This window comes from Aeromonas enteropelogenes (assembly GCF_020097295.1).
Lineage (GTDB): Bacteria > Pseudomonadota > Gammaproteobacteria > Enterobacterales > Aeromonadaceae > Aeromonas > Aeromonas enteropelogenes.
The window spans coordinates 4,317,879-4,374,346 of sequence record NZ_CP083625.1; the positions used below are offsets into that span (position 1 = coordinate 4,317,879).

At 60.6% G+C, this 56,468-nt stretch carries 56 protein-coding genes and 1 riboswitch (1 of these 57 only partly in view); of the genes, 18 read left to right on the plus strand and 38 right to left on the minus strand.

What is annotated here, in order from left to right; all coding sequences use genetic code 11:
• On the minus strand, positions 1-1,223 hold the 5' portion of the coding sequence (locus LA321_RS19870) for an L-cysteine desulfidase family protein (RefSeq protein WP_042072808.1). Its footprint begins 67 nt before the window's first position; only the first 1,223 of its 1,290 coding nucleotides appear in the window; it begins with the start codon at positions 1,221-1,223; the stop codon falls past the left edge of the window.
• A gap of 22 nt (positions 1,224-1,245) precedes the next feature.
• Positions 1,246-1,632, minus strand: a complete 387-nt coding sequence (locus LA321_RS19875; protein WP_042027430.1) for a Rid family detoxifying hydrolase — start codon at positions 1,630-1,632, stop codon at positions 1,246-1,248.
• 242 nt (positions 1,633-1,874) lie between these two features.
• On the opposite strand from LA321_RS19875, the gene LA321_RS19880 reads away from it, so the two are divergent.
• Positions 1,875-3,200, plus strand: a complete 1,326-nt coding sequence (locus LA321_RS19880; RefSeq protein ID WP_223378379.1) for an amino acid permease — start codon at positions 1,875-1,877, stop codon at positions 3,198-3,200.
• Between the two features lie 286 nt (positions 3,201-3,486).
• Positions 3,487-3,777 (plus strand): hypothetical protein, encoded by a 291-nt coding sequence (locus LA321_RS19885; protein WP_042072809.1) that lies wholly within the window; start codon positions 3,487-3,489, stop codon positions 3,775-3,777.
• Between the two features lie 52 nt (positions 3,778-3,829).
• Here LA321_RS19885 and LA321_RS19890 read toward each other — a convergent pair whose 3' ends face one another.
• Positions 3,830-4,018 (minus strand): hypothetical protein, encoded by a 189-nt coding sequence (locus LA321_RS19890; protein ID WP_042072810.1) that lies wholly within the window; start codon positions 4,016-4,018, stop codon positions 3,830-3,832.
• A gap of 312 nt (positions 4,019-4,330) precedes the next feature.
• Here LA321_RS19890 and LA321_RS19895 point away from each other — a divergent pair, with 312 nt between their 5' ends.
• From LA321_RS19895 to LA321_RS19905, 3 genes are all read left to right on the plus strand, one after another.
• Complete coding sequence (locus tag LA321_RS19895; RefSeq protein ID WP_042072811.1) at positions 4,331-5,239, plus strand: LysR substrate-binding domain-containing protein; 909 nt, start codon at positions 4,331-4,333, stop codon at positions 5,237-5,239.
• 266 nt (positions 5,240-5,505) lie between these two features.
• Positions 5,506-7,488, plus strand: coding sequence for an alkyl/aryl-sulfatase (locus LA321_RS19900; protein WP_042072812.1), 1,983 nt, complete (start codon positions 5,506-5,508; stop codon positions 7,486-7,488).
• Complete coding sequence (locus tag LA321_RS19905) at positions 7,485-8,009, plus strand: hypothetical protein (RefSeq protein ID WP_042072814.1); 525 nt, start codon at positions 7,485-7,487, stop codon at positions 8,007-8,009. Before LA321_RS19900 ends, LA321_RS19905 begins: the two co-directional genes overlap by 4 nt.
• 79 nt (positions 8,010-8,088) lie before the next feature.
• Here LA321_RS19905 and speA read toward each other — a convergent pair whose 3' ends face one another.
• On the minus strand, positions 8,089-9,990 hold the full coding sequence (gene speA / locus LA321_RS19910) for a biosynthetic arginine decarboxylase (RefSeq protein WP_042027439.1): 1,902 nt from the start codon (positions 9,988-9,990) through the stop codon (positions 8,089-8,091).
• A 933-nt stretch (positions 9,991-10,923) separates the two neighbouring features.
• Between speA and pepT the strand changes: the two genes are divergently transcribed.
• A complete protein-coding gene (gene pepT / locus LA321_RS19915; protein ID WP_042072815.1) occupies positions 10,924-12,147 on the plus strand; it encodes a peptidase T in 1,224 nt (407 codons plus the stop codon).
• Positions 12,148-12,267: 120 nt separating this feature from the next.
• Positions 12,268-14,001, plus strand: coding sequence for a lysophospholipid acyltransferase family protein (locus LA321_RS19920; RefSeq protein ID WP_042072816.1), 1,734 nt, complete (start codon positions 12,268-12,270; stop codon positions 13,999-14,001).
• 99 nt (positions 14,002-14,100) lie between these two features.
• Here LA321_RS19920 and LA321_RS19925 read toward each other — a convergent pair whose 3' ends face one another.
• The 4 genes from LA321_RS19925 to LA321_RS19940 all read right to left on the minus strand — a co-directional run bounded on the left by LA321_RS19925 (position 14,101) and on the right by LA321_RS19940 (position 17,011).
• A complete protein-coding gene (locus LA321_RS19925) occupies positions 14,101-14,412 on the minus strand; it encodes a SelT/SelW/SelH family protein (protein ID WP_042027442.1) in 312 nt (103 codons plus the stop codon).
• Positions 14,409-15,530, minus strand: a complete 1,122-nt coding sequence (locus tag LA321_RS19930) for an adenosylhomocysteinase (protein WP_042027443.1) — start codon at positions 15,528-15,530, stop codon at positions 14,409-14,411. Before LA321_RS19930 ends, LA321_RS19925 begins: the two co-directional genes overlap by 4 nt.
• A 183-nt stretch (positions 15,531-15,713) precedes the next feature.
• Positions 15,714-16,451 (minus strand): hypothetical protein, encoded by a 738-nt coding sequence (locus LA321_RS19935; protein ID WP_042072818.1) that lies wholly within the window; start codon positions 16,449-16,451, stop codon positions 15,714-15,716.
• Positions 16,451-17,011 carry a YceI family protein gene (locus tag LA321_RS19940; RefSeq protein ID WP_042027448.1) on the minus strand — a complete coding sequence of 187 codons (561 nt, stop codon included), beginning with the start codon at positions 17,009-17,011 and terminating at the stop codon, positions 16,451-16,453. Before LA321_RS19940 ends, LA321_RS19935 begins: the two co-directional genes overlap by 1 nt.
• Before the next feature lie 106 nt (positions 17,012-17,117).
• On the opposite strand from LA321_RS19940, the gene LA321_RS19945 reads away from it, so the two are divergent.
• Positions 17,118-18,020, plus strand: coding sequence for a LysR family transcriptional regulator (locus LA321_RS19945; protein ID WP_042072819.1), 903 nt, complete (start codon positions 17,118-17,120; stop codon positions 18,018-18,020).
• Between the two features lie 2 nt (positions 18,021-18,022).
• Here the strand turns inward: LA321_RS19945 and LA321_RS19950 are convergent, their stop codons facing one another.
• The gene (locus LA321_RS19950; protein WP_026458566.1) at positions 18,023-18,442 is read right to left on the minus strand and encodes a hypothetical protein; all 420 of its coding nucleotides are present in this window, start codon (positions 18,440-18,442) and stop codon (positions 18,023-18,025) included.
• 67 nt (positions 18,443-18,509) lie between these two features.
• On the opposite strand from LA321_RS19950, the gene LA321_RS19955 reads away from it, so the two are divergent.
• Positions 18,510-20,240, plus strand: a complete 1,731-nt coding sequence (locus tag LA321_RS19955) for a formate--tetrahydrofolate ligase (protein WP_042072820.1) — start codon at positions 18,510-18,512, stop codon at positions 20,238-20,240.
• A 128-nt stretch (positions 20,241-20,368) separates the two neighbouring features.
• On the opposite strand, the gene LA321_RS19960 is transcribed toward LA321_RS19955, so the two are convergent.
• On the minus strand, positions 20,369-22,024 hold the full coding sequence (locus tag LA321_RS19960; RefSeq protein WP_042072822.1) for a methyl-accepting chemotaxis protein: 1,656 nt from the start codon (positions 22,022-22,024) through the stop codon (positions 20,369-20,371).
• Positions 22,025-22,336: 312 nt separating this feature from the next.
• Positions 22,337-22,993: a GTP cyclohydrolase I FolE gene (gene folE, locus LA321_RS19965; RefSeq protein WP_042027456.1), complete on the minus strand. Its 657-nt coding sequence runs from the start codon at positions 22,991-22,993 to the stop codon at positions 22,337-22,339.
• A 217-nt stretch (positions 22,994-23,210) separates the two neighbouring features.
• Here folE and moeA point away from each other — a divergent pair, with 217 nt between their 5' ends.
• Both moeA and moeB read left to right on the plus strand, forming a co-directional pair.
• Positions 23,211-24,437, plus strand: coding sequence for a molybdopterin molybdotransferase MoeA (gene moeA, locus LA321_RS19970; RefSeq protein ID WP_042072824.1), 1,227 nt, complete (start codon positions 23,211-23,213; stop codon positions 24,435-24,437).
• Complete coding sequence (gene moeB / locus LA321_RS19975; protein ID WP_042072826.1) at positions 24,434-25,189, plus strand: molybdopterin-synthase adenylyltransferase MoeB; 756 nt, start codon at positions 24,434-24,436, stop codon at positions 25,187-25,189. The genes moeA and moeB overlap by 4 nt, the downstream gene beginning before the upstream one ends.
• A gap of 77 nt (positions 25,190-25,266) precedes the next feature.
• Here moeB and LA321_RS19980 read toward each other — a convergent pair whose 3' ends face one another.
• The 20 genes from LA321_RS19980 to moaA all read right to left on the minus strand — a co-directional run bounded on the left by LA321_RS19980 (position 25,267) and on the right by moaA (position 40,757).
• A complete protein-coding gene (locus LA321_RS19980; protein WP_042072828.1) occupies positions 25,267-25,557 on the minus strand; it encodes a Bor family protein in 291 nt (96 codons plus the stop codon).
• Positions 25,558-25,731: 174 nt separating this feature from the next.
• A complete protein-coding gene (locus LA321_RS19985; protein WP_224210000.1) occupies positions 25,732-26,049 on the minus strand; it encodes a Bor family protein in 318 nt (105 codons plus the stop codon).
• A 10-nt stretch (positions 26,050-26,059) separates the two neighbouring features.
• On the minus strand, positions 26,060-26,869 hold the full coding sequence (locus LA321_RS19990; protein ID WP_224212233.1) for a hypothetical protein: 810 nt from the start codon (positions 26,867-26,869) through the stop codon (positions 26,060-26,062).
• Positions 26,862-27,905 carry a plasmid segregation protein ParM domain-containing protein gene (gene parM, locus LA321_RS19995; RefSeq protein ID WP_224212234.1) on the minus strand — a complete coding sequence of 348 codons (1,044 nt, stop codon included), beginning with the start codon at positions 27,903-27,905 and terminating at the stop codon, positions 26,862-26,864. The genes LA321_RS19990 and parM overlap by 8 nt, the downstream gene beginning before the upstream one ends.
• Before the next feature lie 104 nt (positions 27,906-28,009).
• Positions 28,010-28,786, minus strand: a complete 777-nt coding sequence (locus LA321_RS20000; protein ID WP_042072831.1) for an alpha/beta fold hydrolase — start codon at positions 28,784-28,786, stop codon at positions 28,010-28,012.
• A gap of 85 nt (positions 28,787-28,871) precedes the next feature.
• Positions 28,872-29,927, minus strand: coding sequence for a molybdenum ABC transporter ATP-binding protein (gene modC / locus LA321_RS20005; protein WP_042072833.1), 1,056 nt, complete (start codon positions 29,925-29,927; stop codon positions 28,872-28,874).
• The gene (gene modB, locus LA321_RS20010; protein ID WP_042028172.1) at positions 29,924-30,604 is read right to left on the minus strand and encodes a molybdate ABC transporter permease subunit; all 681 of its coding nucleotides are present in this window, start codon (positions 30,602-30,604) and stop codon (positions 29,924-29,926) included. Before modB ends, modC begins: the two co-directional genes overlap by 4 nt.
• A 21-nt stretch (positions 30,605-30,625) precedes the next feature.
• Positions 30,626-31,351 carry a molybdate ABC transporter substrate-binding protein gene (gene modA / locus LA321_RS20015; protein ID WP_042072834.1) on the minus strand — a complete coding sequence of 242 codons (726 nt, stop codon included), beginning with the start codon at positions 31,349-31,351 and terminating at the stop codon, positions 30,626-30,628.
• Positions 31,352-31,418: 67 nt separating this feature from the next.
• Positions 31,419-31,913, minus strand: a complete 495-nt coding sequence (moaE, locus tag LA321_RS20020; RefSeq protein ID WP_042072836.1) for a molybdopterin synthase catalytic subunit MoaE — start codon at positions 31,911-31,913, stop codon at positions 31,419-31,421.
• Positions 31,914-32,012: 99 nt separating this feature from the next.
• The gene (gene moaD, locus LA321_RS20025; protein WP_042072837.1) at positions 32,013-32,258 is read right to left on the minus strand and encodes a molybdopterin synthase sulfur carrier subunit; all 246 of its coding nucleotides are present in this window, start codon (positions 32,256-32,258) and stop codon (positions 32,013-32,015) included.
• Entirely contained in the window at positions 32,255-32,749 is a 495-nt protein-coding gene (moaC, locus tag LA321_RS20030) for a cyclic pyranopterin monophosphate synthase MoaC (RefSeq protein WP_042072838.1), read from the minus strand. Before moaC ends, moaD begins: the two co-directional genes overlap by 4 nt.
• A 23-nt stretch (positions 32,750-32,772) precedes the next feature.
• The gene (gene moaB, locus LA321_RS20035) at positions 32,773-33,279 is read right to left on the minus strand and encodes a molybdenum cofactor biosynthesis protein B (RefSeq protein ID WP_026458449.1); all 507 of its coding nucleotides are present in this window, start codon (positions 33,277-33,279) and stop codon (positions 32,773-32,775) included.
• A 257-nt stretch (positions 33,280-33,536) separates the two neighbouring features.
• Positions 33,537-34,127: a cytochrome c3 family protein gene (locus tag LA321_RS20040; protein ID WP_042027471.1), complete on the minus strand. Its 591-nt coding sequence runs from the start codon at positions 34,125-34,127 to the stop codon at positions 33,537-33,539.
• An 11-nt stretch (positions 34,128-34,138) separates the two neighbouring features.
• The gene (locus LA321_RS20045) at positions 34,139-34,594 is read right to left on the minus strand and encodes a nitrate reductase cytochrome c-type subunit (RefSeq protein ID WP_042027472.1); all 456 of its coding nucleotides are present in this window, start codon (positions 34,592-34,594) and stop codon (positions 34,139-34,141) included.
• The gene (gene napH / locus LA321_RS20050; RefSeq protein ID WP_042072839.1) at positions 34,594-35,469 is read right to left on the minus strand and encodes a quinol dehydrogenase ferredoxin subunit NapH; all 876 of its coding nucleotides are present in this window, start codon (positions 35,467-35,469) and stop codon (positions 34,594-34,596) included. The genes LA321_RS20045 and napH overlap by 1 nt, the downstream gene beginning before the upstream one ends.
• Positions 35,466-36,200, minus strand: coding sequence for a ferredoxin-type protein NapG (gene napG, locus LA321_RS20055; protein ID WP_026455826.1), 735 nt, complete (start codon positions 36,198-36,200; stop codon positions 35,466-35,468). Before napG ends, napH begins: the two co-directional genes overlap by 4 nt.
• Before the next feature lie 16 nt (positions 36,201-36,216).
• Positions 36,217-38,706 carry a nitrate reductase catalytic subunit NapA gene (gene napA / locus LA321_RS20060; protein WP_042027475.1) on the minus strand — a complete coding sequence of 830 codons (2,490 nt, stop codon included), beginning with the start codon at positions 38,704-38,706 and terminating at the stop codon, positions 36,217-36,219.
• Positions 38,703-38,972, minus strand: a complete 270-nt coding sequence (locus LA321_RS20065) for a chaperone NapD (protein WP_026455825.1) — start codon at positions 38,970-38,972, stop codon at positions 38,703-38,705. The genes napA and LA321_RS20065 overlap by 4 nt, the downstream gene beginning before the upstream one ends.
• A gap of 29 nt (positions 38,973-39,001) precedes the next feature.
• Positions 39,002-39,511: a ferredoxin-type protein NapF gene (gene napF, locus LA321_RS20070; RefSeq protein ID WP_042072840.1), complete on the minus strand. Its 510-nt coding sequence runs from the start codon at positions 39,509-39,511 to the stop codon at positions 39,002-39,004.
• 265 nt (positions 39,512-39,776) lie between these two features.
• The gene (moaA, locus tag LA321_RS20075; RefSeq protein ID WP_042073358.1) at positions 39,777-40,757 is read right to left on the minus strand and encodes a GTP 3',8-cyclase MoaA; all 981 of its coding nucleotides are present in this window, start codon (positions 40,755-40,757) and stop codon (positions 39,777-39,779) included.
• Positions 40,745-40,885, minus strand: a riboswitch (molybdenum cofactor riboswitch). (Overlaps the previous gene by 13 nt.)
• Positions 40,886-40,963: 78 nt before the next feature.
• Here moaA and narQ point away from each other — a divergent pair.
• From narQ to LA321_RS20090, 3 genes are all read left to right on the plus strand, one after another.
• Positions 40,964-42,676 (plus strand): nitrate/nitrite two-component system sensor histidine kinase NarQ, encoded by a 1,713-nt coding sequence (gene narQ, locus LA321_RS20080; RefSeq protein ID WP_042072842.1) that lies wholly within the window; start codon positions 40,964-40,966, stop codon positions 42,674-42,676.
• Complete coding sequence (gene narL / locus LA321_RS20085; protein WP_026455821.1) at positions 42,676-43,314, plus strand: two-component system response regulator NarL; 639 nt, start codon at positions 42,676-42,678, stop codon at positions 43,312-43,314. The genes narQ and narL overlap by 1 nt, the downstream gene beginning before the upstream one ends.
• Positions 43,315-43,418: 104 nt before the next feature.
• A complete protein-coding gene (locus LA321_RS20090; protein ID WP_026455820.1) occupies positions 43,419-43,994 on the plus strand; it encodes an LON peptidase substrate-binding domain-containing protein in 576 nt (191 codons plus the stop codon).
• Between the two features lie 237 nt (positions 43,995-44,231).
• Here the strand turns inward: LA321_RS20090 and LA321_RS20095 are convergent, their stop codons facing one another.
• Together LA321_RS20095 and LA321_RS20100 are read right to left on the minus strand one after the other, a co-directional pair.
• A complete protein-coding gene (locus LA321_RS20095) occupies positions 44,232-46,328 on the minus strand; it encodes an ATP-binding protein (protein WP_042072844.1) in 2,097 nt (698 codons plus the stop codon).
• Positions 46,325-47,530 (minus strand): FIST signal transduction protein, encoded by a 1,206-nt coding sequence (locus LA321_RS20100; RefSeq protein ID WP_042072845.1) that lies wholly within the window; start codon positions 47,528-47,530, stop codon positions 46,325-46,327. Before LA321_RS20100 ends, LA321_RS20095 begins: the two co-directional genes overlap by 4 nt.
• Positions 47,531-47,643: 113 nt before the next feature.
• On the opposite strand from LA321_RS20100, the gene LA321_RS20105 reads away from it, so the two are divergent.
• Positions 47,644-48,558 carry a gluconeogenesis factor YvcK family protein gene (locus LA321_RS20105; RefSeq protein WP_042072847.1) on the plus strand — a complete coding sequence of 305 codons (915 nt, stop codon included), beginning with the start codon at positions 47,644-47,646 and terminating at the stop codon, positions 48,556-48,558.
• Between the two features lie 34 nt (positions 48,559-48,592).
• On the opposite strand, the gene LA321_RS20110 is transcribed toward LA321_RS20105, so the two are convergent.
• The 3 genes from LA321_RS20110 to lpcA all read right to left on the minus strand — a co-directional run bounded on the left by LA321_RS20110 (position 48,593) and on the right by lpcA (position 50,736).
• Complete coding sequence (locus LA321_RS20110; protein ID WP_026455815.1) at positions 48,593-48,928, minus strand: Hpt domain-containing protein; 336 nt, start codon at positions 48,926-48,928, stop codon at positions 48,593-48,595.
• A 306-nt stretch (positions 48,929-49,234) separates the two neighbouring features.
• The gene (locus tag LA321_RS20115; protein WP_026455814.1) at positions 49,235-50,026 is read right to left on the minus strand and encodes a class II glutamine amidotransferase; all 792 of its coding nucleotides are present in this window, start codon (positions 50,024-50,026) and stop codon (positions 49,235-49,237) included.
• A 131-nt stretch (positions 50,027-50,157) separates the two neighbouring features.
• Positions 50,158-50,736 (minus strand): D-sedoheptulose 7-phosphate isomerase, encoded by a 579-nt coding sequence (gene lpcA, locus LA321_RS20120; RefSeq protein ID WP_026455813.1) that lies wholly within the window; start codon positions 50,734-50,736, stop codon positions 50,158-50,160.
• A 258-nt stretch (positions 50,737-50,994) separates the two neighbouring features.
• On the opposite strand from lpcA, the gene fadE reads away from it, so the two are divergent.
• Positions 50,995-53,451 (plus strand): acyl-CoA dehydrogenase FadE, encoded by a 2,457-nt coding sequence (gene fadE, locus LA321_RS20125; protein WP_042073359.1) that lies wholly within the window; start codon positions 50,995-50,997, stop codon positions 53,449-53,451.
• A gap of 144 nt (positions 53,452-53,595) precedes the next feature.
• Positions 53,596-54,870, plus strand: coding sequence for an amidohydrolase (locus tag LA321_RS20130; protein ID WP_042072849.1), 1,275 nt, complete (start codon positions 53,596-53,598; stop codon positions 54,868-54,870).
• 92 nt (positions 54,871-54,962) lie between these two features.
• On the opposite strand, the gene LA321_RS20135 is transcribed toward LA321_RS20130, so the two are convergent.
• Positions 54,963-55,322 carry an RnfH family protein gene (locus LA321_RS20135; RefSeq protein ID WP_042072851.1) on the minus strand — a complete coding sequence of 120 codons (360 nt, stop codon included), beginning with the start codon at positions 55,320-55,322 and terminating at the stop codon, positions 54,963-54,965.
• Positions 55,315-55,749 (minus strand): SRPBCC family protein, encoded by a 435-nt coding sequence (locus LA321_RS20140; protein WP_026455810.1) that lies wholly within the window; start codon positions 55,747-55,749, stop codon positions 55,315-55,317. Before LA321_RS20140 ends, LA321_RS20135 begins: the two co-directional genes overlap by 8 nt.
• A 169-nt stretch (positions 55,750-55,918) precedes the next feature.
• Between LA321_RS20140 and smpB the strand changes: the two genes are divergently transcribed.
• Positions 55,919-56,407: an SsrA-binding protein SmpB gene (gene smpB / locus LA321_RS20145; protein ID WP_026455809.1), complete on the plus strand. Its 489-nt coding sequence runs from the start codon at positions 55,919-55,921 to the stop codon at positions 56,405-56,407.
• Positions 56,408-56,468 lie beyond the last annotated feature (61 nt).

The following is a 56,468-nucleotide window of genomic DNA, read 5'->3' on the forward strand; positions in this document are numbered from 1 at the left end:
ACGTTGCGGATGGTTTGTTCCACGTTGCCTGCGACGATCCCCTGCCCCGAAACCGAGTGGCTGTTGAGGGCCATCAGGAAGCCGCGCACCGCCGCACTGGAGGAAGTACTCACCTTCATGGCGCAGGAGGCTTTCGCCCCGTCACACACCATGCCGGCGCTGTCGCTCAGCACGTTCTGGATGGCATGACAGGATTGCTCTAAGCTCCCCCCCGCCAGATAGACCATGGCCATGGCGGCGGCGGCACTGGTGACCGTGTTGCCGCAAAATGCCGACAGCGGCGGATAGTGGGATTTGATATAGATGGCGCCCAGGTGGCTCATGATGAGGGCGCGAGCCAGCTGCTCTTCGCTTGCGCCATAGCGCTCGGCGATCACCACCACGGGAATGGTGGCGGCAATACCCTGATTGCCGCTGCCGAAGTTGCTCATCGCGGGCAGGCTGGCGCCCCCCATGCGGGCGTCGGAGGCGGCGGCGGTGCGCATCACGATGCGGTTCATCACATCCTCGCCGATGAGGCCGGCCTGGATGTTCTGCTGCATGGTGCGCCCGATCTCGAGACCATAGGGATTGCTCATCCCCTCGTCGGAGAGCCTGCCGTTGAGTTCGGAGGCCTGGAGGATGAAGCGGATCTGCTCGAACTCCACCTGGGTGGCGAATTCGTGGATGGCGGCGATGCTGATGTCGACTCCGTCGCAAATGGCCCCGGTGGCACCACTCTGGGCCGGGTCCGCCGCGAAGGTGATCTCCCCATCCCGACGCTGCTCGACGATACGGGTATGCCCCCCGCACAGGGTCACCTCGGCGCTGTGCTCCTCACCCTGCTCATCATGACCGGACACTGTCACCCGGCAGTAGATGAACTCAGGGGCCTCGGTGCGACTGACCAGCACGGCCCCTTCGTCGATCAGGGCCTGGGCACGGGCCACCTGCTCCGGGGTGATGGCAGCCAGCACCTCGAGCCCGGCATCAGCCTTGCCGCCGATGGCGCCGGCGGCCGCGGCGATGGCCAGCCCTATCTTGCCGGTGCCGGGCACATAGACGCCCATCGAATTCTTGTAGAGATTGTCCGAGACCACCACCGCCAGACGCTCGGGCTCACACCCCAGCGCCCGGGCGGCGACGGCCGCGGCATAAGCGGCGGCGATGGGTTCGGTACAGCCCAGCGCCGGTTTGACAACCTGTTGAATAATCTTCAGATACTGCTGCCATGCTTGTTTCATTGCGAGAACCTTTCTGTGTGCATTAACGGGCGATATGGGCGATGGCTTCGACTTCCACCCTGACTCCCATGGGCAGATCTTTCACCGCGAAACAGCTGCGCGCCGGACAATCCTGCTGGAAATAGCGTTTATAAACCGCGTTGAATGCGGCAAAATCGCTGATCTCCGCCAGGTAACAGGTGGTCTTGAGCACGGTATCGAGCGAGCCGCCACCCGCCTCCAGCACGGATTTCAGGTTTTCCAGCGCCTGCTGGCTCTGGGCCGTGATGCCCCCTTCCACCACGCCCCCTTGCTGCTTGCAGACCGGCAACTGACCGGAGGTAAAGATGAGATCGCCATAGGCAGTGCCATGGCTGTAGGGGCCGATGGCATCGGGTGCGGCATTCGCCACTATGACCTGTTTCTTCATATCGCCACTCCTTAATATGCAATTATTTTTGCAAACATTGTTTTGCTTTCACTCAACATTATTTGCTTATTAATTGAGTTATTCAACTAAAAACTAAAGATGTAGTCATAAATTCCGTTTTATTGTAAACAAAAAGCGTGATCGACCTCCTTCTTTGGATAAAAGAGCATTGTCTGCCAACTTTTTATTCAACTATATTTGTACCAAATTCATTGCCATTACAAAAACAAGGGACTCTAGATATGTACACAACGGCAACCACCCAGCCCGCCACGGGCACGGGTAGCGCAATACACAAGGGCCCGCTGATGGGCACACTGGAATGGAAAGAGGCGGTTCGTTTTGACAGCACCGACTGGGGCTGGATCATCATGAGCATCGGCATGGCCATCGGGGCGGGGATCGTCTTCCTGCCGGTGCAGGTGGGGCTGATGGGGTTGTGGGTCTTCCTGCTGTCGGCGGTGATCGGTTACCCGGCCATGTACATGTTCCAGCGCCTCTTCATCAATACCCTGGCCACCTCCCCCGAGTGCAAGGATTACCCCAGCGTCATCACGGGTTACCTGGGCAAAAACTGGGGCATGCTGCTTGGCGCCCTCTACTTCGTGATGCTGGTGATCTGGGTGTTTGTCTACTCCACCGCCATCACCAATGACAGCGCCTCCTTCCTCCATAGCTTCGGCATCACCGACACCCTGCTCTCGAAAAACCCGCTCTACGGTCTGGTCCTGATCTGCGCCCTGGTGGCGCTGGCATCCCGCGGCGAGAACCTCTTGTTCAAGATCTCCAGCTTCATGGTACTGACCAAGATCAGCGTGGTAGCCCTGCTCGGTCTGATGATGGTGGACAAATGGGATGCGGCCAATATCACCGCCATGCCCACCGTCGGTCACTGGATGAAGGATGCCGTCATCATGCTCCCCTTCACCCTGACCTCCATCCTCTTTATCCAAAGCCTGAGCCCCATGGTGATCTCCTACCGTTCGCGGGAAAAATCCCTGGAGGTGGCCCGCTTCAAGGCCATGCGTGCCATGAACATCGCCTTCGGCATCCTGTTCGTGGTGGTCTTCTTCTACGCCATCTCCTTCACCCTGGCCATGGGCCACGAGCAGGCGGTCAAAGCCTCCGAGGAGAACATCTCGGCGCTGGCTATGGTGGCACAGGGCGTGCCGGGCCAGACCCTCAAACTCTTGAGCCTGACCCTCAACATCTTCGCGGTAATGACCGCCTACTTCGGCGTCTATCTCGGTTTTCGGGAAGCCTGCCAGGGGCTGACCATGAACCTGCTGCGCCGCGTCATGCCCGATGAGCGCATCAACCGGGATCTGGTAGGCAAAGGGATCATGGTGTTTACCGTCATGCTCTCCTGGGGCGCCATCGTGCTCAACGCCCCCGTGCTGAGTTTTACCTCCATCTGCAGCCCCATCTTCGGCATGGTGGGCTGCCTCATCCCGGCTTATCTGGTCTATCAGGTGCCGGCGCTGCACAAGTACAAGGGCACTTCCCTCTACATCATCATCATCACCGGTCTGCTGCTCTGCGTATCGCCCTTCCTGGCGTTCAATTAAGTCGCGGTGACGACACAACAAAAGGGCCACCCCGGGTGGCCCTTTTTCTGGATAGCGACTTCGCCTGGCAACTCGCCGCTATCAAGGCCCGGATGAGAGCCAGCTCAACCTCCCTGCACAAAAACAACTATCTCGTCTTGCTTGGCTGGGGGACAAAGACGTAGTCTCGAACGAAAACAAAACATGGCCAACCCGCTCTCCCGAATCAGGGAGTTCGAGGCAAGGGCCAGATACGACAGATCGAAAGAGCCAACATCTATCACCTCGTTCAGGCAAGGAATTTCAGATGGCGAGATACCAGTTTTTCACCATTCCGGCATCCAACCGGCAGCAATACACCTTTATCGACATGGCCTCCCCCACTTTTTTGATTGAGAAAGAGGCGTTATTGGCCCAGGGATTCGAGGTCCAGGAGGATTTTATCGATGCCCAAAGCCCGACAGAGGCGGTGGAGAAGTACCAGTCCGGCTTTCTCTATGTGGCTGACGAAATAGGCAAATCAGGCGAAGCCTATGCCGCGGCGACGGCACTGCTGGAAGCTGGCAAGGGATTATTCGATCGAAAAGCGGGCCATTGACGAGGAAAGAAGATGGCCATCGCGACAAGGCGTCCGATGGCCAACAGGATAGTCAGATGCGGGCAAGCTGGCGGAGCATCTCGACCAGCTCCTCTTCGCTGCTCGGTTCATAGGCCAATTGCAGGCTTGGTGCGCCGCCGCCCATCAGCATGTAGACGTTCGTGCTGCAGTGGTCATAGTGATACCACTTACCGTCGATACAGACGTCGGTATAGCATCTCGGGTCCCTTTTGAGTTCCATACAAACTTCCTTTTGTGTCATACCACCAACATCATTTTCGACCGTAAAGTAACCAGAGCGTTACAAACTTGATACAGATCAAGTCCGGGTGGCGACACCGCGATTTGTCGGCAAAAAAGTTCCGATAGACGCTGTTTATCGCCCATTGACGGCCATCTGCTTCCTGTTAAGTTCTCAGTCAGCCATGTCCGCCACAATGATATCGGGCTGAATGGAAGATGAGCAATCTCCTGGGCACCCTTCACATCATGGGCAGCCTCACCGGCATGAGGCGCCTGCGCCATATCGACCAGGCAAGCAGAGGATGCATAAATGCCCTACCCGCACATAGACCTGAACCTGTTTCGCATCTTCGATCGCGTCATGATCGAGAAGGGAGTATCGGCTGCGGCCGCCAGCCTGGAGATGACCCCCGCCGCCATCAGTCAGGCCATTCGCAGGCTGAGCGATCTCATCGGCGAGCCCCTGTTTCGCCGCGATGGCCGCGGGATCATCCCCACCAGCCGCGCCCTCGCCCTGCACCGGGAGATCCGCACCGCCCTACACACCCTGGAGCGCTCCCTGCTGCTCAACCAGGAGTTTAATCCGCTCACCAGCCAGCGCATTTTTCGCATCGCCAGCCACCCGGATCTCGATCTCCTGCTGCTGCCAACACTGCTCGCCCATCTGGCCAGGGTGGCGCCCCATTGCCGGGTGGAGTCGGTGCCTGGCTTGTTTGAAGAGCACCTGCGTCAGCAGGCGCTGCGCCTTCGCAATATCGACCTGGTGCTGGCCAGCACGGCGCTGGAAGAGGCCGGCTTTTGCAACGAGTCCCTGCTGACCCTGGAGCTCAGGGTGGCCTGTCGCGCCGATCATCCGCGCATCGGGGAGAGCCTCGACTTCGAAACCTTCTTTGCCGAGGAGCACGTGGTCTGGGATGTGCGCCGCAAGGACGACTGGGTCATCCGCAGCCTCAGTGACCAGGCCCTGCCTCCCCGCAAGATTGCCTACGAGAGCAACGCCCTGCTCACCGCACTCTCCCTGGTCAGCCAGACCGAGTGGCTCTGCGTGGTCAGCCAGTGGCATGTCGCACAGGTGCGCGACACCCTGCGGCTCAAGGATTTTCCGCTGCCATGGGCCTCCAGCCACTGCCCCGTTTATCTCAGCTGGCACCAGGCGCAGGGCCGGGATCCCGCCCTCCAGTGGTTTATCCGCCAGCTGTACCTGATTGCCGCAAGCTGACCCCCTCATTTAACGGCTGCTTAACTGTCGTTTATTGCCGGCTGCCATGATTGTTGCGGCCGGCTTGACTACTCTGGTGCCGACCCCGTTGCCGTGCCCTCGGCGCAATGCCGCAACGCCCGAATAACAGAGCAACGCTGACCATGTTCATGGGACATGTCGTCAGGCGCCATCTCGGCTACCCGTCACTCACCCTGTTTACTGGGGGGCATCAGAGTCTGACTACACTTGGTCCTGCCTACCCACCACAATCTGGAGAAAGACAGATGAAGCTCAAGTTCTCGACGCACACCATTGTCACCCTATGCCTCTCCGGCTCCCTGCTGTTGCAGCCGGCCTGGGCCGTCATCAACCCCAAGCCGGCCAGCGAATTTACCATCCAGGCCAACCAGAATGTGCTGCACACCCTGCCATTCAACGACAAGCAGGATTTCGAGGACGCCCGACGCGGCTTCATCGCCAAACCGGATACCCTCACCATCAAGGATGACAAGGGCAACGTGGTATGGGATCTGGAGCAATACAAGACCTATATCGGCCTGGACAAGACGGCGCCGGATACCGTCAACCCGAGCCTGTGGCGCAATGCCCAGCTGAACATGGAGTACGGGTTGTTCAAGGTGACCGACAAGATTTACCAGATCCGCGGCTTCGATCTCTCCAACATCACCTTCATCCAGGGTGACAAGGGATGGATCGTCTTCGACCCGCTGATCTCGCCGCAGACCGCCAAGGCGGCCCTCGCCTTCATCAACCAGACCCTGGGCGAGCGGCCGGTCAGTGCCGTGGTCTACAGCCACTCCCACGTGGATCACTACGGCGGGGCTGCCGGCCTCTTCAACTCGCCGGACGAGGTGAAAAAGAACGGGGTTCAGATCATCGCCCCCGAAGGGTTCACCGAGCATGCGGTCTCGGAAAACGTCATCGCCGGCAATGCCATGGCCCGCCGCGCCGTCTACATGTATGGCGCCCTGCTGCCGCGCAATGCCCAGGGAGGCGTGAATGGCGGCCTGGGGCAGACTACCTCCACCGGCGTTCCCTCCCTGCTGCTGCCAACCCGCTTCATCACCAAGACCGGGGAAGAGGTCACCCTGGATGGCGTGCGGATGGTCTTCCAGATGACCCCGGGCACCGAAGCGCCGGCCGAGATGAACACCTGGTTCCCGGACAGCAAGGCGCTCTGGATGGCCGAGAACACCACCAATACCATGCACAACATCCTCACCCTGCGCGGCGCCCAGGTGCGCGATGCCCTCAAGTGGTCCAGCTTCCTCAACGAGACCATCGAAACCTGGGGCGACCAGGCCCAGGTCAAGTTCCAGAGCCACCACTGGCCGCGCTGGGGCAATGCCAGCATCGTCGACTACTTCAAGAAGCAGCGGGATCTCTACAAGTACATCCACGACCAGTCGGTGCGCCTGATGAACATGGGCTACACGGGTGAGGAGATCTCGGAGAAGATTGCCCTGCCCCCCGAGCTCAACGACTTCTGGCCGAACCGCGGTTACTACGGCACCCTGCGCCACAACAGCCGGGCCGTCTATCAGCGCTACATGGGCTGGTACTCCGGCAATCCCTCCGATCTGGACAACCTGCCACCCGAGATGGTCGGCCCCAAATACGTCGAGTTCATGGGCGGTGAGCAAGCGCTGCTGAAGAAAGCAAAGGCGTCGTTCGACAAGGGGGAATATCGCTGGGTCGCGGAAGTGCTCAAGCATCTGGTGTTCGCCAACCCCAACAACCAGGAGGGCAAGCTGCTGCTGGCCGATGCGCTCGAGCAGCTGGGCTATCAGGCCGAGTCCGGCCCATGGCGCTCCGTCTATCTGCAGGGGGCCTATGAGCTGCGCAACGGCGTGCCCACTGCTGGCGGTACCGTCACCGCCTCGCCGGATACCATTCGCGCCATGAGTCCCAGCATGCTGTTCGACTATCTGGCGGTGCGGATCAATCCGGAGAAAGCGGCCGGCAAGAAGATGGTCGTCAACATGGACTTCACCGACATCGGGGAGAAACACACCCTGAGCCTGGAGAATGCCGTACTCAACCACACCACCCGCTACGCCGCCTCGCCGGATGTGACCGTCACCCTGAGCAAGCAAACCCTGGATGACATCCAGCTGGGCCAGGGCACGCTGGAGCAGAAGATCGCCAGCGGCGAGATCAAGGTTCAGGGCGACCAGCAGAAGTTCAGTGACTTCGTCAGCCTGCTCGACAAGTTCAACTTCTGGTTCAACATAGTGACCCCATGATGCGACGCACCCTGCGCGTGTGCATGACCCTGCTCTGCCTCATCCCCGGGATGGGGCAGACCTGCGGTTATGACGCACTCTACCCCAACCCGTTCGAACAGAGCTGGCCCGGTACGCTCGACGTTGCCATGGCGACCGCGGCGGCGGTTAATGATGACAGACTGGCCCGTCTGTCCCCCCTCACCGGCGAGGCGGGGTTTACCCGCAGCCAGGCCTGGCTGCAGGCCCTGAAGAACCGCTTCCAGCAGGCCGGCGTCAGGGGCGGCGTCTCCATCCTGCTGGTCGACTCCGGACTCTGGTCGAGGCTGCGTGGCAAGGAGTCACTGCTGCTGCAGTTGCACACCCCCGGGCCCCATGCGGATGACAGGGTGATGCTGCTGAGCGAGGCCGCCCTCGATGCCCTGCTGGCCGGCACCCTCACCATAGAGACTGCCGTCCAGCTTGGAGTGGTGACGCTGCAAGGAGAAGATGGCAAACAGTTGCAGCATGACTTGCACCAGGCTCTGAGCTTGCAGGTATGACCCGCTCAGATATGAAAAAAGGGAGGCATCTGCCTCCCTTTTCTTTGCTGCCATCGGGGCAACGGTCAAGCGCGGGCGCTTATTCGTCTTCCAGATAGGCGTAGCCTTGCAGACCCAGCTCCAGCTCGTCGAGCAGGGCCTTGCGGGTCGCGTCGTCCAGCGCCGGGTGGGAGACGATCCGCTGGTAGTTCTCGCGAATGACGGACGGGTCGATGTTGACGTAACGCAGCAGCTGGTCGACGGTGTCGCCGCGCACCACGTTGCGGATGTCCATCTTGCCTTCCTCGTCCAGCCACACTTCCGCGCAGTGGGTGTCACCGAACAGGTTGTGCAGATCGCCGAGGATCTCCTGATAGGCGCCCACCAGGAAGAAGCCGACGTGGCACTCTTCGTTCTCGCCATACACCGGCATCGGCAGGGTGCTTTCCACACCCAGACCGTCGACGTAGTGCTCCACCTGACCGTCGGAGTCACAGGTGATGTCCATCAGGATGCCGCGGCGGGTGAGCGGACGCTCAAGGCCGGAGAGCGGCATCACCGGGAACACCTGACCGATACCCCAGGCATCCGGCAAGGACTGGAACAGGGAGAAGTTGGCAAAGCACTTGTCGGCCAGCTTCTCGGAGAGCTCGTCAGCCAGCGCACGGTGGTTGCGGTTGACCGGGTTGAGCAGCTCTTTGAGCGCCAGACAGGTGTTCTGGTGCAGCATCTCGGCCCAGGCGCGCTGCTCGAGGTTGAGCAGGCCCATGGTGTACTGGGTGTTGACGTCTGCCAGATCCGCCACCGAATCGTGGAAAATCTCCAGCAGGGAGGGATCTTCCCCTCGCAGATCCAGCCAGCCTTTCCACATGTTTTGCAAAATGGTGGGCGCGTCTTCGTCCGGGGCGCTGATGTCGTTCACCTCCACCCCTTCGGCACCAATGATGTTGGTCACCAGCACGGCGTGGTGCGCAGTCAGGGCACGGCCGGACTCGCTGATGATGGTCGGGTGCGGCAGGTCGAACTCGCGGCACACGTCGCCAATGCCCCACACCACGTTGTTGGCGTACTCGGAGAGGCTGTAGTTGGCGGAGCAGTGGCTCTGGGAGCGGGTGCCCTCATAGTCCACACCCAGGCCACCGCCTACGTCAACGACTTCGATGTTGGCACCGAGGCGACGCAGTTCGGCGTAGAAACGGCCGCACTCGCGGATGCCGCCCTGGATGTCGCGGATGTTGGCGATCTGGGAGCCCAGGTGGAAGTGCAGCAGTTGCAGGCAGTCCAGCTTGCCGACGCTGCGCAGACGCTCGATCAGCGCCAGGATCTGGGAGGCGGACAGACCAAATTTGGACATGGAGCCGCCGCTCGATTCCCACATGCCGGAGCCGGTGGAAGCCAGCTTGGCGCGCACCCCGATGTTGGGCTTGATGTTGAGGCGAGCTGACTCGTCCAGCACCATTTCCAGCTCGGAGGGCTTCTCCACCACGATGTAGACCTTGTGGCCCATCAGGTTGCCCAGGAGGGCGTGGCGGACATATTCGCGATCTTTGTAGCCGTTGCAGACGATCACCGAGCCTTGCTCATGGTGATGGGACAACACGGCAAGCAGTTCCGGTTTGGAACCAGCTTCCAAGCCAAGCCGGGGCTTGTCGCTGTAGGACTGGCTGATGGTCTCGATGACGCGACGCTGCTGGTTTACCTTGATGGGGTAAACGCACAGGTAGTCCCCTTCATAGCCTGACTTCTCGATGGCCTGACCGAAGGCGTTGAACAGCGCATCGACCCGGCTCTTGAGGATGTCGGGGAAACGCAGCAGTACCGGAGTGGTCAGCCCGGATTGACGCAGTTGTTCGATGGCGTCGGAGAGCACTATCTGTGCGTCAGGGCGTGACTTGTCGGGAGCAACGGTCACATGACCGGCGTCATTGATATTGAAAAAACCCGCACCCCAGTAGGGAACGTTGTAGACCTTCAAGGAGTCCTTGCTGGACCAGTTAGTCATGGGCTATGCCTCGCAAATGAGCGGCCAGTGGCCGCCTTCGTTACCCTCAATCACATCCAGACCATTTGCGGCAAGCCAAGGCTGCCTGGTGGATTTTGGGAAGTAACGAGTCTTGATGTGGGGCTGGTGGCTTTACATCAAGCTCAACGGTATGCGGTGCTACGATGCCGTAGTACCGCGGTACTTTGATGACAGACAGCATCAGCCACGCAGTCTGTTCATCATTCGGCAGCCATCACGACAGCAGGAGAAAGGTTCAAGGAAGAGATGCGAAGACGCCAGCACGCATGCGTGTTGATAGACGACAACAACCACAGCCAACCCATTTCCAGTGACCGCCCATGACAAGGGAAGATGATGAGCCGTCGGCTCACTCGGTCAAATGCAAAATGAGAGTCTGTTGTTCTCCCTGATACCGGAGCCTAACCGGTATTAAAGAAACCATTCCCCAGCAGTGTCTGTCGTTTCTGCGTGCCTCGCCCTATAGGCGTGTGATCGTCCGGATGTCTGGCGGCCTCTGCCTGCGTCAGGGTTACCCTTGGATCGGCGCGGAGTGTACACACTTAAGGCCGGCCGTGACAATAAAAAATCGCGTTGCAAATCCCCTTTTTTTCACCCGTGCGAATATCGCTGCCAGGCAGGCGCCATCAGGGATAGCGCCTCATTCGCTCCCCCTCCTTTACCCCTGAAAAGAGTCACGTTTTTCCACCATGACGGGCAGCCCTGACCAGGCGGGCCTCGCAGCCAAAAAGCGGGTCTTTGCCGGCGCCTAAAAATCCTGAAACCCCTTCGCTTTATGCAGCGCAACCCGACCCGCATCAGCCCGCGTCAGGGAGTGACGCCCCGACATAAAAAATGGAGAAAACCTGCGCTGACGCAATGAGCGAGAAAACGGGATTGGCCACAATGACCTTTCATTACCGGAGGCTACTAATGGATACCCTGCTTGAGCGTTTCTTGCGTTACGTGACTTTTCATACCCGCTCTGACGAGACCAATCCCGCCTGTCCCAGCAGTGAAGGCCAGCTGGTCTTTGCCCGAGTCCTCAAGGAAGAGATGGAGGCCCTGGGGCTGACCCGGGTCACTCTGGACGAACACGGCTACCTCACCGCCTGTCTGCCAGGCAACCAGCCAGAGGCTCCCGCCATCGGTCTTATCGCCCACATGGATACCGCCGATTACGAGGCCGAGCAGGTGGAGCCCCAGATCATCGAGAACTACCAGGGTGGGGATATCTGCCTTGGCAAGGGTGACGAAGTGCTGACCATCCGCGACTACCGTTTCCTGAAAAACTACCTGGGCCAAGATCTCATTACCACGGACGGCACTACCCTGCTCGGTGCCGACGACAAGGCGGGCATCGCCGAGATCCTTACCGCCATCGATCATCTGCAGGCTCACCCCGAGATCCCTCGCGGCGATATCTGGGTCGGCTTCACCCCGGACGAGGAGATAGGCCGCGGCGCCAACCTCTTCCCGCTGGACAGGTTCCCGGCCAAGTGGGCCTATACCGTCGATGGCGGCGAACTGGGGGAGCTCGAATACGAGAACTTCAACGCCGCCAGCGCCACCATCCGTTTTATCGGCAACAACGTGCACCCGGGTACCGCCAAGGGCAGCATGATCAACAGCCAGACTCTGGCTGCCCGCTTCCACGCCGCCATGCCGGCCGAGCAGACGCCCGAGTGCACCGAGGGCTACGAAGGCTTCTTCCACCTGGCCCAGATGAACGGCACTGTGGAGGAGAGCAGCCTGCACTACATCATCCGTGACTTCGACGACGAGGGGTTTGCCAGTCGCAAGGCCGAGATGGAGCGACGGGTGGCCGCCATGCAGGCCGAGTACCCCAAGGCCCGCATTGAGCTCACCCTGACCGACAGCTATCGCAACATGCGCAGCCAGATTGAGCCGCACATGCACATTGTGGAGCTGGCCAAGGCGGCGATGATCGCGGCCGACGTGAGCCCCAGGGTCAAGCCGATCCGCGGTGGCACCGACGGTGCCCGCCTCTCCTTTATGGGGCTGCCCTGCCCGAATATTTTCACCGGTGGTCACAACTTCCACGGCAAGCACGAGTTCATCCCGCTGCAATCCATGGAAAAAGCGGTCGCCACCCTGGTGGAACTGGTACGGCTGACGGCCGCCTGGCGCGGCTGATCCTCGCCGATAACCCGCAGGGCGACACCCTTCGCCCTGCCATCAAACTGTCATCCCGCTGCCACACGGCGGGAACAGATCACCCTCATGATGGGGCAAATCCTCGCCGGAGCGCCCCAGATGTTCAGTGTCGATACCCTGCTTGCCCAGCACTTTCCCCGCCTGCATGGCTCCCCCGCACTCGCCCCGCTCAGCAAGCGGGCCCTGGCCTGGCTCTTCAACGAGCAGGCCTTCCAGCAGTTTGCCGGCCGCTATCCTCACCTGCGCGGACTCGATTTTGTTGAACAGGTGCTGGCCCAGCTCGACTTCGACTACCTGGTCAGCGAGGCGCAGCTGGAGCACATCCCCGCCAGTGGCCGGGTGATCATCGTCGCCAACCACCCCATAGGGTCTCTCGACGGGCTGGCGCTGCTGCGCCTGCTCGGCCGCATCCGCCCCGATGTGAAAATCGTGGCCAACCAGCTGCTGGCCCAGCTTGCGCCGCTGCGCTCCCTGTTGCTGCCGGTGGACAACCTGGGAGGCAAGACGGACAGGCGCGCCATTCTGGCGATGGGGGAGCACCTGGCGGCGGAAGGGGCGCTGGTGATCTTCCCCGCCGGCGAGGTATCGCGCCTCGGTCCCAAGGGAGTAAAAGATGGCCCCTGGCAGGGAGGCTTCATCAAGCTGGCCCAGCGCACCCGCACCCCGCTGGTGCCCATCCATCTGGGGGGGCGCAACAGCCTCGGCTTTTACCTTCTCTCCTGGCTCAGCAAACCGGCTTCCGGCCTGCTGCTGGTTCGCCAGCTGTTCCGCCAGCAGGGGCAGACACTGCCGATGACCATTGGGGCCAGGATCCCCCCCTCCAGCCTTGGCGATCTGCCCGCCAAAACGGCGGCACGGCTGGTGCGAAGCCACCTCTATCGCATCGGGCGGGGACAGGCGGGCAAGCTTGCGACCGAGGCCCCCATCGCCCTGCCGGAGGATCGCCGCCTGCTCAAGCAGGCCATCGATCGCTGCGAGGTGCTCGGCCACACTCCGGATGGCCAATCCATCCTGCTCTATCGCCGTCATGAGACGGGTCATTCGGTGATCCTGCGCGAGCTGGGTCGATTGCGGGAGATCGCCTTTCGGGCGGTGGGGGAAGGCTCCGGCAGACGGCGGGATCTCGACGGCTTTGACGATGACTATTACCACCTCATCCTCTGGGATCCGGCCAGACTCGACATCATAGGCGCCTACCGTTTCGCCCCGGTGGCCGAGCTGCTGGCAAGCAAGGGATTGGCCGGCCTCTACAGCCACACCCTGTTCGGCTTCGAGGAGAAGCTGCAGCCTCGGCTGGAACAGGCCATTGAACTGGGCCGCAGCTTTATCCAGCCCGCCTACTGGGGCAAGCGGGGTCTGGATTACCTTTGGTTCGGCATCGGCGCCTATCTGGCCCGCTATCCCGACTACCGCTATCTGTTTGGCCCGGTGTCGCTGTCCGGCAGCCTGCCGCCGGCGGCCAAGGATCTACTGGTAAGCTTCTATCGCCAGCACTTTGCCCCCACGCTTGCGCTGGCCCCCTCGCGTCGCCCCTACCCCATGACGACACCGCTGTTCGCAGGCACGGATTACGGCGCCGATCTCAAGGAGCTCAAAGCCCGTCTCGACAATCTGGGCTGCGCCATTCCCACCCTCTACAAGCAGTATTCCGAGCTGTGCGAACCGGGAGGCGTGCAGTTCATGGACTTTGGCATCGACCCCGACTTCAATCACTGCATCGACGGCCTGGTGTGGGTGGATGTGAGCCGCATCAAGCCCCACAAGCGGGCCCGCTATATCGGCAACCCACAGGACGTGGAGCTGATCCCTGGCGACGGGCGAACGCCACAATAGAGGTGCGCCGCAATTAATAAGAGAGGGAGGCCACGGCCTCCCTCTTTCGTATGTTTCTATTGTCTCTGACACTTGCCCCTTGTCAGGACCAGCGTCCCCTTACTCGGCAGCCGGCTTGCGATCGGCATGGCCAAGGTCACGCTCGGGGGCGATGAGGTCGCGCACCCGCTGCTTGATCTCCTTGGCCTCGGGGAAGCCCTCGTCAGCCACCCGATCCCACACCTGCACGCCATTCACCAGGATGCGAAATTCACCCTTGCTGGCCGGTACCAGGGCTACCTCACCAAGCTCGCTGTCGAAGGTGGAGAGCAGCTCCTGGGCCAGCCAGGCGGCACGCAGCATCCAGCGGCAGAGGGTGCAGTAGCGGATCTCGATGCGGGGTTTGCCGCCCGGGATGGACAAGTCGCTCATTCGGTCACTCCATGAAAATCGGTCAGCCAGTGGCGGGCGATGGCCCGCATGGTGGATTCCGGCAGCTCCAGCAGGCTGGGAGCCAGGGGGCCGGCGGCCAACATCCGGATCCCCTCCATGATCTCCGCCAGCACCAGATAGACGTATTCACCGATGACGGCGCCATGGACGAAGTTGACCGCCTCGCCCCGGTTGAGCAGATAGATCTGGCTGCCATCGGGACGATTGAGGGCCAGCACGTGGGGACACACCTCCTCGCTCGGCCAAGGCAGCCGGGCCAAGCAGAAGGCGAACTCGTCGTCGGCGGAGGTGACCGAGGCCACCATGGTGCCGGGGCGCAGTGCCTGCAGATCCGCGAGATCGAGGGAGCCATTGCCGGTGGAGCAGATCACCAGCTCGGCGCGACGCAGGGCCTCCTCCTTGGTGATCAGGCGAAAGCCGTGGGAGAGCGCCTCGACCTGGCGCAGCACGTCCGTCTCCACCAGCCCCAGATGGAGGTTGCGGCAGCGCAGGTCGCGGGCGATGCTGCGCCCCACCTTGCCATAGCCGAACAGCGCCGCCTCGCAGACATTGAAGGTTCGGTTAAGAGTGCGGGCCAGCGATTCGGCGGAGTAGACCACGCTCAGGCCAATCTGGATATCCTCGGCCTGCTTGAGGGGACTGCGCGCCACCGACACGACCGGGGTCGCCAGCACCTCCTGCTCGTAGCGCTGATGGCCATTCTCGGTCATCTCCACCACGCCGAGAAAACGGGGGCCGAAATACTCGCTCAGGGTCGCCTGGGTCTTGGCAAAATAACCGCCAATATCGAGGATGATAAGTCGTTCGTGGGGGGCTACCAGCGGGGCTATCTGGGCGATGACACCATCGGGATCATTGGTCCACTGGCGGTTGAGGGTACAGACGGGATAGTGGCGGGATACCCACTCCAGGGTCGGGGCATGCACCGATTTGGGCTTTGGCAGGATGGCCGCGATGCGCCCCATCTGGCCAAGGGCCTCGATAAAGCGGGGACGGTCGGGGAGCAGATGGGTGACCAGCAGGATGCAAAGACCATCGATACGTCCCTGATCGATAAAATGGCGAAAAAACAGATGCTCAGATCCTTGACTGCGCAACTGTGGCCTCCTTAATGTGCCGCAAAGCAGGCAAACAGAACCCGGCATGACCGGGTTCTGTGTGTATCCAGTGAAATGAAAATCCTTTTTATCTTAAACACATAGGCGGCTCAATCATTATCTGCCAAGAGTATGAGCAGGTATGCAAAAATGCTCATAATTGTCTGTTTTTTATGCAAAAACTCAGTAAAGAGAAGCCTCAGGCCAGACCCACCACAGGCTGATGCCAGTCCCCACCCCGGCCAGCAGGATCAGGATCCCCCAACGGGTCTGCCACCGGGTGTTGCGAAGCCCCCACTCCAGCAGCGGCAGCAGCCAGACCGGCAGCAAGACGCTCAAAGGCACCTCCACGTATTGCCAGGCGAGCATCTGGACGAAGGCCAGCGCCAACGCCAGGGCGGCAGGCGCCACTTTCGCCCCGGCAAAGGTGGCCAGCAGCGCCCGAAAACCGGCCAATGCCGCCAGGGCCCCCGCCAGCTGGGCGATCAGCAGGCTGCCATCGATACCGATCACCAGCGCCAGCCAGACAAAGCCGAGGGCAAAACCCAGCCCCTCGCGGCTATCACCCTGCCAGGTGGCAACGCCGTACCAGGCGATGGCGGGCAGCAGCGCCAGCCAGATGCGCGGCTCGCCAGCCAGCACAGAGGCCAGCCCCTGCCACCACACCAGGGCACCCGCCACGGCAAACAGCAACCAGGCTGCGCGCTTGTCCGCCAGCTGGGCCGAGATGGCGGGCACCAGCAGGGTCAGCGGCAGCCACTGCCACGCCTTGACCGGCACGCCATAGAAACCGCCCAGCAGCGAGCCCACCAGCCAGAGGGCCAGCGCCCCCCACAGATACGCCGCGCGCGGCCAGCGCCATGACAGCAAAGCGGCCCCCAAGGGGGCCGCCAGGGTTTGAAGCAGAAGTGCCGCACCCATTACTTGCGCACGCCTTCGACAAACAGCTGGATAGCCATCTCGTCAGGGATGCCCGGCAGCATGTAGTTCACGCCGAAATCGCTGCGCTTGATGGTGGTGGAGGCGTTGAAGCCGCTGCGATAGCCGCCCCAGGGATCCTTGCCCTCACCGATCTTGACCAGATCGAAGGCCACTTCCTTGCTGACGCCGTGCAGGGTCAGGGTACCCTTGAGTACGCCCTTATCCTTGCTGCCTTCATAGGCGGAGCTGACGAAGGTCATCTTGGGATACTGCTTCACGTCGAGAAAATCCGGGCTGCGCAGGTGCTTGTCCCGGGCCTCATGGTTGGAATCCACGCTGGCGGCATCCACCTCGAAGCTCGCCTTGGCGGCGGTCGGGTTGGCGTCATCCATGCTGAAGGTGCCGCTGAAGGTGTTGAAACGGCCCACCAGTTCCGAGAAGCCGAGGTGGCCCACCTTGAACTGCACCGTGGTGTGCGCCGCATCGACATCGTAATCGGCCGCCATCAGGGGGGTCGCCATAAACAGGCAGGAGGCCAGCAGGGCCTTGGTCATTTTCATCCGTTCGTTCCTTCATTGGGTTCACATCGGTAAACAAAATGCTAACCTCCTTGCCTTAATGAATAATCAGTGATTTATTAAATTAATTATTTACTGAGGATGGAAAATGGATCAGATCGCCGCCATGCGCACCTTCATCAAGGTGGTGGAGTGCCAGAGTTTTACCAAGGCGGCCCATCAGCTCGGCATCTCGGTGGCCATGGCCTCCAAGCTGATGCAGCAGCTGGAGGAGTCTCTCGCCACCCGCCTGCTGTCGCGCACCACCCGCCAGGTCAATCCCACCGAGGCGGGCCAGTTCTACTATCAGCGCTCGCAGGCCTTGCTGGCGGAGCTCGAAGAGACCCACAGCCAGCTCACCCACCACAACCAGCAGCCCAACGGCACTCTCAAGCTGTCGGTGCCGATGGATTTTGGTTACCTGCACCTCTCCCCCGCCCTGCCGCTGTTTCGCGAGCGCTTCCCCGATCTCAAGCTGGATATCGAATACAGCGACAGGCGGGTGGCACTGGTGGAAGAGGGGTTCGATCTGGCGCTGCGGATCGGTCATCTGAGCGACTCCTCCCTGGTGGCGCGCCAGCTGGCGACGATCAGGCTCGAGCTGTGCGCAAGCCCGGCCTATCTGGCCCGCAAGGGAATGCCAAAGAGCCCTGACGATCTCAGGCAGCACGACTGCCTCGTCTACACCCTGACCCAGCCGGAGTGGCACTTCAAACGGGATGGGGAGTCACAAAGCGTGCGCCCGCAGGGGCCGCTTCGCGCCAACAACGGGGTGGCGCTGACCCGCGCCGCTTGTGATGATCAGGGCATCATATTGCAGCCCACCTTCATCGTGGGGGAGGCCCTGAACGATGGCAGGCTGGTGAGCTTGTTGCCCGAGTGGAACAAGGGCGAGGTGGGGCTTTATGCGGTCTATCCGCACCGGCGCTTCGTCTCGGCCAAGGTGCGCTGCTTTATCGAATTCGTGCAGGAGCGTTATCTCGCCCCGCAGAAGTGGGATCAGCCGACCTGAAGCTAAGCCTGACTGGAGACAGAAGGTGACGCAGGCAGGTGGGCCAGCAGGCGTGCCGGCTCCGGGGTCAGCAGCCAGCGCGGCAAACGGGTGCGGATCGCCGTCAACTGCTGGTCGCTCAAGGCGTAGGGCAGTGTCACCTCAAGCTCCCTGCAGTCAAACATGGCGGCCAGCTGCAGGATCAGGATGAGGTTTGCCTCGTCGCTGCGACGCTTGTTGATGCGTTTTGCGATCTCGTGTTGCAGCTGGGTGCGCGAGTCCTGGGTCATCGCCTGCCAGCCAAACCCGAACAGGGGCACCAGGGCGCTGACAATGCCAAGGGCGGTGAGCGGCTGTTTGGGCGGGTGATAGAGCGCATTGAGATCCAGCAGAAGAGGATCCTGAGCACTCTCTCCCTCACCAAATAAAATCGTTTTCGTCATTGGATTACCCATTATATTCCACTAGACTTCGCCGCATATTCTACCCCGACATGCCAACGAGGTGCTGATGCTAAGCGATATCGAGATCTCCCGCCAGTCCCCCCGCCTCCCCATCCACGAGCTGGCCCAGCGCCTCGCCATCCCGCCGCATCTGCTTTATCCCTACGGCCACTACAAGGGCAAACTGAGCCTGGATCTGCTCAAACAGGCCAACCCCAAGGCCGGCAAGCTGGTGCTGGTGAGCGCCATCACCCCGACCCCGCTCGGCGAGGGCAAGACGGTCACCACCCTCGGACTCTCCATGGGGCTCAACCATATCGGCCACCCCAGTATCGCCACCATACGTCAGCCGAGCCTCGGCCCCGTATTTGGGGTCAAGGGGGGCGCCGCCGGGGGCGGTCATGCCCAGGTGGTGCCGATGGAGGAGATGAACCTGCACCTGACCGGTGATTTTCACGCCCTGAGTGCCGCCCACAACCTGGCCGCCGCCGCCCTCGATGCCCGCCTGTTTCACGAGCGCAAACTCGGCGACCAGTTCAGTACCAAAACCGGCCTGACCCGGCTCGACATCGATCCGGCTCAGGTCCTCTGGCCACGCACCCTCGACATGAACGATCGCGCCCTGCGCCATCTCACCATAGGTCAGGGAGAGCCGGCCGATGGCGTGGAGCGCAGCGATCGCTTCGTCATCACCGCCGCCTCCGAGCTGATGGCCATCCTGGCGCTGGCCAGCGATCTGAAAGACTTGCGCGCGCGCATCGGCCGCATCCAGCTGGCCCTTGATATCCACGGCAACCCCATCACCGCCGAGCAACTGGAAGTGGCCGGCGCCATGACGGTACTGCTCAAAGATGCCCTGCAACCTACCCTGATGCAGACCACTGAGCAGACCCCTGTGCTGGTGCACGCGGGGCCGTTTGCCAACATCGCCCACGGCAACTCCTCGGTGATCGCCGATCGTATCGCCCTTGGTCTCACCGACTATGTGGTGACCGAGGCGGGCTTTGGCTCCGACATGGGGCTGGAGAAGTTCTTCAACATCAAGAGCCGCCAATCCGGCATCACCCCCTCCTGCGTGGTGCTGGTGGCCACGGTGCGTGGCCTCAAGGCCAACAGCGGCCTGCTCGATATCCGCCCCGGCCAGCCGTTGCCCGCCAGCCTGCAGGGGGAAGATCTGGCCACCCTGCACCAGGGCTGTGCCAACCTCGTCTGGCATATTCGCAATGCCCGCCGTTACGGAGTGCCCGTTGTGGTCGCCATCAACCGCTTCCCCACCGACAGCCAGGCTGAACTCGAGCTATTGATGAGTGAAGCGATGAACGCAGGAGCCTGTGGCACCGCCATCTCCCATGCCTTCGTGCAGGGCGGTGAAGGGGCTACCGAGCTGGCCCAAGCCGTGGTCGATGCCTGCGCGTTGCCGAGCCGGACCACCCTGCTCTATCCCGACGAGATGAGCCTGAGTGCCAAGCTCGCCACCCTGGTGGAGTGCGGCTATGGCGGTCGTGGCGTCATCCTCTCCGACAAGGCGCGCCAGCAACTGGCACGACTCTCGGCCGAAGGTTGGGATCATCTGCCCATCTGCATGGCCAAGACCCCCCTCTCCATCAGCCATGATCCGGCGAAAAAGGGCGTGCCCCGAGATTTCGAGATCCCCGTCGACGAGGTGAAACTGTGCGCCGGCGCCGGTTTCGTCTATGCCCTGGCGGGCCCCATCATGACCATGCCGGGCCTGGGCAGCCTGCCAGCCTATCGTCATATCGATATCGATGATAACGGAGAGATCATTGGGCTGAGCTAAATGGTCGGGTAAGGGGTCTGGCGTCGGCCGATTACGCTTCGCTAATCGACCCTACGGTCAAAAAAACTGCCAGAAACGACAAGGCCCCGCCAATTGGCGGGGCCTTTCGTTATCACGCCAGCAAGGCTTTAGAGGGTAAAGCGCTGGGTCATATGGTGCAGGGTATTGGCCAGCTTGCTCAGCTCGCCACAGGCCTGGGCAATCTGGCTCGCGCCCTGGGCATTCTCGTCCGCTGCATTGTGAATGTTGACGATATTGCGGTTGAGCTCTTCGGTCACCGCGTTCTGCTCCTCGGTGGCGGTGGCGATCAGGGTGTTCATGTCGGTGATGCGCACCACGGCACTGTTGATGGTGTCGATGCTGGTCCCCGCATCCCGCGCCAGCCCCACGCTCTCCTGCATCTGGTGACGGCTCAGCTGCATGGCGTTGCCCGCCTCGGCGGCGCGGCTTTGCAGCAGCTCGATCATCTTGCTGATCTCGGCGGTGGAATCCTGGGTGCGCTGGGCCAGGGAGCGAACCTCATCCGCCACCACGGCAAAGCCACGACCCTGTTCCCCTGCCCGTGCGGCCTCAATGGCGGCATTGAGGGCCAGCAGGTTGGTCTGGCCGGCGATGTCGCGGATCACATCCAGCACCACTGTAATGTTGGCGCTGTCCGCCTCCAGCTGCTGGACCACGGCACCGGCTTGCTCAATCTTCTCGGAGACCTCTTCGATGCTGCTGATGGCGCTACGTACCACCTGGTTGCCATCGGCCGAGGTACGGGAAGCATCCTTGGCGGCACTCATGGCATCCGTGGTATTGCGGGCTACTTCGTTGACGGTGGACTGCATCTCGTTCATGGCGGTGGCAACCTGGGAGACTTCGCTCTGCTGGATGGCCATGCCGCTGGCAGATTGACTGGAGATGGCACTCACCTCCTCCACCGCGCTGCTGAGCTGGCTGACAGATCCGGCGATCTCGCTCACCAGCTCGGACAGAGAAGTCTGCATCCGGTTGATGGCGCTGCCCAGCTGGCCCAGCTCGTCACGGTTGAAGCGGTTCTCCTTGATCCACTGTTGCAGCTCGCCCTGCCCCAGCTCGCCACCGGCGATACGCTGCGCCTGACGGGCCAGCATGATGAGGGGGTCGCGGATCTGGCGGGTGAGCAGCATGGAGAGCATGACCACCAGAATGAGGGAGACCACCAGGGCGATGGAGACACTCCACTTGGCGCCATCGTAGGAGGCCACCACATCGGAGCGAGAGTCTGTGGCATAGCCGTGGTTGATACGGATCAGCTCGTCAACATAGTGATGCAGTGAGCCAAAGAGCGGCACCCCTTCTGCCAGGAAGATTTTCTGGGCTTCGGCCATCTGGCCATTGTCCTGCAGCTGCTTGACCCGCTGGTGCAGGGCGACATAACGGGTCCATTCCGCCTTGACGCCGTCGAAGGCGCGACGCTCTTCCACATCTTCCGCCCAGATGGTACGGTCATGGCCGGCCAGTTGCTGATCCACCTTGCGGATCAGATCAGCGGCCACATCACGATATTCCGCGCGCAGTTTCGGATCCTCGGCCACCACGAAGTAGCCGAGTTCATAGCGACGCAGTTCGCTGATGCGATCCCCAATCAGGGTGGTCCGGTTGACGGCCGGCAGTATGCTGTCGGTAAAGCGCAGCGCCGCTCCGTTCATGTTGCCAAACTGAACGATTGCAAAGCCGCCGATAAAGGCAACCATCAGGCCGAGCACGGCAAAACCGGCCGACAGTTTCTTGCCTATGGTCATGGAGCTGGTATTCATGGCATTTCCTGAAATTGAGTGAACAGGTTCCGCGGGCCTGTTGCGCGAGGCAAAGACCCGGATCCCGCGTTCCATCGCAGCTCATCGAGAAAATGAGTTTGGTCCTGAGGTAAAACAAGGGGCGTCAGGGGACAAACAGCCGTCTCCCGTGTCCCGAACAAGAAGGAATGGAGTCAAAACAACCCATTGTAAAAGCCTTATCGACCGACCTGGCCTATTCCTTGAGACTTTTATTGGTAAAAAATGCAGGCCAACTGTCAGCCTGCAGCAGAGAGGGAAAGTACAGGGGCGGTTCTCACCGCCCCGCAGGTATCAGCTGCGCAAACCGCCCAAAAACTCGGCGCGGGTATCAGGCTGGGTCTTGAACACACCGCCGAGGGAGGTGGTGGTGGTGTAAGAGGTGGAGTCCATCACCCCGCGAGCTTTCACGCAGAAGTGGGTCGCCTTGATGCTGATGGCCACATCCTGGGTACCCAGCAGGGTCTGCAACGCCAGCAGGATCTGCTGGGTGAGCCGCTCCTGCACCTGGGGACGGCGGGCGAAGAACTGCACGATACGGTTGATCTTCGAGAGCCCGATCACCTTGCCACGAGGGATATAGGCGACATGGGCCAGCCCGTCGATGGTCACGAAATGGTGCTCACAGGTACTGGTGAGGCTGATGTCCCGCACCATGATCATCTCGTCCACCTGCATCTTGTTCTCGATCACCGTCACCTTGGGGAAGGTGGTGTAGTCGAGGCCGGAGAAAATCTCGTTCACGTACATCTTGGCGATGCGATGCGGCGTCTCGGCCAGGCTATCATCGGCCAGATCCAGCCCCAGCGTCTCCATGATGGCGCGCATGTGGCCTTCGATCTTTTCCCGCTTCTGCTGGCTATCCAGCTGGTTGGCAACCAGGGGGGTTTCCAGTCCCTGGGCCTCGAGGGCAGCCCTGACCAGCAAGGCTTCCTGACTTAAGGTTGTCATTGTCGTCTCTCCCACGCTCAGGGACGGTGAGGGCCAATCGGGCGGCCCTTTATGGTATGGCGGCATAGTAAACGGCCATTGCCGCCAATATTCAAGTCAACTTGCGTTCCTAATCATACTTTATGGTCTAACGGGCACTTTTACCCTGCCACGACCTGCCCATCCGCAGGGATTTTTGTGATAATCCCGCCCTCAACCATAGAAAGAGGTAATGACGATGGGATTTGATACCAGCGGACTACTCCCCTTGAGCGATGCCCTGCAAGGGATGCTGGAGCAACTTGCCTGCTGCTGCGACACCGAGCAGCTGCCGCTGCCAGAGGCCCTCGGCCGGATCCTCGCGGACGATATCGCCTCTCCCCTCTCAGTGCCTCCGTTCGACAACTCCGCCATGGATGGCTATGCCGTGCGCCTGGCGGATCTCGCCGCGGGCACGCCGCTCATCATGGCGGGCAAGGCCTTCGCCGGCCAACCCTATCAGGGGGAGTGGCCCGCCGGCCACTGCGTGCGCATCATGACCGGCGCCCCGGTGCCGGCAGGGACGGATGCGGTGGTGATGCAGGAAGAGACCCGGGCCGATGGCGAACGGATCACCTTCCTCTGCCAGCCCGTGCCGGGTCAGAACATCCGCCGCGCTGGCAGCGATATGGCCAAGGGCGCCTGCGTGCTCGGCGCCGGCACCCGCCTCACCCCTCGGGAGATGCCACTGCTGGCCTCTCTTGGCATCGCCACCGTCAGCGTGCGCCGCCCGCTCAGGGTCGCCATCTTCAGCACAGGTGACGAGCTCAAACCGGTCGGTACCCCGCTCGCTCACGGCGACATCTACGACTCCAACCGCTACGGCGTCAAGGCGATGCTGGCGCGTCTGGGGTGCGACTGCCTCGACCTTGGCATCCTGCCCGACAATCCTGACCTGCTGCGCGCCGCTTTCATCCGGGCCGATCAGGAGGCCGATGTGCTGATCACCACGGGTGGCGTCTCGGTGGGGGAAGCGGACTTTACCAAACAGCTGCTGGACGAGCTTGGCGAAATCGGCTTCTGGAAGCTCGCCATCAAGCCGGGCAAGCCGTTCGCCTTCGGCCGCCTGCCCCATGCCTGGTTCTTCGGCCTGCCGGGCAATCCGGTCTCCGCCATGGTCACCTTCGATCAGCTGGTGCAGCCGGCGCTGGCCAAACTGGCCGGTCAGCGTTTCGAGCGCCCGCTCCAGCTCCAGGCCGTCGCTGCCGAGCCGCTCAAGAAGAGCCCGGGGCGTCTGGACTTCCAGCGCGGTATCCTCTGCCAAGGTCCAAGCGGCCTCGAAGTGCGCAGCACAGGCTCCCAGGACTCCGCCGTGTTCAGCTCCCTGTCGCGGGCCAACTGCTACATCGTCCTTGAGCGCGAGCGCGGTCGGGTCGCGGCGGGTGAGACCGTCACCGTCGAGCCGTTCGGGGGATTGCTGCTGTGAGCGAGATCCTCTCCGACGCCGAGCTCTTGCGCTACAACCGCCAGATCATCCTCAAATCCTTCGACTTCGAGGGACAGGAAGCGCTCAAGCAGGCCCATGTGCTGGTGATTGGCGCCGGGGGCCTCGGCTGCGCCGCCAGCCAGTATCTGGCGGTGGCGGGGGTTGGCCAGCTTACCCTGGTGGATTTTGACAAGGTGGAGCTCTCCAACCTGCAGCGCCAGGTGCTGCACACAGATGTCCGGGTGGGCCAGTACAAGGTGGACTCCGCTGCCCAGGCGCTGCGCGCCCTCAACCCCTGGCTCAAGGTCGACACCCACGCCACCGTCGCCGACGAGGCGCTGCTCGATACCCTGTTGCCCCTGCACCAGCTGGTGCTCGATTGCACCGACAACCTGACCATTCGCAACCTGCTCAACCAAAAGGCCCGCCAGCACGGGGTGCCCCTGGTCAGCGGCGCCGCCATCCGGATGGAGGGGCAGATCTGCAGCTTCACCTGGCAGGAGGGAGAGCCCTGCTATGCCTGCCTCAGCGCCCTGTTCGGCGAGCAGGCCCTCACTTGCGTCGAGGCCGGGGTGCTGGCACCCGTGGTCGGTCTGGTGGGCAGCCTGCAGGCTCTTGAAGCCATCAAGCTGCTGGCCGGCATGGGCAAGAGCTACAGCGGTCGCCTGCTGATGATCGATGGCCTTGGCGGCAGCTTTCGCGAGATGAAACTGCCCAAACGGCCAGACTGCCCAGTCTGCTCGCACGAGTGAGTTGCTCAGCCACTCTTTGCACCAACAAAAAGCCGACCCATAGGGTCGGCTTTTTGCAAACATGTATACGACAGTGATTAACCGGCGCAGTAAACACGCGCCTCGCGAGGGGTGTAAACACCGAAGGTCACGGCACCCAGCAAACCATTGAGGAAGGTATGCTGCGCTTCGACCCGCACTACCTTGTCGGCACCGTTGCAAACGGCAGCAGCATCGATGGTTTTGCTTTGACCGAGGCCTGAGATGAAGAAGTGATGGGTCACTTCTTTGGTGGGTTTCACTGAATTACCGGAATGCACGGTAAAACCTTGCTGGGCACAACCAGCGATCATCATTGCAACGACCGCAGTCAATACCATTTTTTTCATTTTATTATCCCTGACAACATTATTTCCCCCCCGCTCTGCCGGTGCCACGCAATGAAATATTATTGTTTACTATCAATTATATAAACAAAACAACACTCCACGCTGCGCACACATTATCAAAATCCAGAGAGGGAGACCAACCCCATTCGAGGCCCTTCAATATCTAATCCAAAATCACAGATTGCAATAAACCCGAGCAGTTCTCGGGGTATATATTCCCAGTGTCAAGACGGCCATCAGCGCATCCTGTGGGCTCTGTTGCATTTCAACCCGCACAACTTTCCTCGGGTCCCCATGGCAAGCCAAGGAAGCATCAACCATCTCACTCTGGCCAATCCCCGCCAGTACAAAATCATGGCTCACTTCTCTGTTTGGCTGGCCTGGGTTACCTTCGTGCACGAAAAAGGTCTGCCGAGCACACCCCGATAACAGCAAGGCGCAGCACGCCATCCATACTACTTTCTTCATCTGTTTTACCTTGACGAAGGTCATTGAGATCTTCTTAGAAGATCCCCTTGGTCTTCACTTTTCTCATGTTAGCCACCTGGCTCGAGAGATCTTCCACCAGAGGCTCAGGGGCTTCGGTGGCAGTGCTCTGGCGAGCAGGCGCACTGGCCAGGCGCTGGATCAGCCGGTGTTGCTCACGAATGAGCCTGGATTGCTCCTCAAGCTGGCGCGAGAGCAGCTGGATGCTGCTGGCGAGGGGCGCCAGATCCGGCTCAGTCCCCACGGCCGGCAACTTGCCCGCGATGGCCTCGGCCAGCTGATCATGATCCAGAGGGGCCGGCAACCCCTGGCGCAACTCATCCCACAGTTCGGTGGACTGCTGTTCACCCAACCGGCTCACTATCTCGTCCACCAGGTTGTCCGGCACCGGCGCCGCAGCCTGCTGGCCCAGACGCTGGACTATCTCATCCGCCAGCGCCCGGTTGTCCCCCTGTTCCAGCCGGGGGGCCAATCTGGCCACTATCTCGTCGATCAGGGTATCGGAGGATGGCGTATCCTCCGCTCCCAGCAAGAAGCCACAGCTGGCGAAGGCGTGGCGCAAGGTGGTCATGCTCACCTGCTCAGGCCCCAGGGCATTGGCGATGGCCTTGCACAAATTGGGGGCCAGCACATACATGAACATGCCGGAGAGATAGATATCCTTGTGGAACCGACTCTTGGAGAAGTCGAACTCCTCGCTGCCATCCTGGATCTTGCGTGCCCGCTGATACCAGTTTTGCAGCACCCCGACCGCATAGCGATCAGACTCCAGCGCACCCGGATCCATGTAGATGGAGAAGGTCATGCGCTTGAGTTGACTACTCATCGGCGACCTCGGCCATCACAGGCGCCTCGCGATAGACCTCGTCCTCTTCGGTGGTGTAGAGGCAGATCTCGCGGGCCAAGGCGGCCTGGGCATCGTCCAGCAGTTCAACCCGCTCACCCAGGGTCGGATAGGCCGCCTTGATCGCATCATAGATAAGGGAGGCACCACCACCGACCAGATAGACCCGGTTCGGGTTCTTGGCGAACTTCTTCGCCTCGTGGGCAACCTGGGAGCCCAGTTCGTCGATCTTGTTCTGCATCTTCTCGAGGATGCGCGGGATCTGGCTCTCGTCGTTCACCACGTCGCTCACAAAGCTCATGTCGTGGCGACGCTTGATGAACTCGTTGGCCACCAGATAGCTGGAGTCGCTATCCGCCGCCGCCAGCGCCTTGCGGGTCGCGTCGGTCACCATGGAGACGCCGATCTCGTTGTTGCCGTAGACATCGGAGACGTCGTCGAACTCACCGACGATGATCCCCATGTCCAGGGTGGTACCACCGCAGTCGATCACCAGGGTCTTGGTGAACTCGTTGCAGCCCGAGCCAATGAGGCGGGACAGGGCCGCAGGCAGGCTCTCCGGCATCACCTCGACGCTGACGATATTGAACAGCTCACCTTTGTTGAGGCTGATGTCACGCATCAGGTTGCGGCGCTTCTTCTCGATCTTCTCTTCATTACGCTGGCAGTCATCCGGGTTGTAGAACTCGGTGATGGGCAGGGTTACCGTGATGGCCACGTCACAGGGGGTCACACCGGTCTGCAGCAGGGCATGGTGCACGGAGAGCAGGTTCAGATCGTCGTACTGGTACTCCACGTGAGTCGTTGCCAGCGACTTGTCGGAGGTGGCGTCATAGGTGTACTTGGTGTTGCCTATTTCGTAGTTGTAGATCTTCTTGTCCTTGCGCAATGCGGCACTCTTCCAATCCTTGCGAAAAGAGTTGGGAGAGATGATGGTCTTGAGCACCTTGTTCTCAATCCAGCTCACCTTGACGTTGGTCGAACCATCATCGATGGCCATTTTCATTACTTCAGACATGAGGAAATACCTGTTTTAAAAGCAAATTGAGCCCGCTTCCGTTGCCTTTTGCCAGTGGCAAGGGAAGCGGGCCAAGACATACACGGCTAAAAAAAGCGACAAGTTTAATGAATTTCTAGAATCCGGTGAAGCAATTGATTGAACCCGGAAGGATCTTCCGCCGGCCAGGCATGATGACCATTGGGGGTGTGAATGGTGGCATTGGGCAGGGCAGCGAACTGCTCAACCCGTCTGGCCAGCGGCAGATAGTCGTGACTGGTGGAGATGATGGCCACCGGCTGCCAGATCTGACCGAGGCGGGATCGCACCGACCAGCCGGGCAAGGCCTCCAACAGCGCCTTGTAAACCTTCTTGCGGTTGCGCACGAAACGCAGCCGGAAGGTGTGGCGCACCTGGGCGAGATCCGGACCGGGAAAGAGCTCCCGCCCCAGCCACCAGGCCAGCGGCCGCATGCCGAACCAGCGCAACCACTTCAGACGCTGGGCGTAACGCTCCTGCTCTTTCGGCGTCTCCAGCAAAAACTCGCTAAAGCCGTTGACCAGTACCAAACCGCTCACCTTGTCGGGCCGTTGCAGCGCCAGCTCCAGCGCCACCATGGCCCCCAGGGAGAGCCCCACCACCCAGGCAGGCCCAGGCTGTGCATCGAGCCATGCCACCACGTCGGCCGCCAGGGTGGGCACGTCAAACGGCCCCTCCTGCATGCTCTGGCCGTGACCGCGCAGATCGATGGCCACGACCCGATAGCGTTCGGAAAAACGCTCCATCTGCGCCTGCCAATCGAGGCTGGAGGAGCCCAGCCCATGCAGCAGCAGCAACAAGGGCCCCTCCCCCGCACTGCGCAGGGCCAGGCCGTTGAATTTGATTACCTGATTGCGACGCATCCGTCTGTTGCCTCTCGACTCATCCCCTGATGCCTGTCCGTTGTCATCACACCCTTGGCATCACACAGTGCAGAAAACCTGCCGGTCAGCCTTCACTGACCAGGCTGACCGCCTTGATATAAGCGTATATCCGCTGATCCGGCTCCAGCGCCAGCCGGTTTGCCGAGCGGCTGGTGATCCGGGCCAGCAGTATCTGCTCCCCCAGCGCCAACTGCAACAGAGTCTGGCCGGGGCGCACTTCGCGCAGCGCCAGCAGGCGGGTAACCAGACAGTTGGAGAGACTGGAGTACTCGATGGGGGCGGTGGCGATCACCACGTCCCGTCCCGCCACCTTGATCTGCAGCGGGCCAACCTCGTCCGGCGCATGAGACATGGTGACCCTCAGGGTCTGCTCCCCCAGTTGCAGGGTCGCCATCTGCTCGTCGTCATCGTAGTGGGCCAGGGTGGCATTGAGCATGACGCCGGCATCGTCGCGACTGGCGAGCGACAAATCGGTGCGGGCGAAGATCTCGCTCGGCCGGCCCTGCGCCTCCACCCTGCCCCCCTCCAGCAACACCAGCTGATCACACAAGAGGCTCACCTCCTCCATGGCATGGCTGACGAAGATCATCGGGATGCCGCTCTCTCGCTGCAGCCCCTTGAGCACATGGGCCTGATGGATGCGGCTGCGCCGATCCAGCGCCGAGAAGGGCTCGTCGAGCAGCAGCAGATCGGGCTCGGCCAAGAGCGCCCGCCCGAGCGCCACCCGCTGACGCTGGCCACCGGAGAGCGCATGGGCCGGCTGGTTAAGCAGCTCGGCAAACCCGAGCCGTTCGGCCAGCACCTGCGGCTGCCAGCGGCCACGCCCCTTGCGCGCCGCCAGTTGCAAGTTGCCCAGCACTGTCATGTGGGGAAAGAGTCGCGAGTCCTGAAACACCAGGCCGATGCGACGCATCTCGGGCAGCAGGGGAGCCAGCTCGTGTCCTCGCCAGTGCAAGCGGTCGCACGGCTGGCGATCCAGCCCGGCAATGATCCGCAACAAGGTACTCTTGCCACAACCGGAGGGACCGAACAGACCGAGGATCCCCCCCAGTTCGAGGGCGAGTTCGCAATCGAGGGTAAAGGGGCCGAAGACACGGCGCGCCTTGAATTGCAGGCTCATCCAAACAGTCTCCGCTGACGGCGCTGCAGCACCCCGTACACCAGTACCAGCATCACCAGGGAGAAACCCATCAGCCCGCCCGCCAGATAGTGGGCGTTCTGGTAGTCCATCGCCTCCACATGGTCGAACAGGGCGATGGAGAGCACCTGGGTCTCACCGGGTATGTTGCCCCCTATCATCAACACCACGCCGAACTCCCCCAGGGTGTGGGCAAAGCCGAGCGCCGCCGCCATCACGAAGCTGGGCAGCGTCATCGGCAAGATGATCTGGAAGAAGCGCTCCCAGGGCCCCAGCCCCAAGGTGGCGGCAGCTTCCAGCTCCTTGTTGCCCATATTGACGAAGGCGGAGGTGAGCGGCTGCACCACGAAAGGGAGCGAGTAGAGGATCGACGCAAACAACAGGCCGGTGAAGCTGAAGGCAAGTGGTGCCCCGAAGGTGTGGCGCCACCATGCCCCCAGCCCGTATTCAGGGGAGAAGGCGAGCAGCAGATAAAAACCGAGCACGGTCGGCGGCAGCACCAGTGGCAGGGCCACCAGCGCTTCCACCAGGGGGCGCAACCGGTTCTGGCTGCGCGACAGCCACCAGGCCAGCGGCGGCGACAGCAAGAGCAGGATGCCCGTGGTACTGGCCGCCAGTTTCAGGGTCAACCAGACCGCCTGCAGATCCCCTTCACTCATGAATGACACTCGTCATGAATATCAAGGCAGGGCATAACCCGCCTCCTTGATGGTGTTCTGACCCGGCCCTTTGAGCCAGGCGACCAGAGCATCCACGGCCTCACCTTTTTTGAGCACCAGCCCCTGCTGCTCGATGGCAGGATAGAGGTTCTGTGGCACAGCCCAGGCTTCACCGGTTTTACCCGCTTCAACCAGATTGGCCCAGGCCACGAAGCCCATTTCGGCATTACCTGTGTCGACAAACTGCCAGGTCTGGCTGATGTTGGCCCCGGTCAGCACACGGTACTGCTTGGGATCGATCTTGAGACTCTCGAGGGTCGCCATGGCGGCGGCGCCATAGGGAGCGGTACGCGGGTTGGCGATGGCCAGGTTGCCCTGCCAGGCGCGAAGCTGAGCCTCATCCGGTGCGGGGCCCCCTTTCTTCCACAGCCCCAGTTGGCCAATGGCGTAGGTGAAGCGTTCGCTACCCTTGCCCTCTTTCTCCAGCTTCTGCGGGGTGGCCACGTCGGCGGAGAGGAAGAGATCGAACGGTGCACCGTGGCTTATCTGGGTGTAGAGCACGCCGGTTGCGGCCGAAGAGATGGTCACCTGGTGGCCGGTCTTGGCAGTAAACTCCTGGCCAATACGCTCCAGCGTTCCCTTGAAGTTGGCCGCCACGGCCACCTTCACTTCGTCGGCCTGCACCTCGACACTGTGCAGCGCACCGGCACAGACTCCCAACACCAATACAGATAACAGCGGTTTCATTTCTTTCCTCCTGATGCGGGTCTGGCATGGCCCGGCCCGGAAATAGGAGCCATGGTTCTCGGCGAACCTACTCCTCTCGTTGCGACCCGGGCTGCTGCCAGCGGGCGGCGGCCGCATTGTCGCTCTCTTTTGCGTCGACCCAGCGCTTGACCCCGTCAACGGTCAGCTCTTTTTTCCAGAAGGGGGCGCGTGTTTTCAGAAAATCCATGATGAAGTGACAGGCATCGAAGGCCGCCTCTCGATGGGCACTGCTCACCGCCACCAGCACGATTTGATCGCCAAGCATCAGCTCGCCGATGCGGTGGATGAGGGTGCACTCCTGCAGGGGCCAGCGGCGGCGCGCTTCGGCCACGATCTCTGTCAGCGCTTTCTCGGTCATGCCGGGATAGTGCTCGAGGGCCAGCCCCTTGACCTCCTCCCCCTGATTGAAATCACGTACCTTGCCCACGAAGGTGACGATGGCGCCGGTGTCGGCGCGAGTGGCGAGGCGGGCATACTCATCGGCCAGCGAAAAATCGGCCTGCTGGACCAGGATGCGATCCGTGGTGCTTGTCTGGCTCATGTCAGCCTCCGGTCGTTACGGGAAGGAGAGGGAAGAAGGCCACTTCGTCGCCACCGCACAGCCCAGTGATGCGATCCACTGTCATTATCTCGCGCATCCTTAACCTCCGGTCACGGGGGGGAAGAAGGCCACTTCATCGCCATCGTGAAGCTCGGTGGCAAGGGGCACCAAGGTCTGGTTGACCGCCACCAGCAGCTTGCCCTCCTCCAGCGCCAGCGCCCACTTGTCACCGCGCTTGCACAGGGCGGCACGCAGCGCCTCGGCAGTGGCATAGTCGCAGGGCAGGGTCAGCTCGTCGCACGCTACCAGCTCCCTGACCTGGGCAAAAAACAGTACCTTGATCATGCCTGCTCTCCTCTGTTGTCACCGATCTGGAAGTGGCCGGATTTGCCACCCCGTTTCTCCACTAGGCGAACCTGCTCGATCACCATGTCTTTTTGTACCGCCTTGCACATGTCGTAAATGGTGAGGGCCGCTACCGACGCGGCGGTAAGCGCTTCCATCTCTACCCCCGTCTTGCCGGCGAGTTTGCACAGGGTGCGGATATGCACCCGGTTCTGCTCGGGCAGCGGAGCAATCTCTACCTCTACCTTGGTGAGCGCCAGGGGGTGGCAAAGGGGGATCAGATCCGAGGTCTTCTTGGCCGCCATGATGCCGGCGATGCGGGCGGTGGCGAACACATCCCCCTTGTGGTGCTGTCCGCTCAGGATCAGGGTCAGGGTCTCGGGGGCCATGGCGACAAACGCCTCGGCGCGCGCCTCACGCTCGGTGACCTGCTTGTCGGTCACGTCCACCATGTGGGCTTCGCCGCTTTGGTTGAGATGGGTCAGGTTCATCACTATCCCTTTCATGCAGGTGTTCAAAGATGGGAGACAAAATTGCACGGCTTGGTGCGGGCATCGAGCTGATCGCGGATAAGCTTCTCCCACCCCAGGCGGCAGGCACCGGTCGAACCGGGCAGGCAGCAGATCAGGGTGCGATTGGCCAACCCGGCGAGGGCGCGGCTCTGCATGGCAGAGCCCTTGATCTCGGCAAACGAGAGCTGGCGAAACAACTCGCCAAAACCTTTGACGGTGCGGTCGAACAGTACGCCGACCGCTTCAGGCACTCGGTTCTGATCGTTAAAACCGGTGCCGCCATTGACCAGTACCACCTGGATGCCCTCGTCGGCAATCCACTGGCTGACCCGGGAGCGGATCTGATAGAGATCGTCGGCGAGCAGCGCCCGATCGGCCAGCTGATGTCCCGCCTCGCTCAACGCCGACACCAGGTAGTCACCCGAGCTGTCTTCGGCGGCGGTGCGGCTGTTGGAGACCGTCAGTACGGCGATCTTGAGGGGAATAAATTCGTTATGTTTCTGTCCCATCGGGCAGCTCCTGTTAGCTATAAACCGTGAGAAATATGAGAAAAGGGCAAGGAGCCCAGGGCAGTCTCCCCTTGCATGTTGACGGGAACAACCAGGTTCAGTCACCAGCACTTGTTCACTCGGGATCCTGCACGGTGGGCTGATTCTATCAAAGGTTTCACTGGATATGGGTCTAAAGGGTTCACAAAACCATCCTTTACCCCACCGGTTGGCAAAAAAAGACGCAGGCCGGATAAATCCGGCCTGCGTCTTTTGGGTTAGAACCCCTTCACCCCTGTCATGTCCGGGAGCTGGTGCGCTATCCCCTTGTGACAGTCGATGCAGGTATTCTCGCCACTGGCTAGGTTGGTCGAGTGCATCTTGGCAGCGCGCTGCCCTTGCAGGGAGAAGTCCATGTATTCGAAGTTGTGACAGTTACGGCACTCTCTCGAATCCGTATCCTTCATCCGTTTCCACTCCCGCTCGGCCATCTCGCGTCTGTGACTTTCGAACTTCTCGCGGGTGTCCACCTTGCCGGTGAGCTTGCCCCACAGCTCCTTGGACGCCTGCACCTTGCGAATGATCTTGTAGGTCCACTCATGGGGCACGTGGCAATCCGGGCAGCTGGCGCGCACGCCGGAACGGTTGGCGTAGTGGATGGTATCACGGTACTCCACGTAGACGTTGTCGCGCATCTCGTGGCAACTGGTACAGAAGGCTTCGGTGTTGGAAGCTTCCATGGCGGTGTTGAAGCCACCCCAGAAGATGACCCCGCCAAAGAAACCCATCATCAGCAGCACCCAGAGGGCGGCCTTCGAGGGAGATTTGAAGGTGGTCCACAGTCGCTGCAAAAAACCGGGTAATTTCATCTATGGGCTCCTCAGTTCAAGGCTTCAACCGGCTTGAAGGTATTCTCCACCAGCGGCTTGGCATCGGCTTGCGGTACGTGGCACTGCAGGCAGAAGTAGCGACGCGGGGAGACTTCACCCAACGTGCTGCCATCACGGGTCTCGAAATGAGTCGGGCTAATCTTGGGCGCCTTCATCCTGGTGGCATTCTTGAAGCTGTGGCACGCCAGGCACTTGTTGACCTTGTTATCCACCTCGTAGTTGCGGATATCGTGGGGGATCAGCGGCGGTTGATGGATATATTGGCGATCATAGCTGTCGCCATCCTTGCGAAAGTTCTTCAGGGGTGCCGGCGCCGCCTCGGTCACCAGATCGGTAGACCCCCGCTCAGACTTGATCCCCCCGGTGCTGTTGGTGATCTCGGAGGTGGCAGCCATCAAGGAACCCGCCATCAGGCAGGCCAGCATTGCTCCAATCAGCTTTTTCATTAGTTATTCTCCAATGTTTTTTCTGCCTTGACGGCAAAACCTACTTTGATTTCAAAAACATGCTCCGCGCAGACATCGATGCAACGGCCGCAGTTGGTACATTCCTGAGCCACTATCAGGGGCCCGTGACCGCGCTTGGCGCCATGAACCGGCCCGCGCAGGATGGGGCGCTCGGGACAGACTGCATAACAATCCATGCAGTTGCTGCAACGCTCACGCCCCGAGGCTGCAATCTTGATAAAACCGACCCGGTTCACCAAGGCGTAGAAGGCCCCGACCGGGCAGAGGTGACCACACCAGCCGCGCTCCACCACGAACAGATCGAACAGAAACAGCACCGCCAGCAGCATCCATCCCGCCCCCATGCCAAACAGCAGGCCACGCAGGGCAAGGGATACCGGGTTGACCAGCTCCCACACCAGTACGCCGGCGATGGCCGGCGCCACCAGCACCATGGCCAGCAGCCAGTAACGGGTATTGCGGCTGAACTGGCCATTGCCCTTGAGACCGAGCCGGGCTCGCAGCCAAGCGGCGGCATCCGTGATGAGGTTGACCGGACAGACCCAGGAGCAGAACACCCGCCCCCCGACCAGCCAGTACCCCAGCAGCACGATGGCCGCTCCCAGCCACAGGGTGGTGATGGGCCAGTGGCCCGCTGCCACCGACTGAAGCAGGGTGAGGGGATCCGTCAAGGGAACCGTCTCCAGCAGCAATGAGCTGGAGAGGTTGCCCTTCAAGATCCACACGCCAGCCAGCGGCCCTAGCAGAAACAGCCCCAACACACTGAACTGGCTCAAGCGACGCAGCAGCAGGAAACGGTGTGACCGCCACCAGCCGAGACGCGCCTGTGCCTCTTGTCCCGGATAACGGCTCATAGTCCCTCCGGTTTGCGAGTTGGCAGGGTCAGTCGCTCACCGATGAGCGACTTGCCCGCCTTCTGTTTCTCTTCCCAGCCAAGCCGGTAGTGATGGCCCAGCTCCCCCTTGGCAAGGGCACGGGGCACCACCTTGATGGCAGCCTCCTCCAGCACGCAGGCATGCTCGCACTTACCACAGCCGGTGCAGACATCGCTGTGCACCGTGGGCAGGAACATGGCGTGCTTGCCGGTACGCTGGTTGTGTTGCAGATCCAGGGTGATCGCCTTGTCGATGAGCGGACAGACCCGATAACAGACATCGCAACGCAGGCCCAGATAGTTGAGGCAGGTCTCATGGTCGATGAGTACCGCCACCCCCATCCGCGCCTGATCGATGTCGGTCATGGCCTGATCCAGCGCCCCGGTCGGGCAAGCCACCACGCAGGGGATGTCGTCACACATCTCGCAGGGGACGCTGCGCGCCTTGAAATAGGGCGTTCCCGTGGTGACGGGCTCAAACAGCCGGGCAAGCTTGAGGGTATCGTAGGGGCAGGCCTCGACGCAGAGCCCACAGCGCACACAGGCACCGAGAAACTCAGCTTCATCGAGGGCCGCTGGCGGGCGCAGTGCCTGGGCCGGCACCGCCTCCACCTGCTGGCGGGCCATGCCGCCCAGCCCCACACCAAGCAGGCCCATACCACAGGCCCCCTTGGCCATGTCGGCCAGAAACTGGCGACGACTACGACTCATCTCTCGCTCCCCCGCCTCAGGCCTTCATCACCTTGACGGCGCACTTCTTGTAATCCGTCTCTTTGGAGAGCGGATCGGTGGCGTCCAGGGTCAGCTTGTTGACCAGCTGGCTCGCATCGAAGAAGGGCATGAACACCAGGCCTTTGGGCGGACGGTTGCGACCACGGGTCTCGACACGGGTCTTCACCTCGCCACGGCGGGAGGTGACAATCACCTCTTCACCACGGCGCACACCACGGGCTTTGGCATCTTCCGGGTGCATGAACAGCACCGCATCCGGGAAGGCGCGATAGAGCTCGGGGACACGGCGGGTCATGGTGCCGGTGTGCCAGTGTTCCAGCACGCGGCCGGTGGAGAGCCACAGATCGTACTCTTTATCCGGCGATTCGGCGGCAGGCTCGAACGGCAGCGCGAAAATCACAGCCTTGCCGTCAGGTTTGCCATAGAAACGCACTCCCTCCCCCGCTTTCACGTAAGGGTCAAACCCTTCGCGATAGCGCCACAGGGTCTCCTTGCCATCCACCACAGGCCAGCGCAGGCCGCGCGCTTCGTGATACTGCTCGAACGGTGCCAGATCGTGACCATGGCCACGACCGAAGATGGCGTACTCCTCGAACAAGCCCTTCTGCACATAGAAGCCAAAGTGTTCGGCCTCGTCGTTAAGATCCCCCTTGCTCTGCTCTTTCGGGAACTTGTTGACCTGACCGTTGGCATAAAGCACGTCGAACAGGGTTTTGCCCTTGAGTTCAGGCATCTTGGCAATAAGCTCGGCCGGCCACACCTCGTCCACGGTGAAGCGCTTGGAGAATTCCATCAGCTGCCACAGATCGGATTTGGCCCCTTCCGGAGACTTGACCTGCTGGTGCCAGAACTGGGTACGACGTTCGGCGTTGCCATAGGCCCCCTCTTTCTCCACCCACATGGCAGTTGGCAGGATGAGGTCTGCCGCCTGGGCGGTCACGGTCGGATAGGGATCGGACACCACGATGAAGTTGCGCGGATCCCGGTAGCCGGGCAGGCGCTCCTGATTCATGTTGGGACCGGCCTGCATGTTGTTGTTGCACATCACCCAGTAGGCGTTGAGCTTGCCGTCTTTGAGCATGCGATCCTGCAGCACGGCGTGGTAGCCCACCTTGTCGGGAATAGTGCCTTCCGGCAGTTTCCAGACTTTTTCGGCGATGGCGCGGTGCTTGGGATCGGTCACCACCATGTCCGCCGGCAGACGGTGGGCGAAGGTACCCACTTCACGGGCAGTACCGCAGGCAGAGGGCTGACCGGTCAGGGAGAAGGGACCATTGCCCGGCTCGGAGATCTTGCCAGTGAGCAGGTGAATGTTGTAGCAGAGGTTGTTGGCCCAGACGCCACGAGTGTGCTGGTTAAAGCCCATGGTCCAGTAGGAGACCACTTTCTTGCTCGGGTCGGCATAGAGTTGGGCCAGTTTTTCCAGCTTGTCCTTGGAGACACCGGAGAGCTTGGAGACGGAGTCGACATCGTAATCGGCGACGAACTTGGCAAACTCCTCAAAGGTCATCGGGGTCGCGTCGCCGCTATCCGGGTTCTTGGCCTTCTGCTGCAGCGGATCGGTCGGGCGCAGACCGTAACCAATATCGGTCACCCCCTTCTTGAACACTGTGTGCTTGTTGACGAAGTCCCAGTTCACCTTGTCGTTCTGGATGATGTAGTTGGCGACATAGTTGAGGATCGCCAGATCGGTCTGGGGCGTGAACACCATGCCGTTGTCCGCCAGTTCGAAGCTGCGGTGCTCGAAGGTGGAGAGCACGTGCACCTGCACTTCCGGAGTGGAGAGACGGCGATCGGAGATACGGGACCAGAGGATGGGGTGCATCTCGGCCATGTTGGAACCCCACAGCACGAAGGCGTCGGCCTGCTCGATATCGTCGTAGCAGCCCATGGGCTCATCCATGCCGAAGGTACGCATGAAACCGACGACCGCGGATGCCATGCAGTGGCGGGCGTTGGGGTCAATGTTGTTGGAGCGAAAACCCGCCTTGAACAGCTTGGCGGCGGCATAGCCTTCCCACACGGTCCACTGGCCGGAACCGAACATACCGACCGCAGTCGGGCCCTTTTCTTTCAGGGTGGCCTTGAACTTCTCGGCCATGATGTCGAAGGCTTGATCCCAGCTGATGGGGGCGAAATCACCATCTTTGTCGAACTGGCCATTCTTCATCCGCAGCAGGGGCTGGGTGAGGCGATCCTCGCCATACATGATCTTGGAGAGGAAGTAGCCCTTGATGCAGTTGAGGCCACGGTTGACGGGTGCATCGGGGTCACCCTGGGTCGCCACGACACGCCCATCCTGGGAACCCACCAACACGGAGCAGCCGGTACCGCAGAAGCGGCAGGGGGCCTTGTCCCATTTGATGGCGGTTTTATCGGTACTGGTGATCAGATTGGCCGCCATGGCGGGGGCACTGACACCAGCCACGGCAGCGGCAGCCGCCACCGCATTGGCCTTCATAAAGTCGCGTCGACTCAGCTTCATGACATATCCTCGCATTGCTTATCGAGTTCATCGAACTGGTGGTAAATCAGGGCGGCGGACAACACTCCCGGCATCGCCTGAATAGCATCAATAGCCGCCATGATGGGTTGCTGGCTCTCACCTTCCAGGGTGACGACCAGCTTGCCCTCTTCACTGACAGCGTGGACCTCGGCTCCTTCCAAAGCCGCGATCTGTTCAGCGAGCCGGTGACGCAACATGGGTTGGGTCAGCACCACCAGGCTCGATACGTGGAACTCTTGGGTCATTGTGGCTCCTGCTTCACAAACATCCTGATTCATATTGGGTTCTCCGACCCGGGAGCGCCAACCCGGATGCTGCCTACCGGGCAGTCCATCACACAGGCACCACAACCGGTGCACGAGGCGGCGTCAATACTGGGAGTCGGCACCCGACCCAGCATGGGGGAAAAGCGGATTGCACGGGTTTCACAACTGTCCTGGCAGCGCTGGCAAAACACCTGGGCACTGGCCAGACAGTTGGCTTCAATATGGGCTATGTATTGCCAGGGCGCCTCCGTGGTCGGACGAAATATCGGCGCCTTGCAGGCCGCGACACAATCGCCACAGAAGGTACATTCACCGTGCCGGAACTCAACTACGGGAAAGCCGCCATCTCCCTTGACCAGGATCTGCTCTGGACAGGCCGTCAGGCAGTCGCCACAGCGAGTACAGTCGGCTACGAAGTCGGGCCAGGGGAGCGACCAGGGCAACTGGACGCCAGGCTCCTTCGACGTCAAACGGCCGCGAAACAGACCCCGACGTGACAGGTTGACACCCTCTGGCATATCGACTCCTTCCTGGTGATAGATAGCGCACTGGTGATCAATAGCGCACGGGCGAGTCCGATGACGGACATCTGCAATACCAATTATAAGATTGGGCGTATATTGCGACCCTGACAAGTTCAGGGATATACCACCAGGGAGATAAACAGGGGGGATTCTTGCGCTGGATCAAACCCTTGGCGCAATAATGTTCGATGGGCGCACATTTTGTACCCCATTGGGAAAAGCCACTTGGTAGGTGGTGATGGTCAGGTGTGCGAGCGGTTTAACCGCCTATCGATGCCAGATGAGGCGTCGCACCGGCATTCCCTTCATGCAGCCGATGAGTCGCCGCCTTGCCACTGAGCGCCGAGCGAATGCGTTGTTGCAACGCCTCCTGCTGGCCGTCTGCACCAAGCAGATCCCGCAGCTCGACGCCATTGTCGCCAAACAGACAGAGGTGCAACTTGCCCACCGAGGAGACCCGCAGCCGGTTGCAACCGGCGCAGAAATCCTTGCTGTAAGGCATGATGAGACCGACGCCCCCTTGTGACTCCGGGTGCATGAAGACCTGGGCCGGACCGTCGTCCTTGCCGCGCAGTTGCTGAACCCAGCCACTTTCCAGCAGGCGCTGTTTGATCTGCTCACCGCTGACATGATGGTTCTGGAACAGGGTATCCATCTCACCGGTCTGCATCAGCTCAATGAAACGCAGCTCGATGGGCTTGTGCTTGATCCAGGCCAGAAAGGCCTCCAGCTGGTAATCGTTGAGCCCCTTGAGCAGCACCGCATTGATCTTGACCGATTTGAAACCGGCGGCCAGGGCGGCTTCGATCCCCTCCATGACTTCTGCCAGCTTGTTTTCGCCGGTGATCTGGTGAAACTGGCGGGGATCCAGGCTGTCGACACTGACATTGAGGGCGGAAAGCCCGGCATCAAACCACTCGCGGGCCCGCTCCTTGAGACGATAACCGTTGGTGGTCATGGCCACTTTCTCGATGCCCGGGGTGCTTGCCACGGCTTCAATGATCGAAGTGAAATCGCGACGCAGGGAGGGCTCCCCCCCGGTCAGGCGCACCTTGCGGGTACCCATGGCGGCAAAGCCGCTCACCACACGGCGGATCTCGTCTACCGAGAGAAAGGATTTGCGCCCTTCCGGACGATAGCCATCCGGCAGGCAATAGGTGCAACGGAAATTGCACACGTCGGTGATCGACAGGCGCAAATAGTAAAAACGACGGGAAAAACCATCTTCAAGTGGCGACATAAACACCTTTCCAAATACGGGAGGCCAGGGCATTTCTTTCCTGACCCTTACAGCTCGAACAGCGGCTGACGGCTGGTTTCCCCCTATCTCAAGGACTTAGGCAAAACCGCTCGGAGTTCATCTAGTTTTTCGATACTAACACAAGTTGGAGTACACTCCCACGCAACTAAAGAGGTAATCCACACATTCCGGAGACTTTTGGCATCATGCAAAAACGGTTCAGGGTCCGCTCGGTCAGCAGTGCCATCGGCCGATCCATGATTTTGATCCTCTTCATGGCCAGTCTGATCGCGCTGGTCGCCATGGTCACCCTGTTCTATTCGGTACCCGACGCCAAGGCGATCAACCTGTCCGGCTCCCTGCGGATGCAGGCCTACCGAATGGCCTACGAAATCGAGCAGGGTGAGAGCGTACTGGGACGCCTTAACCAGTTCGAAGAGACGCTCCATGCCAGGGAGTTGCAGGAGACCCAGCGCTGGATCACCCCGGCCTCCCTGCGCCGCACCTATGGTGAGGTGGTCAGCCAGTGGCAGGAGATGCGCCAACATATCGAAGATCGGACTCCCAGACGATATACCGACAACACCGAAAAATTTGTGGCTGCCATCGACAATTTCGTCAACCAGATGCAATACCACGTGGAGTTCAAGGTACGCATGCTGGCGCTGGCCGAAGGGTTGGGGTTGCTCTCCATCATTACCATCGCCTGGTTCACGGTGCGCTTTACCCGCCAACAGGTAGTGGCCCCCCTCAATCAGCTGGTCTATTGCGCTCGCCAGATCCAGCGCCAGGAGTTTGATCTGATCCTGCCTGCCCACCGAGACAACGAACTGGGCGAGCTGTCACGGGCCTTTGGCACCATGGCGGACGAGCTTGGCAAGCTCTATCGGGAGCTGGAGAACAAGGTCGAGGAGAAAACGGCCAAGCTGCAGCAGGCCAACGACACCCTCTCGTTTCTCTACAGCACTGCCCAGAAGCTGCACACGGCCCCGCTCAGTACCCGCACGCTTATCAAGCTGCTGGATCGCGCCGCGGCCCACCAGCATATCGATTACATCCGCCTGACCCGTTTCGAGAACAACGTCATGCCGGTTTACCTTTCCGGTCGCACCGGCTGGCCCGGGGATCTCGACGCGGTAGCCAGCTTCTATCTGCAGATGGATGAGCAGGAGTTTGGCCGGCTCGACATCATCAGCCAGCATCCCATCGATGAGCGCCTCATCAAGAACTTCACCATGTTGCTGGCCCAGGTGCTGCACAAGGATCAGACCCTGCTGCAACAGCAAAGGTTGCTGTTGATGGAAGAGCGCGCCGTCATCGCCCGCGAACTGCACGACTCGCTGGCTCAGGCCCTCTCCTACCTCAAGATCCAGTCCACCCTGCTCAAGCGCTCCCATGCCAAGGGCCAGCAGGAGAAAGCACTGGAGGCGATGCAGCAGATCGACGAAGGGCTCAGCAACGCCTATACCCAACTGCGCGAACTGCTCGGCACCTTCCGCCTGACCATAGGAGATGCCAATCTGGGTGAAGCCATCCGGGTCATGCTGGAACAACTGCAGCCCCAGACCACGGCAGAGATCCGGCTTCATTATGGTCTGTCCGACACGGATCTGGAGGCTGGCCAACATATTCATATCCTGCAGCTGATCCGTGAGGCAGTGCTCAATGCCATCAAACATGCCCATGCACAAGTGATTGATGTTAGCTGTCAGACCCTCGCAGATGGTAATATTGAGGTTCAAATTTCAGATGACGGTGTCGGTATTGGTCTCGCCAGCTCAGCGATCAACCACTACGGTTTGAGCATTATGAACGAGCGCGCCAGCAAGCTGCATGGCCTGCTGACCATCAGTGAACTGCAGCCACAAGGCACCCGGGTGCATCTGACTTTTCCCACCAGTCTAACGAGAGACGCTTGATGGACGTGATGAAATACAGTGTTCTGGTCGTAGATGACCATCCCCTCATGCGCAAAGGGATTGTGCAGTTGCTGGCTCTGGAAGAGAACATGGATGTCACCGGCGAAGCTTCCAATGGTACCGATGCCGTTGCCCTTGCCAAAGAATCCGAACCGGATCTGATCCTGCTTGATCTCAACATGAAAGGGCTATCCGGCCTCGACACCCTCAAGGCGTTGCGTGCCGAGGAGATCACCTCGCGGGTAGTTATTCTGACCGTCTCCGATGCCCGCCAAGACGTGGTGGCCCTGCTCAAGGCCGGCGCCGATGGTTACCTGCTCAAGGATACCGAACCCGACCTGCTGCTGGCCCAGCTGGCCGACGTGATGACCGGCAAGCAGATCCTGAGCGAGCCGCTGCGTCCCTACCTCGAGAACATCTACGAGCTGGATCACCTGCAGCAGAAACTCGAAAGCCTCACGCGTCGCGAAATGCAAATCCTGCGCGAAATTGCAAAGGGACTCTCCAACAAACAGGTGGCTTCCGTCCTCCATATCTCCGAAGGCACGGTCAAGGTGCATGTGAAGAGCCTGCTGAAGAAACTCGAGGCGCAAAGCCGCGTGGAAGCGGCCGTCATGTATCTGGAGCAGCGCAACTAAGCGCCTTCCCTTCCCTCTAAAAGCCACCTTCCGGTGGCTTTTTTCATTCTCTGGCACAGTCGCTGCATTGTCTTATCCAGCAACTACTCAATGGAGGATGGAACATGAAAATTCAACCTTTGGCCCTGTTCCCCCTGCCTTCCCACATACTTCCGGGCGGCAAGCTGCCTCTGCGTCTCTTCGAGTCCCATCATCTGCAGATGCTCAAGGAATCGTTCATCAACGATCAGGGCTTCGGCATCGTGATGGAAGAGTCGACCACCTCGGGACAATCCGGCCGGATCCTGCCTGTCGGCACCCGGGTCAAGGTTACCGATTTCTACACCCTGAACGACGGATTGCTGGGCGTCACCGTACTCGGTCTGGAACGTTTCTGCATCCATGAGATGGAGACGGATCCGAGCGGTTTGCGTCGGGCAAAAGTAGAAATGCTGCCCAACTGGCCCAGCATCCATTCGGACTTCAACGACAAGTTGCTGGTGAATCGCCTGCGGGAGGTCTTCGAGCAGTATCCGGAACTGGATGAACTCTATCCCGAGAAACGGTTTGAAGATGCCTCCTGGCTTTGCCAGCGCTGGCTCGAGATCTTGCCGATGCCGATTTATGAAAAGCAGATGCTGATTGCCAAACAAAACAGCGAAGCGGCTCGTCAATTTCTGCATCGTCTGATTTCGCAGTGATAAAAAGCCTTTGCAAAATGCAATTATTCCGACAATGAAAATTCATTATTCGCATTTTGCAAAAGGCAGGGAGATGAAAAAGAGAGAGCCGTTGCGCTAATCGGCCGAATTGAACACAAAAAGAGTCATTAAAAGTTGGCACAGATTTTTCATACAGTTTAATACAACCCGATTTATCCCGTGCTCTCTTCAGTATTTGCTGAAGAACTGGTCAACCTAACAAGTTGACCATTTTTTTTACCCGCGCTCCGGCAATCGCAGACTGAAATGGCGCGCCAGGCACTCCCGCAGCCTCGCCAGGGTGATCGGTTTGGCCAGAAAATCATCCATCCCCTGCGCCAGACAGCTCGCCTTGTCCTCTGCCATCGCATTGGCCGTCAGCGCGACTATGGGGATGGTCACCCCTTGCGCACGCAGTCGCCTGGTGGCTTCCAGCCCATCCATCTCGGGCATGCGCATATCCATCAGGATCAGATCCGGCAGCTGCTCTTCCACCAGTGTCAGTGCATCCAGGCCATTGGCGGCCAGGCGCACCTTGCTGACCAGTTTTTGCAGCATCAGGGAGACCACCAGCTGGTTGACCGGGCTGTCTTCCACCACCAGCACATCCAGTGGCAGCAAAGTCTGGGCACTCTCTTCCCGTACCGGTTGACAATGACAGGGCTGGGCCATGCCGGGGAGATCAAACCAGAAACAACTCCCCTTGCCAGGCTCGCTCTCCAGCCATATCTCCCCTCCCATCAATGCCACCAGACGTTTGCTGATGGCAAGCCCGAGCCCAGCGCCGGAGAAGCGGCGCGTCGCCGAGTTGTCGACCTGAGAGAAGGGTTTGAACAGCAGGGTCTGATCGGCCGCAGCAATACCAAGCCCGGTATCGGTCACGGACACCCTCAACATCTCGTCATGCCACTCCAGCCGCAAAACGATCCGGCCCTGCTCGGTAAACTTGAGGGCATTGTCCAGCAGGTTGCCGATCACTTGCGACAATCGCATCGGATCCCCCTGCAACGTCTGTGGCACCGCCTCGTCTACCTGGCACAACAGTTCGATGCCACTGGCCTTCGCCCGGGGTAGCAAGGGTTCGATGATCGATTGACACAACCCGACAGGTTGCAGACTTTCGCACTGCAGCAACAAGGTCTGGGACTCGATTTTCGAGAAATCGAGCACATCGTCAATGATGGTTTGCAGCAGACGGGCAGAATGGGTGGCATGGCGCAGCAGCGCCTGCTGATCGCTAGACAATTCGGCATGCAGCAACAGATCGAGCATGCCCAGCACCGCATTCATGGGAGAACGGATCTCGTGGGTCATCATGGCCAGGAACTGGGATTTGGCCCGGTTGGCGGCTTCCGCCTCATCACGAGCCCTGGCCAGCTCCTCTTCCCGCTTGATCTGATTGCTGATATCCCGTGCCGTCCCGCGATAGCCGAGGAAGTAGCCGTTCTGATCCATGTTGGGTTCCGCGTTCACCTCCATCCAGCAGGCTCTGTCCTGCAAGGCCACCAGAACCCGTGCCGCCCGTAGTGGCGCCCGCTGCTCAAGCAGCCGCAGGTAGCCCTGGGATTCCGGACTCTGCTTGTTGTAGAGATAGTCATGCAGGGTTGGTTGGGAGGAAGGGGTAATGAACTCCTCCATGTAACCCGGTTCGGAGGCAAAACTGAGGCGATGCTCGGCATCGGTTTCCCAGAACCAGTCGGAAGCCATGGCGGCAAAGCTGCGAAAACGACGCTCACTGGCCTGCAATGCCTCGGTTTTGGCGGCGACCTGCTCCTGCAAACGGGCACGGTAGGTGATATTGACCAACGCCTGGGCGATGAGCGGACGACAGCGTTGCATCGCGGCCTTGCTGGTGAGATCGAAGGTGCCTGCCAGGGAATGGCGACAGATGAGAATGGCGGTAAAACCCGGGGCCTGCAATCCGGTCAAGAGCAGGCTGGCCCAGCCAGGTTCACAGGCCAGAGGCGCCAGCTCGGGCAGCAGGGAGGGATCGTAGATCACCAGGGTTTCGCCGGCGATAGCCCTGGCAAACGCCGGCGTCATTGACCAAGAGCGCCCCTGCTCTCCCGTCTCGCTGCTCAGGTGGGTAATGCCCTGTTCTCCCTCCCAGGCCACCACATCCGCGTGTTCAAAACCGATGAAGGGTCTCAGTACCTCGATCAGACTCTCCAGTACCCGTTCTAGGGTCTTGGCATCAGCCAGGGTCTCTACCCCTTTGAGCAGAGTGTGGGACTCGTCACGGTACCTGGCTTCACGTTCACGGCAACGGGTAAGATCGACCAGAGCGGTTTGCAACTTTTCGCCCAGCGCCTCCAGTTCACCGCTCTCCATCATCTTGTCGCCTGTCCTGTGTCATTGGTCAGAAAGATCACGCTCGATACCATCAGGTTGCCATGAGCCAGCTCGCCATGGGGCAGCCGCCCCTGCTCCCCGAAGGTAAAGGGGGTGATGAAAGGGATCTGGCCAAGCCGGGCCTGACTCTGCTCCACAAACTGATACAGCATATCACCCAGCGCCAGACGGCAACCAGCACAGAAGATGATCAGCGCCCCGACGGGCTGCAATCTGGCATCGACACCGTACTCGGGATCGATCCGGATGGCACTGAGGCTGCGCTGCAACAGCCCTTCCTGACTGCTGTACATCAACCACAGGCGCTCGCCCACGGTCACGTCGGTGAAAAGACGTAGCCCACCTCGCTCCGTCACGGCTTCGGGATGGGAGAGTTTGTAGTAGGGGACGCCATCCAGGGTACCCACCTGACGGGCCAGAGGGGTCAGGGTGCTCTCGTGCAGGATGGGGCCCACTGTCCAGGATTGCTGCCGGCCACACCAGCGGGCATACACCTCTGCGGCAGGCTCATGCTCGATCGTCAACACCTCGCGCCCATCACAGGAGGTGATGGCACCGTTGCTCTCGGCAGGTACATAACCGGAGTGAAACTGGAAGGCCAGCTGGCAGTCAGGATAAAGCACCGCCAGCGCCACCCCCTGCTTGCTCTGCCCTTCACTCCAGCAAAGTTGCCAGTCGCCACTCACCTTGTTGTCCGCCGCCGAGCCACCGACCACGGGCACCGAGTGACCAAACTCAGCTTCGATAGAGGCAAGCACTTCCTCCTCCTGGCCCGGGCTGGCATGAACCAGAACAAGCTGGGGCAGTTCGCCCGGGCGGCCGCACTCGAGCATGGCCTGGCGCAGCAACAGGCGCACATCGACAGGTTCCCCCTCGGCGCCGGCAACGCCATAAGCCCCTTTCTCATCATAAAAAGCAGCCACTGCCACGCCATGCTCCTGCCTGACATGATGTCCTATTTCGGTCATCACGCCACCGCAGGAGCTGCACCCCAGCAAGGGGGTCGTCGGAAATTGACGCCCAAGCTGCTCACGCAGTACTGCAGCATCATGGGCCTGGGTAAAATAGACCAGCAACAGGGAAGGCGCCTGCATGACATGGTGATGAAGCCGCGCGCAGATATCTTGAGCCGCCAGCAGGGAATTTTCCTCAAGAGAGTGAACGGTCAGAAAGTTCAACACCATCTCCTTGCGTTATCGGATTCATGTCGCAAGCAAAAGTCATACCCTTATCAAGTAATTAGCTGATATTCCTTGCTAACATAACCTTCTATCAACCCCAGTGACAGGATGCCCTCATGTGGCAAAAAAACATCAATGACTTCGATCGGGTCGTTGCCATCGGTGGTGGCCACGGTATGGGCCGGGTGCTCTCCGCCCTCTCCTTCCTCGGTCAGCGGCTGACCGGTATCGTCACCACCACGGATGATGGCGGCTCAACCGGCCGTCTGCGCAAGAGCCAGGATTGCATCGCCTGGGGAGATCTGCGCAACTGCCTGAACCAGCTGGTCACCGACCCCAGTATCGGCAGCCTGCTGTTTGAGTACCGCTTCGCCGGCCGTGGCGAACTGGCAGGGCACAATCTTGGTAACCTGATGCTGCTGGCACTGGACAATCTCTGCGTCCGCCCTTTGGATGCTATCAAGCTCATCAGTGACATGCTCAAAATTGAATCACAATTGTTACCCATGTCCGAATTACCCACCGATCTCTGTGCCCATATGGACTGCGGCAACCAGATCCTGGGTGAGGTCTCCATCGATCAGCTGGCCACTCCCCCCCTCTCCTTGAGCCTGATGCCGGAAGTGCAGGCTACCCGCGAAGCGGTACAGGCGCTGCAGCAGGCTGACATGATCATTCTGGGCCCAGGCAGTTTTCTCACCTCCATCATGCCGCCGCTGCTGCTGGCGGAGATCGCCCAGGCCATCAACGAAAGCAATGCCATGGTGGTGTTTATTTGCAACCTGGTCGCGGAAAAAGGACCTGCCGGCCAGCTGGATCTGGCCAGCCAGTGCCGCTGGCTGGAATCCAGGATCGGACATGGCCGAATTGATGCCATTCTGGCGCCCTTTGGCGCAGGGGAAGGGGGAACATGGCAAGGTCGCCTGATCGAAGCCGATTTGGGCGAGACGGCATTGCCCCATCGCCATGACCGGCTGAAACTGAAGCTGGCGCTGGACAAGACCATAGGGCACCTGCTCAACCAGCGTTAAGACGCCGCCACTGCCGTGTGGCAGTGGCCGGTTTTCAGTGGTAATCGGCCAGAAAGGCCAACACCTGTGGCAGAGAGTGTTCGAGTTGCTGCAGCTGACGCGCAGCCTCGTCACCATCGGCCTGCTTGCACGCCAGCTCCAGCGCCATCACCTGCTGATAGCTCGTCAGGGCACCATAGCTGCCGCAGGAGGATTTCATGCTGTGCGCCACCCTGGCCAGCGCCTCCCAATCCTGTTGTTCATAAAGTGGCCTGAGCTGACTCAGCTGCTCCCCCACCTCTTCGATAAACACGGTTATCACGACCGGCAACATCTCCTGACCGATATCGTCAGCCAGCTGTTGCAACACCTTGCGATCCACCCACTCCATGCGAGGCCTCTCAAAATGGTATTCAAACAGACCATACTATAGATAGTTTTCGGGCCACGGACGCCCGGACAGCTCACCTGAGACCGGCAAACTGCTTCAACATCCAGCCCAAAAGACGAAAAACGTGATCGGGCTCAAAATATCAACACGCTTTGACAGCAATGCAAAATAACATCATTGCAACAAATTAACATTCAAGTAACACTGAGCATCATCAGAGTGATGATGCTCAGCAACACCTCTCATCCCTTTTGCCCTTTATGGCTGCTGCGAAGAACCAGGGTAGGTATCTACCCTGGTATTTTTTTATTGGCCGATCTCGTCGTGATTGCTGGCGATACGCTCACCCAGCCGGAACAAGTTGAACTCACCAGGTTCCATCTTGACCCAGTGCTCATTCCCAGTCAGCGGACGAGTCGTGATGATGGTCACCACGTCATTGGGGGTCGTCTCGCTATGAAAATCGATCACCACCTCTTCATCCAGCAGACTCGCTTCACCAAAGGGGGCACGCCGGGTCAACCAGTGCAGATTGTTGGAGCAAAAAGTCATCACATACTCCCCGTCCGAGAGCAGCATGTTGAACACCCCGAATGCCCGCAGCTCGTCACACAGGGTAGCGAGGTAGCGAAACATGGCGGGGAAGTTGGCCGGTCGCCTGGGATACTTCTGCTCCAGCCTGTCGAGCAGCCAGCAGAAGGCGTGTTCGCTGTCGGTATCCCCCACCGGCCTGTGCCGCCCGGTGGCCAGCCTCTTGTAGCCGGTCAGCTGACCGTTGTGGGCAAAGGTCCAGTACCGCCCCCACAGCTCGCGGGTAAACGGGTGGGTATTTTCCAGCGACACGCAGCCCCGGTTGGCCTGGCGGATATGGCTGACCACGGCGCAGCTCTTGATGGGCAGCGCCTGTACCAGCCTGGCGATGGGAGAGTGGGCACTGGGCTCGGGATCCTTGAAGGTACGAAACCCCTTCCCCTCATAGAAGGTGATCCCCCAGCCATCCTTGTGGGGACCCGTCTTGCCACCACGCAGCATCAGACCGGTAAAACTGAAGCAGATATCGGTCGGCACATTGGCGCTCATGCCGAGCAGTTCGCACATATCTGGACCACTCCTTCCTTGACTACTTGTTCATCTGGCTGGCTTGGCAGAAAAGCATAGCCTTTGCATCAAGCCGCTTGTCCAGATTGGCGATGCCGGACAGGCACACTCCTGCCCGGCGTCACTATCACTTACTTGGCCATCTCTTTTTCGACCAGCTGGATCAGGATGTGGATCACTTTGATGTGCACTTCCTGAATGCGGTCGGCATAACCGAAGTGTGGAACGCGGATCTCCACATCGGCCAGACCTGCCATCTTGCCACCATCCTTGCCGGTTAAGGCGATCACCTTCATGCCCTTGGCACGAGCCGCCTCGATGGCCTTGAGGATGTTGCCGGAGTTGCCGCTGGTAGAGATGCCGAGCAGCACGTCACCACGGCGGCCGACAGCCTCGACGTAGCGGGAGAAGACGAAGTCATAGCCAAAGTCGTTGGAGACGCAGGAGAGGTGGCTAGGATCCGAGATGGCGATGCCGGCATAACCCGGACGGTTCTCGCGATAGCGGCCGGTCAGCTCCTCGGCAAAGTGCATGGCGTCGCAGTGGGAGCCACCGTTACCACAGGAGAGTACCTTGCCTTCCTCTTTGAAGGAGTCAGCCAGCAGCTTGGCGGCCGCCTCGATATTCTTCAGATTCTGCTCATCGGCCAGGAAGGCTTGCAGCACGCTGGCGGCTTCGGTCAGTTCATTGCGGATCAATTCTTGGTACATGATGTCTCTTCCACTTTTTTAGTGTGCGTGTAAGTCGCCGCTATTCTCGCACAAGGCAATCCCGTCGTCGCCCCCTCCCTAGGCAGGTCGCGCCACAGGCTGGCCTGCCACGTTACGGGGATCACAGTCGCAAGGTAATGAGCTTGTAAACAACTTGATAACTTTGTGCGTATGAATTACAACAAGGGCCAGACCAAACAGGTCAGACCTCTGGATCAGTTACGCCACATTGGCAACCTATCACGCAAGGAGCAAGCAATGACGACGACCCTCACTCTGCTCGGGGTGATCCTGGTTATCGGAGCCCTGGCTTATCGCCGGGCATCCCTGTTCATCTCGACCCTGGTAACCTTCGCCGCCCTTATCATCGGGGCCCTCTACGGTCATGTGCCCTTGCTGGTATGGGCCCTGTTTGCCGTGGTTGCCATCCCCCTCAATCTGGCGGAATTTCGCCGCAACCAGCTGACCAAGCCGCTGTTCAAGCTCTACAAGTCCATCATGCCGGAGATGTCCCGCACCGAGAAAGAAGCCATCGAAGCGGGCACTACCTGGTGGGAAGCCGACCTGTTTGCCGGCAATCCGGACTGGAAGAAGCTGCACGCCATCCCGGTCAGCACCCTGTCGACAGAAGAGCAGGCCTTCCTGGACGGTCCGGTGGAAGAGGTGTGCCGCATGGTGAGCGACTGGGAGGTAACCCACGAGCGCGCTGATCTCTCCCCCGAGGTGTGGCAATACCTGAAGGACAACAAGTTCTTCGCCATGATCATCAAGAAGAAGTACGGTGGCCTGGAGTTCTCCGCCTACGCCCAGTCCTGCGTGCTGCAAAAGCTGTGCGGCGCCAGCGCCGTGCTGGCCTCCACCGTCGGCGTGCCCAACTCCCTGGGCCCGGGCGAACTGCTGCAACACTATGGCACCGATGAGCAGAAGGATTACTACCTGCCTCGTCTCGCGGTCGGCAAGGAGATCCCCTGCTTCGCCCTGACCAGCCCGGAAGCGGGTTCGGATGCGGGCTCCATCCCTGACTTCGGCATCATCTGCAAGGGCGAGTGGGAAGGGGAAGAGGTGCTCGGCATGCGCCTGACCTGGAACAAGCGCTACATCACCCTGGCCCCCATCGCCACCGTGCTGGGGCTCGCCTTCAAGCTGCGTGACCCGGAGCATCTGCTGGGGGAGGAAGAGGAGCTCGGCATCACCTGCGCCCTGATCCCGACCCACATCAAGGGAGTCGGCATCGGCCGTCGCCACTTCCCGCTCAACGTGCCGTTCCAGAACGGCCCGACCCAGGGCAAGGACGTCTTCGTCCCGCTCGATTTCATCATCGGCGGCCCGGCCATGGCCGGACAGGGCTGGCGCATGCTGGTGGAGTGCCTCTCGGTCGGTCGCGGCATCACCCTGCCCTCCAACAGCACCGGTGGCGTCAAGATGCTGGCCCTGGCGAGCGGCGCCTACAGCCGCATCCGTCGCCAGTTCAAGCTGCCCATCGGCAAGATGGAAGGCATTGAAGAGCCGCTGGCCCGCATCGGCGGCAACGCCTATATCATGGGCGCTGCGGCCAACCTGACCGTGACCGGCATCGACCTTGGCGAGAAGCCCTCGGTCATCTCCGCCATCGTCAAGTACCACCTCACCGACCGTGCCCAGAAGTGCATCATCGATGCCATGGACATCCACGGCGGCAAGGCCATCTGCATGGGTCCCAACAACTATCTGGCCCGCGGCTATCAGGGTGCCCCCATCGCCGTCACGGTGGAAGGAGCCAATATCCTGACCCGCAGCATGATCATCTACGGCCAGGGCGCCATCCGTTGCCACCCGTACGTGTTGCCCGAGATGCTGGCGGCCAGCCACCCGGATCAGGAACAGGCCCTGAAAGACTTCGACAAGGCGGTGTTCAGCCACGTCGGCTTTGCCATCAGCAACCTGGTGCGCAGCTTCTGGCTGGGTCTCACCGGTGCCCGCTTCGCCGCCGCCCCCTATGGGGATCAGACCAAGCGCTACTATCAGCAGCTCTCCCGCCTCTCCGCCAACCTGGCGTTCCTGTCAGACATGGCGATGGGCACCCTGGGGGGCGAGCTCAAGCGCAAGGAGCGGGTCTCCGCCCGTCTCGGCGACGTGCTGAGCCAACTCTATCTGGCCTCCAGCGCTCTCAAGCGCTATCAGGACGAGGGTCGTCAGCAGGCCGACCTGCCGCTGCTGCACTGGGCGCTGCAAGATGCCCTGTTCAAGGCACAGGAGGCGATCGATGAGCTGCTACGCAACTTCCCGAACCGCTGGATTGGGTTGGCTCTGCGCGTCATCGTGCTGCCGCTGGGCCGCGACATGAAGCGCCCGAGCGACAAGCTGGACAATCAGGTGGCCCGCCTGCTGCAAACGCCGAGCGAAACTCGCAGCCGCCTGGCCAAGGGACAATACCTCACCCGCGAGGAGGGCAACCCCTTCGGCCTGCTGGAGCAGGCACTCGATGACGTGCTGGCCGCCGAACCGCTGTTTGACAAGGTGTGCAAGGCCGATGGCATCAAGCGCCCCTTCCTGGCGCTGGACAAGGTGGCCGACATCGGGCTGGCCGCCGGCGTGCTGAACCAGAGCGAGGCCGACCTGCTGCGCCGCGCCGAAGTGAGCCGCCTGCGCACCATCAACGTCGATGATTTCGACCCCATCGATCTGGTGGCCAACAAGCAGCTGTTTGAAGCTTCCGCTTACCATCACGCGGCCTGAGTCGCCGCTCTGCCAATAACGCCTCCCACCGGGAGGCGTTTTTTATTCTGTACGGTGGCGACAAAGCGCCAGCCGCCTCCCTCCTGTTCTTGATCACAAAAAAAGGCACAATAGCCGGCAGTTCAAACACACAAGGAAGCCGAGATGAGCCTTGAGCACCTGATCCAGTGGCGCCGCGATCTGCACCGCCTGCCGGAAGCCGCCTGGAAAGAGTTTCGCACCACCAGCCTGATCGCCCACCACCTGAGCGGACTCGGCTATCACATCGTGCTCGGTGACAAGCTGTTGGCCAGCAATCTGGTGATGGGGCGGGATCTGGACGTGGCGGCCGAGAAAGCCCGCGCCCGCCGCCAGGGGGCGCATCCCGACTGGCTGGATCGCATCGGTGACTTTACCGGTCTGATGGGAGAGCTGGACACCGGCCGCCCCGGCCCGACGCTCGCCTTTCGCTTCGACATCGATGCGGTGGAAGTGGAAGAGTCCGGCGACGAGCAGCATCAACCGCAGCGGGAAGGGTTTGCCTCCCACAACAAGGGGTGGATGCACGCCTGCGCCCACGATGGCCACACCGCCATTGGCATGGGGCTGGCCAGCCGGTTGATGGCGATGAAAGAGCAGTTGGGGGGGCGCATCAAGCTCTTCTTCCAGCCTGCCGAAGAGGGATGTCGCGGTGGCAAGGCGCTGGCGGCCGGCGGGGCGCTCGATGACGTGGATGCCCTGCTCTCCCTGCATATCGGTATCCACGCTAGCAGCGGCGAGCTGGTGATCAACCCCACCGAGTTTCTCTGCTCCACCAAGTTCGATGTGCACTTCATGGGTACGGCGGCCCACGCAGGTCTTGAGCCCAACGCCGGTTGCAACGCACTGGCCGCCGCCTGCATGGCCACCAGCGCCATGCTCGCCATTCCCCGCCACCGGGATGGCATGACCCGCATCAATATCGGCCAACTCAACGGCGGCAGCGGCCGCAACGTGATCCCCGATCATGCCGAACTGCGCGGCGAGACCCGCGGCGCCGACAGCGCGTTGAACGACTACATGTTCGGCCAGGTGCAACGCATCGTCGAAGGGGTTGCCATGGCCCACGGGGTCACCTACCAGATCATCAAGCAGGGCGAGGCCATCGCGCTGGACAACAGCCCCACCCTGCAGGTCGAACTGACCGCCCTGGCCCGCCAGCTGGGGCTCGCCACCATCCAGACTCGCCGCTTCGGCGCCAGCGAGGATGCAGGTTTCCTGATGGAGCGGGTACAAAAGCAGGGGGGCGAAGCCGCCTACCTGGTGCTCGGAGCCGATCTCGCGGCGCCGCACCATCACAATGCCTTCGATTTCGATGAGCGGGTGATGCAAAGCGGGGTCGATCTGCTGGCCGCCTGGGTGCTCGCCCGCCAGGACACACAGCCAGCGGCGGCGCACTGACAAGCGCAGCAAAATGTCATATAGCAGGATCAAAAAAGGCGCCCTGGGCGCCTTTTTAACGACTGCATCGCAATGGATCCCGGAGCGACTAACTAGTGCGACTCGCCATCGCCCCGCTTGCGATTGGTGTTGGGGCGACCGCCGGTCACCGCATCGGCCCGCCCTTCCTCTTTGGCCTTCTCGGCCCGCTTCTTGCGCATCTCGCGCGGATCGGCGATGAGCGGTCGATAGATCTCGATACGATCCCCGTCCTGCAAGTGATCACTCCCCTTGACCGGACGACTGTAGATACCGAACTTGTTGACCTCCAGATCGATCTCCGGGTGCTTTTGCACGATACCGGACTGCTCGATGGCGTCCAGCACGCAGGTCTCTGGCGCAACCCTCAGCTCAATCACCGTCTGCTGCTGCGGCAAGGCGTAGACCACCTCTATGGTGAGCTGCTCAGACACCGTAAACCTCCTTCGCCCGGTTGGAGAAGGCGGCGACCATGGAACTCACCAGGTCGCGGAACACCTGACCGAAGGCCACCTCGATCAGCTTGGAGGTAAATTCGAAATCGAGGTCGAACTCCACCTTGCAGGCATCCACATCCAGCGGAGTGAAGGTCCACCAGCCCGCCAGCTTGCGAAACGGGCCATCCACCAGCTCCATCCTGATCTGACGGTTCATGTCCAGCTGATTGCGGGTGGTAAAGGTCTTGGCAATGCCCGCCTTGGCCACATCCACCGAGGCCATCATGTAGTCATCGCCGGCCTCGTGCACGCGACTGCCGACGCAACCGGGCAAAAACTGCGGATAGGCATCCACATCGTTAACCAACTTGAACATCTGTTCTGCACTGAACATCACCAGGGCACTGCGAGTAATACGGGGCATGGCTTTTCCTCATCCAATCGCCGCGATTTTATCATCATGTTCCGGCTTGTGGAGGTAAAACCTCGGCCAAACTGCTCATTAAGCCGCCACTCGAGCCGCTGCGCGTTTTACAGCCGCCCTCGCCTACGTATAATACGAGCCTCCTAGTCATTGCCGGAAATCGCCCGTCATGAGCAAAAAAAACAGTAAAAACAAAGCCGGGTCCAGCACCATTGCACTCAACAGAACCGCGCGCCACGAATACTTCATCGAAGAGAAGATCGAAGCGGGTCTGTCTCTGCAAGGGTGGGAAGTCAAATCCCTGCGGGCGGGCAAGGCCAACATCAGCGAAGCCTATGTCATCTTCCGCGATGGCGAGGCCTACCTGTTCGGCTCCAGCTTCCTGCCACTGCAGGCTGCCTCCAGCCATGTGGTGTGCGACCCGACCCGGACCCGAAAACTGCTGCTGAGCCGTCGTGAACTCGACAAGCTCGAGAGCCTGATCGCCCGTCAGGGCTACACCATAGTGCCGCTGGCCCTCTACTGGAAACAGTGCTGGGTCAAGGTCGAAATCGGCCTGGTGAAGGGCAAGAAAGAGCACGACAAGCGCGAAGACACCAAGGCCCGCGAATGGGATCGGGAAAAAGCCCGCATCATGAAGAACAAGAATCGCGGCTAATCCGCTTGATGCTGCAAGGTCCGGGCTCCTGCCCGGACTTTTTCTTTTCCGGCCCGCCGCT

Coding starts and splice junctions, on each gene's coding strand:
- LA321_RS20110 (WP_026455815.1), bottom strand. CDS start 48,928: ATGGAGTGGGTGGATCGCAAGGTGTTGCAACAGCTGGCTGACGATATC.
- LA321_RS20105 (WP_042072847.1), top strand. CDS start 47,644: ATGTGGCAAAAAAACATCAATGACTTCGATCGGGTCGTTGCCATCGGT.
- narQ (WP_042072842.1), top strand. CDS start 40,964: ATGCAAAAACGGTTCAGGGTCCGCTCGGTCAGCAGTGCCATCGGCCGA.
- LA321_RS19925 (WP_042027442.1), bottom strand. CDS start 14,412: ATGAGCGACTTGTCCATCCCGGGCGGCAAACCCCGCATCGAGATCCGC.
- LA321_RS20065 (WP_026455825.1), bottom strand. CDS start 38,972: ATGACCCAAGAGTTCCACGTATCGAGCCTGGTGGTGCTGACCCAACCC.
- LA321_RS19900 (WP_042072812.1), top strand. CDS start 5,506: ATGAAGCTCAAGTTCTCGACGCACACCATTGTCACCCTATGCCTCTCC.
- parM (WP_224212234.1), bottom strand. CDS start 27,905: ATGTCTGAAGTAATGAAAATGGCCATCGATGATGGTTCGACCAACGTC.
- folE (WP_042027456.1), bottom strand. CDS start 22,993: ATGACAACCTTAAGTCAGGAAGCCTTGCTGGTCAGGGCTGCCCTCGAG.
- LA321_RS19950 (WP_026458566.1), bottom strand. CDS start 18,442: ATGACGAAAACGATTTTATTTGGTGAGGGAGAGAGTGCTCAGGATCCT.
- LA321_RS20000 (WP_042072831.1), bottom strand. CDS start 28,786: ATGCGTCGCAATCAGGTAATCAAATTCAACGGCCTGGCCCTGCGCAGT.
- LA321_RS20130 (WP_042072849.1), top strand. CDS start 53,596: ATGAGCCTTGAGCACCTGATCCAGTGGCGCCGCGATCTGCACCGCCTG.
- LA321_RS20040 (WP_042027471.1), bottom strand. CDS start 34,127: ATGAAATTACCCGGTTTTTTGCAGCGACTGTGGACCACCTTCAAATCT.
- lpcA (WP_026455813.1), bottom strand. CDS start 50,736: ATGTACCAAGAATTGATCCGCAATGAACTGACCGAAGCCGCCAGCGTG.
- LA321_RS19945 (WP_042072819.1), top strand. CDS start 17,118: ATGGATCAGATCGCCGCCATGCGCACCTTCATCAAGGTGGTGGAGTGC.
- LA321_RS20115 (WP_026455814.1), bottom strand. CDS start 50,026: ATGTGCGAACTGCTCGGCATGAGCGCCAATGTGCCGACCGATATCTGC.
- modC (WP_042072833.1), bottom strand. CDS start 29,927: ATGAGCCTGCAATTCAAGGCGCGCCGTGTCTTCGGCCCCTTTACCCTC.
- LA321_RS20100 (WP_042072845.1), bottom strand. CDS start 47,530: ATGGTGTTGAACTTTCTGACCGTTCACTCTCTTGAGGAAAATTCCCTG.
- moaD (WP_042072837.1), bottom strand. CDS start 32,258: ATGATCAAGGTACTGTTTTTTGCCCAGGTCAGGGAGCTGGTAGCGTGC.
- napF (WP_042072840.1), bottom strand. CDS start 39,511: ATGCCAGAGGGTGTCAACCTGTCACGTCGGGGTCTGTTTCGCGGCCGT.
- LA321_RS19985 (WP_224210000.1), bottom strand. CDS start 26,049: ATGACCTTCGTCAAGGTAAAACAGATGAAGAAAGTAGTATGGATGGCG.
- pepT (WP_042072815.1), top strand. CDS start 10,924: ATGGATACCCTGCTTGAGCGTTTCTTGCGTTACGTGACTTTTCATACC.
- napA (WP_042027475.1), bottom strand. CDS start 38,706: ATGAAGCTGAGTCGACGCGACTTTATGAAGGCCAATGCGGTGGCGGCT.
- narL (WP_026455821.1), top strand. CDS start 42,676: ATGGACGTGATGAAATACAGTGTTCTGGTCGTAGATGACCATCCCCTC.
- fadE (WP_042073359.1), top strand. CDS start 50,995: ATGACGACGACCCTCACTCTGCTCGGGGTGATCCTGGTTATCGGAGCC.
- napH (WP_042072839.1), bottom strand. CDS start 35,469: ATGAGCCGTTATCCGGGACAAGAGGCACAGGCGCGTCTCGGCTGGTGG.
- LA321_RS19980 (WP_042072828.1), bottom strand. CDS start 25,557: ATGAAAAAAATGGTATTGACTGCGGTCGTTGCAATGATGATCGCTGGT.
- speA (WP_042027439.1), bottom strand. CDS start 9,990: ATGACTAACTGGTCCAGCAAGGACTCCTTGAAGGTCTACAACGTTCCC.
- moaC (WP_042072838.1), bottom strand. CDS start 32,749: ATGAACCTGACCCATCTCAACCAAAGCGGCGAAGCCCACATGGTGGAC.
- moeA (WP_042072824.1), top strand. CDS start 23,211: ATGGGATTTGATACCAGCGGACTACTCCCCTTGAGCGATGCCCTGCAA.
- LA321_RS20095 (WP_042072844.1), bottom strand. CDS start 46,328: ATGATGGAGAGCGGTGAACTGGAGGCGCTGGGCGAAAAGTTGCAAACC.
- LA321_RS19890 (WP_042072810.1), bottom strand. CDS start 4,018: ATGGAACTCAAAAGGGACCCGAGATGCTATACCGACGTCTGTATCGAC.
- LA321_RS19875 (WP_042027430.1), bottom strand. CDS start 1,632: ATGAAGAAACAGGTCATAGTGGCGAATGCCGCACCCGATGCCATCGGC.
- LA321_RS19955 (WP_042072820.1), top strand. CDS start 18,510: ATGCTAAGCGATATCGAGATCTCCCGCCAGTCCCCCCGCCTCCCCATC.
- napG (WP_026455826.1), bottom strand. CDS start 36,200: ATGAGTCGTAGTCGTCGCCAGTTTCTGGCCGACATGGCCAAGGGGGCC.
- LA321_RS20045 (WP_042027472.1), bottom strand. CDS start 34,594: ATGAAAAAGCTGATTGGAGCAATGCTGGCCTGCCTGATGGCGGGTTCC.
- modB (WP_042028172.1), bottom strand. CDS start 30,604: ATGAGTGAAGGGGATCTGCAGGCGGTCTGGTTGACCCTGAAACTGGCG.
- LA321_RS19920 (WP_042072816.1), top strand. CDS start 12,268: ATGTTCAGTGTCGATACCCTGCTTGCCCAGCACTTTCCCCGCCTGCAT.
- LA321_RS19885 (WP_042072809.1), top strand. CDS start 3,487: ATGGCGAGATACCAGTTTTTCACCATTCCGGCATCCAACCGGCAGCAA.
- LA321_RS19880 (WP_223378379.1), top strand. CDS start 1,875: ATGTACACAACGGCAACCACCCAGCCCGCCACGGGCACGGGTAGCGCA.
- smpB (WP_026455809.1), top strand. CDS start 55,919: ATGAGCAAAAAAAACAGTAAAAACAAAGCCGGGTCCAGCACCATTGCA.
- LA321_RS19905 (WP_042072814.1), top strand. CDS start 7,485: ATGATGCGACGCACCCTGCGCGTGTGCATGACCCTGCTCTGCCTCATC.
- LA321_RS19940 (WP_042027448.1), bottom strand. CDS start 17,011: ATGAAAATGACCAAGGCCCTGCTGGCCTCCTGCCTGTTTATGGCGACC.
- moaB (WP_026458449.1), bottom strand. CDS start 33,279: ATGGGACAGAAACATAACGAATTTATTCCCCTCAAGATCGCCGTACTG.
- LA321_RS19990 (WP_224212233.1), bottom strand. CDS start 26,869: ATGAGTAGTCAACTCAAGCGCATGACCTTCTCCATCTACATGGATCCG.
- LA321_RS19935 (WP_042072818.1), bottom strand. CDS start 16,451: ATGGGTGCGGCACTTCTGCTTCAAACCCTGGCGGCCCCCTTGGGGGCC.
- modA (WP_042072834.1), bottom strand. CDS start 31,351: ATGAAACCGCTGTTATCTGTATTGGTGTTGGGAGTCTGTGCCGGTGCG.
- LA321_RS19960 (WP_042072822.1), bottom strand. CDS start 22,024: ATGAATACCAGCTCCATGACCATAGGCAAGAAACTGTCGGCCGGTTTT.
- LA321_RS19895 (WP_042072811.1), top strand. CDS start 4,331: ATGCCCTACCCGCACATAGACCTGAACCTGTTTCGCATCTTCGATCGC.
- LA321_RS20090 (WP_026455820.1), top strand. CDS start 43,419: ATGAAAATTCAACCTTTGGCCCTGTTCCCCCTGCCTTCCCACATACTT.
- LA321_RS20140 (WP_026455810.1), bottom strand. CDS start 55,749: ATGCCCCGTATTACTCGCAGTGCCCTGGTGATGTTCAGTGCAGAACAG.
- moaE (WP_042072836.1), bottom strand. CDS start 31,913: ATGAGCCAGACAAGCACCACGGATCGCATCCTGGTCCAGCAGGCCGAT.
- moaA (WP_042073358.1), bottom strand. CDS start 40,757: ATGTCGCCACTTGAAGATGGTTTTTCCCGTCGTTTTTACTATTTGCGC.